The following is a 54,917-nucleotide window of genomic DNA, read 5'->3' on the forward strand; positions in this document are numbered from 1 at the left end:
GGTCGGATGATGATGTTGCCCACGCCCGCCTCTTCAAGGCGGCGGGCGATGTAGCGGCTGGGCGAGACGACGCGGTCGAACTGGCCGAACAGCCGGGCCCAGCGCTTTTCGACCGGCTTCTTGGCCCATTCGCCGAAATGCAGGGCGGCGAGGCCGGCCGGGTCGGAGTGACAGAAGCCGACGACGGGACAGCCGGCACGCTGGCCGGCCTCCAGGGCCCCCTGCCCCGGCGTATAGGGATCGCCGGCCTCGATGATCGACGGGTTCAGCGAGGCGACCCAGGCGCCCCAGCGGCGTACCGAGGTGGGCCAGCGGTAACCGTCGCCGAAGGGCAGCTTTGTCGCGTGGAGCTGGACGATGCCGTCCTCGCCGGCCTTGTGGTGGGCGCCGGGCACGACCAGCGAATGGGCCACGCCGGGGCGATTGGCCTCCAGCCAGGCCTTTTTGGACAGCAGGTAGCGCTTCACCCCGCCCGAGCGGGGCGCATAGAGCATGGTGGTGTCGACCAGGCGGGGGCGGCCATCTTCGCCGGCGGCCTTGGTCGCGGCGAGGGTCTCGGAGACCTCCTCGTCCCAGCCGGGAAACAGGCGCAATTCGCCTTCCTGCACCTCAAGCCCCGCCAGGGACATGAGCTCGCGCTCGGCGGCGCTGATACTGGAGGCCCCGCCGCGCCGGACCCGTCTCTGGATGCGACGGGCCTTGCGGACCTTTGACATATGCGACTTCACCATGGGCGGCCCGTAGCGCCGACGACGGCGAAGCTCAAGCGCTGTCCGTCGGCGGACCGTCTTCCGAAGGTGAAATCCCGCGCCGGGCCAGGGCTTCGCGCAGCAGGCATTCGACCTGGGCGTTGACCGAGCGCAGCTCGGCGGCGGCCAATCGCTCGACCGCCGCCATCACCCCGGATGAGGCGCGCATCAGAAAGGGTTTTCTGGGCCGGGCCATGTCAGCCGTAAAGGGTGCCCGTGTTGACGACCGGCTGGGCCTCGCGGTCGGCGCACAGCACCACCAGCAGGTTGGAGACCATGGCCGCCTTGCGATCCTCGTCGAGATCGACGACGCCGCGCTCATTGAGATCGGCCAGGGCGCTCTCGACCATGCCCACGGCGCCCTTGACGATCAGGCGGCGCGCCGAGAGCACGGCCTCGGCCTGCTGACGCTTCAGCATGGCGCCGGCGATCTCCGGGGCATAGGCGAGGTGGGCCAGGCGGGCTTCGTCAATGGCCACGCCCGCAACGCTGACCCGCCCCACCAGTTCCTCGCGCAGACGGCCGGCGACGTCCTCGGCGTCGGCGCGCAGGGTCAGTTCGGGCACATCGGTCTCGTCGCCGTGATCATAGGCGTAGTGGGAGGCGATATCGCGCAGCGCCGTGTCCACCTGGATGTTCACGAACGCCTGGTAGTCGTCGACGTCGAACAGGGCCTGGGCCGAATCCTGCACCCGCCAGACGACGTTTGCGGCGATCTCGATCGGACTGCCGCGCTTGTCGTTCACCTTCAGCTTGTCGCTGGTCAGGTTGCGGACCCGCAGGGAGATCTTCTTGCGGCTGTACCAGGGCAGGACCCAGCGCAGTCCGGTCTTGCGATCGGTGCCGCGGTAGTCGCCAAACAGCATGATGGCCATGCCCTCGTTCGTCTGGAGCGAATAGAGACCGCACACCAGCAGCAGACCGACAACGGCGGCGCCGATCCCCGCGACCACGCGCAGGACCGAATCGGGATCCTGGGCGACGCTTGCGGGCCCGGCGATGAGCAACAGAAGTCCGATCAGCAGCATCAGGATGCCGTTCGCGGTGCTGGCGGGGCGTTCTGTGGATCGTGAATGTTCGTGGGTCATCGTTCCCTCCCAAAGTCGATATGAAAATGATATCACTTTGATTGCGATATTGACAATAGCCGCGCTTGCCGAACGCGTCCCGCCTGCGCGTTCGGCCTTGCATTCGCCTCAAATTCGAGAAACTTGAGGCAGGCTGGCACGGTCCCTGTTAGAGGATCGCCGGCGTCTCTGGCGTGTGTCGTCCACAGGGGTTTCTACCGAATGCGTATTCTACTCGCGACCGCGGTTGCGATCGCTCCCCTGATGGCGGCTACCGGCGCCATGGCCGAGGTCGTGCTCACGACGGTCCGGACGACGCCGATCACGACGTCGAACGCGACTGGAACCGGCACGGCGGACCATATCCGGATCTCCAGCGGCGGCGGCATTTCCCTGGTCTCGGGCACGGCCGTCACGGTGGATTCCAACCACGACTTCTCCATGGACGGCACCGGCTCGATCACCATGTCGCCGGCCGCCGACGGGGCCACGGCGGTGCTGGTCAATGCGGGGGTCACCTCCGACGTCACCATCGGCGGCACCATCTCCATCGTCGACACCATCGAGACCTATACGGACGCTGACAATGACGGCGATATCGACGGTCCGTGGGCCACGGGTTCGGGCCGTTACGGCATCCGCTACGCCGCCGGCGCGCCGGTCACGGGGGACCTGCTGGTCAGCTCCCTCGGCTCCATCGGCGTGGACGGCAACAATTCCTACGCCATCTCGATCGAATCCGGACTGATCGGCAACCTCCAGTCCCAGGGCAACATCCGGGTGTTCGGCGACAACTCCGTCGCCATCCGGACCCAGGGCGCGGTGACCGGCAACGTCACCCTCCTGGGTACGGTGTCCGCGCGCGGCATGAACACCTCCGCCGTTTCGATCGGCGGCGACGTCGGGGGGCGGCTGACGCTTCAGGGCGAAATCAACGCCACCGGCTATCGCTACACCAGCCTGGGCAACGACGCCTTCGAGGCCAAGCTCGACGCCGAGGACAAGCTGCAGGGCGGCCCGGCCGTCATCATCGCGGGCAATGTCGCCGGCGGCGTTGTGGTGGATCGCGCCCCTGTGGACGCCAGCACGACCAATACGGATGAGGACGCCGACGGGATCGCCGACTCGACCGAGGGCACCGGTTCGATCAACAGCTTCGGGGCCGCGCCGGCGATCCTGGTCGGCTCGACCACGCAATCGGTCACCCTCGGCGTCGTCGGGACGGATGCGAACGCCTACGGCTTCATCAACCGGGGCACGATCACGGGTCGGGGCGTGTATGACGCCATCGCCGCCAACGCGGTCGTGTTCGGGGGCAATCCGGGCCAGTCGGTGACCATCAACGGCGGGGTCCGCAACGAAGGCACGGTCGCCGCCCTGGCGAGCCAGGCCAACGCCACGACCTTCCGCTTCGGAGTCGGCGCCGCCACGCCTCAGTTCTACAATGCCGGCGCCATCTCGGCGGGCGTCGCCAGCGAGATCGCCGCCAATGCGACAGCGATCCAGATCGACGCCGGCGCCTCGCTCACCAGCATCAACAACAACGGCTCCATTCTCGCCTCGGCGGGCGGCGGGGCGGCGACGGTCACCGCCATCAACGATCTCAGCGGCACGCTGACCTCGATCACCAACACCCGTTCGCTGCAGGCGACCCTCAGCGCGAACGAGGCGGGCGATCCCGTTACCGGAACCACGACCGCGATCAATGTCAGCGCGAACACCACGGGCGTCACGGTCCTGCAGACCGGCATCCTGACGGCGCCTACGACGCTGGATCCCGACACCGACGGCGACGGCGTGCCGGACAGCATCGAACCGATCCTGGTCGGCGACATCCTGCTGGGCTCCGGCGCGGACACGGTCGATATCCGCAACGGCGTTGTCTTTGGAGACATCGACTTCGGGGCCGGAGCGGACACGCTTTCGATCACGGGCGGCGGCATCGTGCGCAGCGCCCTGTCCGACGTCGGCGGCGACCTGACCATCAATGTGAGCAACGGCATCCTCGACGCCCGGCACACGGCCCCGCTCGATGTGACCACCCTCAACGTGGGCGCGGACGGCGATCTGATCATCACGATCGACCCGGCGAACAGCGCCTCGGGCGGCTTCAATGTCGCCGGGACCGCGACCCTCGCCAACGGCGCGGGCCTCGGCGTCCGCTTCACCTCGCTGCTGGCGGCCCCCGAACGCTTCACCCTGATCGACGCCGCGACATTGAATTTCGGGGTCCTCGACCTGGATTCGATCGAGGAAAACTCCCCCTATCTCTACATGGTCGCGGCCGGCGCCAATGTCCCGGCGGGCGAGGTCTTCGTCGATGTGCGCCGACGCACCGCTGCTGAGGCCGACATGATCGCCGTCGAGGCGGCGATGTTTGATTCCTTCTATTCGACCCTCGGCGGCGCCGGCGCGGAAGATATCCGCAACGTCTTCCTGGCCCAGACCGGGCGCGAGGATTTCATCAACCTGTATGAGCAGCTGCTGCCGGACCATGCCGGCGGCCCCCTGCTCTCGCTGTCCTCGGGCGTGGACGCGGTGACCCGCGCGCTGACGGGCCGCAACGCCTCGGCGGCCCCCGGCGAAACCAGCGCCTGGGTTCAGGAAATCAATTTCTACGCCGACAAGGACAAGACCGACACCTACGGCTTCCGTTCGGAAGGGTTCGGGGTCGCCGGCGGCATCGAGCGCGGCTCGGGCCTCGGCGCGGTGGGTCTGTCGCTGGCCTTCACCTCGTCCGACCTTGAGGATCCCGAGTCCGAGGCCGAGGAAGTGCTGTCGGCCAGCCTGCTGGAGCTGGGCCTCTACTGGCGCGCCCAGGGCCAGTACTGGACGACCTGGGCCCGGGCCGCGGCCGGCTATGCGACCTTTGAATCCGAGCGCCGCTTCGTCGGCGCCGGTCTGAACCTGTCCAATGAATCGGATTGGTCCGGCTTCTCCCTCGCGGCGGCCGGCGGCGTCTCCTACCAGCGCGATTTCGGGCGTTTCAGCATCCGGCCGGAAGCCTATGCCGAGTTCTTCTCGCTCAGCGAGGAAGGCCACGTCGAGACCGGCGGCGGCGACGGCTTCGACCTCGAGATCGATGACCGGGACGGTCATCTGTTCTCGGCGACCGCGGCCGTCAATCTCGGCATGTCGATGGGCGAGAACAGCTGGCTGCGTCCGGAAGTCCGCGTGGGTTGGCGCCAGAACATCTCGGTCGATCCGGGCGAGACCATCGCCCGCTTCCGCTCGGGCGGTCCCGACTTCACGCTCGATGGCGGCTCGATCGAAGGCGGCGGACCGATCCTCGGCTTCCGGCTGAACATCGGCAACGAACTGGGCATGCTGTCCATCAACGCCGACGCCGAGATGATTGAGGACTACATCCGCTACATGCTGTTCCTGCGAGCCAGCTTCCGGTTCTAGACTACGGGAAACCTGCGGGTTTCATGCGGACGGGCGGCTAGCTCAGCTGGTCAGAGCACCTCGTTTACACCGAGGGGGTCGGGGGTTCGAACCCCTCGCCGCCCACCAGCCTTCCGCAGCCCCGATCCCGCCTGGTCCGGCGGTCAGAGTGCGTTCACCATTGCCGGTTAACCCTGCCCCATCGGGAGAAGGCGTCATGAACAAGACCATCAAAGCCGGCGGGAGCCTCGTCGTCGTCCTCGGCGCGAGCCTGATGCTTCAGGGCTGTCTCGTGGGCGCCGTGGTGGGCACGGCGGGCGCGATCGTCGGGGGGGCGGCGCAGGCCACCGGAGCGGTGGTGGGCGCGGGCGTCGATGCGGTCACCACTTCCGACGAGGAGACCCGGGCCAGGCGCGAACGCGAACAGCGGGCTCACGAACGCGATCAGCGCCGCTGCGAACAGCGCCAGCGGCAGGGCCGCGACTGCTAGACCGAAATCGGCCTTGATGGACGCAATCCATCAGGGCTCAGATGTCGGTCCAGCGTTTCCTTGGAGCCGTCGCTCCATGGCGTAGTTGTGGATCGGAACGCCTCCGATATCGAAATCCCGCCGCCGCACGACCGAATAGCCGCGCTTGAGGAAGAAGCGCCGCGCGGGCTCGCTGGCCTCGACGTGGAGCCTCGAGAGGCCGTCGTCCCGCGCGGCCTGTTCGAGCACGTCCAGCAAGGCCGTCGCCACGCCACGACCCGCCGCGGCGGGATCAGCGAACAGGAAGTCGATGTGCCCGTTGGTCTCCAGATCGACGAAGGCGGTCACGCGGCCGGCCTCATCCACGGTGACCCAGCAGCGACGGCCGTCGGCCATCTTCTCGCGAAAGCGAGCTTCGCGCGGCTCCGCGCCGATCCAGGCCTCGATCTGGGCGGGACTGTAATCCCGCCCGGCGATGGCGCGCACCGCCCGCTCGAACACAGCCGCCAGCGCCCCGGCGTCGCCGTCCCTGTACGGGCGAACGGCAGTCACAGGGTCAGGACGCAGCGTTCGTGGATGGTCGGGCGGGACACGGTGATCCGGCTCAACCCCGGCCATTCCGGCTTCAGCCGGTCGGCGAACCACAGACAGAGGTGCTCCAGCGAAGGCAGTTCCAGTCCCGCGTGCTCATTGAGCATGCCGTGATCCAGCGCCTCGGCCGCGGCCTTGAGAGCACGGTCGAGCGCGCCGAGATCGGCGACCCAGCCGTGGGCCGCGTCCAGAACCTCGCTGCGCACCGTGGCCTCGACCTGGAACGAATGGCCGTGGATGCGGCGGTAGGGACTGCCCTCCGGCTCGCTGGGGAAATGATGGGCCGCATCGAAGGTGGCGGCCTTGGTGATCTCGAAAACACTCATCTTACGCCGATGTATTTGTGGGTCTGGACGCTGAGCCGCCATTTCGGGTGGGTCAGGCAATAGTCGAGGGCCGCCGCCGTATTGGCCGCCTGGTCGGGGCCGTCCATGGGCTGAAGCCAGAAGCGCTCGAACGGCAGGTGTTCGAACCGGTCCGGCATGGCCGAGGACTGGGGAAAGACCAGTTTGAGTTCCTGCCCGGAGGTCTGGAGCACCGGCGCATCGGCCTTGGGACTGATGCAGATCCAGTCGATCCCCTCGGGCGCCGCCAGCGTGCCGTTGGATTCGATGGCGATCTCGAAGCCGCGCGCGTGCAGGGCGTCGATCAGCGGCGCGTCCAGCTGCAGCAGCGGCTCGCCGCCGGTGCAGACCACCAGCTTCGGGTCCCCTGCCCGCCCCCGCCACATCGCCGCGACGTGATCCGCGAGGGCGTCGGCGGTCGTGAACTTGCCGCCGCCATCGCCGTCCACGCCGACGAAATCGGTGTCGCAGAAGCTGCAGACCGCGGTCGCGCGATCGCGCTCCAGCCCGTTCCACAGGTTGCAGCCGGCGAAACGCAGGAAGACCGCGGGCCGTCCGGCCTGCCCCCCTTCGCCCTGCACCGTCAGGAAGACCTCCTTGGCTGAATAGGTCATGCGGCGACCCATTCGGCATGGCCCGCGGCGCGCAGTTCGCAGGCCGGGCAGTTGTCACAGCCATAGCCCCAGGGGTGGCGATGCGTCCGGTCGCCGCGATAGCAGGTGTGCGACGCCTCGACGATCAGATCGACCAGGGCCGGGCCGCCGATGCGGTCGGCGAGCGCCCAGGTTTCGGCCTTGGTCAGGGCCATCAGCGGGGTGTCGATGACGACCGGCTTGTCCAGCCCGAGGCTGAGCGCCGTGGCCATGGCCTCGATCGTATCCCGGCGGCAGTCGGGGTAACCGGAATAGTCGGTCTCGCACATGCCCCCGACCAGCACATCCAGGCCCCGGCGGTCGGCCAGGGCGGCGGCGCAGGTCAGGAAGACCAGATTGCGCCCGGGCACGAAGGTGGTCGGCAGACCCCGGGCGTCCATTTCGATGGCCCGGTCTGCAGTCAGGGCGCTGTCCGCGATCCTCCCGTACCCGGTCAGATCGACGACGTAATCCGGCCCAAGGCGGCCGGCCCATTGCGGCAGCACCGCCGCCATGCCCTCGCGAACCGCCAGCCGGGCCTCCATCTCGACGGCATGGCGCTGACCATAGTCGAAACCGACCGTCTCAACGCGAGCGTACCGCTCCAGCGCCCAGGCCAGACAGGTCGCGCTGTCCTGTCCGCCCGAGAACAGGACGAGAGCCGATTTGGCGGGTGTGGGCAGGGAATCGCTCATGACAAACCTGCGGTCGGCCGGTCGGCCGCGCGCATGGACAAGGGGGATGGGCCGCTGGATGGCGGGGCGGCCTTCTACACCAGCCCCGCAGGCAGAGCAAAAGCGGCTCAAAAATGGCGATTCCCGCCCTTAACCCTTCGGCAAACGGTTTCGGTCCAATGTTCATCGGTCCGAGTGGAGTAACGGCCGACATGCCGACCATCGAAGTCCTGACCGAACGCGCCGAGGCGGTGTCGCCCCAGACGCAGGGGAGCGACGTCTTCTCGCGCTTCGAGCGCGAACCCGACACTTTGGTGATCCCGGTCGTCGAGAACGGACGGCCCGTGGGTCTGGTCGAACGCAATGCCTTCCTGCTGAAAATCGCCAGCGCCTTCGGCCACGCCCAGTACGCCAACCGTCCGATCCTGCATGTCATGGATCCGGAACCGGCGGTGGTCGAGGCCGGCGTCAACATCGACACCTTCTGCGACATCCTGCTGAAAGGCGGTCCGGCCGCCCTGATGCGGGGCTTCATCGTCACCCGCGAGGGGCTCTATCATGGCGTCGGCACGGCCGGCTCCCTGCTGCAGGCCGTCAACGAGCTCCAGCGTCAACAGAACCTCGAGCTGGCGGAACAGGCCCGCATCCTGACCGACACCCGGACCCAGGCCCTCGCCTCGGCCCGCTCGAAGAGCCAGTTCCTGACCATCATGAGTCATGAGCTGCGCACGCCGATGAACGGCGTGCTGGCGGTGGCTGAACTGCTTCGCCGCCAGCCTCTGAACGCCCAGTCCCACGCTCACATCAACACCATCGTGGAGTCGTCCGAGACCCTGCTGCGCATTCTCCAGGACGCCCTTGACCTGTCACGCGCCGAAGCCGGCGAACTGGAGCTCCATCCGACGGCCACGCCCCTGCGCGCCCTGATGGACGACGTCCAGGCGGCCTGGGCTCCCCGGGCCTCCCAGGACAATGTGACCCTGATGGTGAGCTATGAGGGCGACACCGAACTGGCCGCCGTAGTCGATGGCGCGCGGGTGACCCAGCTGTTCAACAACCTGATCGGCAACGCGCTCAACTTCGCTCGCAACGGCGTGGTCGAGGCCGGTCTGAAAGCCGTCGCCGACGGCGACCGCATCCGCCTGGAAGCCCGTGTCCGCGACGACGGCGCCGGTATCGACGCCGATCGCATCGACGCGATCTTCGAGCCCTTCGTGCACGGCTCGGGTCAGGACGGCGCGGGTCTCGGCCTGGCCATCTGCCGCCAGATCATCGACCGGATGGGCGGCCGCATCTGGGCCGAGAACAATCCGGGCCGCGGCGCGACCTTCGCCTTCGACCTGGACGTCGAACGGACCCAGGTCGAGGCCGCCGCGACCTCCAATGTCGAGAGCCTTGGCGGCGACGGCGATCTCGCGCGCAATCCCCATATTCTGATCGTCGACGACAACGCCACCAACCGCGTGGTGGCCCAGGCCCTGTGCGAGATGTTCGGCTGCACCTCCGAAACTGCGGAGGACGGCGTCGAAGCCCTTGAGGCCGTGCAGGAGCGCCGCTTCGACCTGATCCTGATGGACATCAAGATGCCGCGCATGGACGGCGTCCAGGCGACCCAGGCGATCCGCGCCCTGCCCGGCCCGGCGCGCGACATCCCCATCGTCGCCCTGACCGCCAACGCCGATCCCGATGATGCGAAGAAATATCTCACCATCGGCATGGCCGCCGTCGTCGAGAAGCCGATCAAGCCGGAACGGCTGCGCATGGCCATGAACCTCGCGCTGGAACAGGCCGCTGCGGCCGCCGACGTCGAGATCGCTCCGGAGCGCCAGCGCAAGGGTCGCTCGGCGGCCTGAAGCTCCCGTTGAGGACGGGGCGCCCTTGCGCTCCTGTCCCGACGGACCGAGAAGCGGACGATGCAGTCTCCGATCCTCGACCTTCTTCCCCAGCTGGCCGCCGGCGCGGCCCATACTCATGCGCTGGGCTTCGTCTATGACAGTGTCGACGGCGATCGGGTCCGAATCCGTGCGCCATGGCGCGAGGACCTTGTCGGCGATCCGGACACCGGCGTGCTGTCGGGCGGTCTGGTCACCACCCTGCTGGATCATGTCGGGGGGCTGGCGGTGTGGATCGCCCTCGGGCGTTTCGAATCGATCGCGACGCTGGATCTGCGCGTCGACTATATGCGGGCGGCCGAGGCGCGGCGCGATCTGGTCGCGGAGGCGCGCTGCTACCACCTGACCCGGTCGGTCGCCTTCGTTCGGGCCTGGGCCTTCGAGGACAGTCCCGACGACCCCGTCGCCGCGGCCCAGAGCGCCTATATGCTGTCCTCGAGCCGCAGCCGTGGGCTCGGCGCCAATCTCAGGATCGCCCCGGAGGCGGGTCGATGAGCGACCTGCTGGACCGCCTGCCCTACGCCCGGTTTCTGGGCCTGACGACCGCGAGCGAGGGGCAGATCCTGACCGTCACCATGCCGTTCGACCAGAAGCTGATCGGCAACCCGATCCTGCCGGCCCTGCACGGCGGATCGACCGCCGCCTTGCTCGAGCTGACGGCCGTCGCCCAGGTCGCCGCGCTGTATCCCCGGTTGCGGCTGCCGAGACCGATCAATGTCACCGTGGCCTATCTACGCTCGGGTCGCCCGGTCGACGTCCATGCCCGCGCGCGGATCAGCAAGGCCGGACGCACCGTGGCCCACGTTCTGGCCGAGGCCTGGCAGGACGACGAGGCGCAGCCCATCGCCGCCCTCACCGCGCATTTCCTGATGGCCGAAGACGACCTTTAGTTGTTTTTGAGCGCAGCCTATGCTGGTATTTCTCCGTGACGCGAGGTCACGGAGAGGATCAACATGACCAGACTATCCGTTGGTGAAGCTCTAGCCGCCCGCCTCTACGCCGCCGAAACCGCGATCGACCAGGCCCTGATCGAAACCGCGACCCTGGCGGCGGCCCTGCCCGCAGCGCGGGCCGACGCGTGGGTGTCCGCCGTGACGGGCCAGCGAGCATTTGCAGGAACGGCGGCCACCATTAGCGCCCTGGCGGACGCGCGGGCCCACATCGTCCAGACCCACAACACCCTGACAGCCCTCGCCCGCAAGCTGGGGCTGGAAGCCCTGGCCGTCGGGCCGATGGACAAGCCGGGCGACGGCCCGCCGATCGGCGGTGGAGGCGGCGACGGCGCCGGGATCGGGCCGGACATGGTGAACAAATCACTACCAGGCGAGGCGGCGATATGTTAACGGGTTGTTCACTAGTTTCAGTGGGAGCCATTCATGACCAGGACGGAAATCATCGCCAGCGTCGCTGACGATCTGTACGCGTCCGAGCAAGCGCTCGACGCCGCCATCGCTCGCGCCACCACCTTGGTGCAGTCGATGATCGCCTCGCGCGCCAGCCTGAACGTTTCGGCCGTCGCCGGCGCTGAAGCGCAGGCCAAGGCTCTCGAGGCCATCGCCAGCCTCGGCGTCGCCCGTCAGGCCATGGTCGCCTGCCACGAACAACTGGCGAAGGATCACCGCCGTCTGGGCTTCGGTGCCTTCGCCGGTCCGTTCGAGGACAAGCCCGAGAAGCCGCCGACCACGGGCGAGCGCCTCCTCCGCGCTGTATAATTCGAGGTAATGTCAGCGACCGGTCATTTCCCCGGCTGCTGGCTTCAGGCATTATCGCCTCCACGCTGATTGGCCGTGGGGGCGATTCTGTGCTTGAGACTATCTATTCACAGGTAGGCGCCGCGATTGCGATACTCGTTGTGATCTTCGCCTTCACGAAGGGCGACGAGCCCGAACGCCTCGCAAGCGCAGCTTTCGGACTGGTCATTCTGGTCGGAATGGTCGTCCCGATCAGCCGCCACACCGGTGGTACGCGATGGGGACTGATGAGCCTCGACGTCCTCTTGCTGGCCGTTCTCTGCGGTCTCGCCTGGCACAGCCGCCGGGGCTGGCTGGTCTGGGCCTCTGCCTTCCAGAGCCTGATCGTCACCGGCCACATCCTTGTGCTGGCTGAGCTGCGCCCGCCGGGCCACGCCCTCGCCACCGTCAACAACATGTCCAACTACGGCCTTCTTATCGCGCTCGCCGTCGGCACCTTCTGGGCATGGCAGGAACGCCGCGCGGCCGGACTCAAGTAGGCCGGTCTGCCTGATCGAAGCCGTCAGCGAGAGACGAAGCGATTGTTTGACACCCTGCAGACCCAGATCGGGGCCGCGATCACAGTCGTGGTCATCGCGTTCGCCTTTCTGAAGGGCGACGAACCAGAGCGGGTCGGCGGCGGCGCCTATGTGCTGGCCTGGTTCGCCAGCTTGCTGATGCAGGACGACGGCGGCGGAGGCGGCGTCTCCTGGGGGCTTACCGCCACGGATATCGTGCTGCTTTGCGTCTATGCGGCGCTGGCCTGGAAATCCAGGCGGGCCTGGCCGGTCTGGGCTTCAGGCCTGCAGTCCCTGATTGTCATGAGCCACCTTCTGACCTTCGTCGATATCCGCCCGCCTCTCATGGCCTTCTATGCGGTGATCAACGTGTCGAGCTACGGCATCCTTCTGGTCATCGCCATCGGCACGTTCCAGGCTTGGCGCGAACGACAGGCTGCTGGCCTGGAATGATCCAGGGGCGTTGAGCTCTCAGGCTTTTATTCCTAGACTGCCGCTGAATCGGCCCTCCGGCCGCGGCGAACCCCATGCCCCTGTCCCATGCCCAGCTCTGGAAGGCGATCGATGCACTCGCCCGGCAGGAGGGGCTCAGCGTCTCGGCCCTGGCCAAACGGGCCGGTCTGGACGCCACCAGTTTCAACCCGTCCAAACGGTTCGGGCCGGGCGAGCCGGCGCGGCCACGATGGCCCTCGACGGAAAGCCTGATCCGGATCCTGTCGGCGACGGGCCTGTCGCTCGGCGAGTTCGCGGCCCTGGCCCGGGATGCGGCGGAACGGCCCTCGACCGTGCCCATGCTGGGCATGGCCCAGGCGGGACAGAACGGCTTCTTCGACGATGCAGGCCTGCCGGTCGGCGACGGCTGGGAACAGACCGACCTGCCCCGCCCCAGGGACAGTTTGCTGAGCCTGCGCATCGTCGGCGACTCCATGGCCCCGCTGTATCGCGAGGGCGACCGGGTCATCGTCGACCGGGAGGCGACCGAGGTTCGCAAGGGCGACCGGGTGGTGGTGCGCACCACAGGCGGCGAGACCCTGGCGAAGGAGGTCGCGGCCCTGACGGCGGGGGTTGTCACCCTCGTCTCGGTCAATCCGGCCTATCCGCCGCGCACGGTGCACCGGGGCGACATCGTCTGGATAGGCCGAATCCTCTGGGTCAGCCAATAGGCCTCGGCCGCGGTCAGGCAGAGAGCGATGCGCCAAAGAAAAGACCGCCCCTTCCGGAGCGGCCTCTTCATTTCGCGGTGGTGCGACGCGCCTAGTTGGCGGCGACGTAGCGGGCGTTGACCCAGCCCCCGCCGGCGATCTGGACCCATTCGCCCTGCGAACCGATGGCGCTGAAGGGCTGGCCGGCGCGCAGTGTGCCGGACTGGCGATAGTTGGTGCCGGGACCCGAGCGGATGCGCAGGTTCGAGGTGGCGCGATAGGCGCCGCCCGAACTGGCGCTGGTGGCGCGGGCCCGTTGCTGGTTGCAGCCGATGTAGGAACCGGCGGCTGCGCCGGCGCCCGCGCCGACCACGGCGCCGAGGGTGCGTTCATTGTCCGACACCTGGCTGCCGGCCAGGGCGCCGAGCACGCCGCCGATCACGGCGCCGGCGCGTTGGCGTCCGCCGGGGGCATCGCAGTTGGTGACGCCGTTGGCCTGCTGGGCCATCGAGACGGTCGGGACCGCCGTAACCAGCGCGGCCAGGGCGGCGGCGGTGGCCAGGGTGGTGTTCATGATCTTCGACATGGCTCTCTCCATTTCATCGAGGTTGGTCGATGGCAGGGAGAATGCACGACCGCGGATGAAGGCTCCCGGAGCCGCGTCGTTATGTTCGGTTCATCTACGTTAGCGAGCCCAGCGCCGCCTTATTGTCACGCTTCGGCCAGTCGCCCGTTGGCGCCGGCCTCGATCAGCTCAATCGTCTCCGGGAGGCCGTAGATGGCGGCGAACGAGCCGAACCGCGGACCCTGGGATGCGCCCAGCAGCACCTCGTAGAGCGCTCCGAACCAGGAACGCAGCGGTTCGAAGGCGTGGTCCTTGCCGACGGCGTAGACCTCGGTCTGGATCAGCTCGCCGTCGGTCGTATCGGCCGGCAGGGCCTTCAGCCGCGCCGCGAGGTCGAGCAGGGCCGCCTTCTCCCTGTCGTCCGGCGCGCGATACGACTTCGTCGGCTTCACGAAGTCCTCGTAATAGTTCAGCGCATGGCCCATCAGCCGGTCGAGCAACGGCTCGCTGGCCGGGGTCGCGTCCGGCAGATATTTGGCGAAATAGGCCCACAGCTGGTCCTTGTTCGACGCATTGGCCACGGCGACGAGGTTCAGCAACAGGGCGAAGGACACCGGCGAGGTGTGCGTCGGCGGCGATCCGGCGTGGATCGACCAGACGGCGTTGTCGATCCGCTTGGCCGGCTCCTGCGTCTTGTACGCCTCGATGAAGGCCAGATAGTCGTCGATGGCCCGCGGGATGACGTTGAAATGCAGGCTCTTGGCCGATTTCGGCGACTGGAACATGTACCAGCTCAGCGACTCCGGCGTGCCGTAGCGCAGCCATTCGTCCATGGTCAGGCCATTGCCTTTGGACTTGGAGATCTTCTTCCCCTCGACGTCGAGGAAAAGCTCGTAGTTGAACCCCTCGGGCGGCGCGCCGCCCAGGGCGCGGCAGACCTTGGAGCTTTCGCGCACGCTCTCGATCAGGTCCTTGCCCGACATCTCATAGTCGACGTCCAGCGCCGTCCAGCGCATGGCCCAGTCGGGCTTCCACTGCAGCTTCACATGACCGCCCGTGACCGGAACCTCGGTGCGGCCGCCGGCGGGGTCGTCGAAGACGATGGTCCCCTTCTCCACGTCCCGCTCCAGCGTCGGCACCTGCAGCACATGGCCGGTGACGGGGCTGATGGGCAGGAAGGGCGAATAGGTTTCACGGCGCTCGGGGCCCAGCGTCGGCAGCATGATGGCCTGCACGGCGTCGAACCGCTCCAGCAGGGTCAGCAGGGTCGCGTCGAAGCGGCCGGATTTGTACTGTTCCGTCGACGACAGGAATTCGTACTCAAAGCCGAAGCCGTCGAGGAAGGCGCGCAGGCGGGCGTTGTTGTGGGCGCCGAAGCTGTCGTGCGTCCCGAACGGATCGCGCACCACGGTCAGCGGCTTGTGCAGATCCTCGGCCAGCATCTCCGGATTGGGAATGCCCTCCGGAACCTTGCGTAGCCCGTCCATGTCGTCCGAGAAGGCGATCAGCCGCGTCGGCCAGTGGTCGCCGGTCAGGGCGCGGAAGGCGTTGCGCACCATGGTCGTGCGCGCCACCTCGCCGAAGGTGCCCATATGCGGCAGGCCGGACGGACCGTAACCGGTCTCGAAGATGACAGGCTTCTGCAAGGCTTCGAAGGTCGCCAGCGCCTCATCCGCCTTGCCGGCGTCGATCAGCAGCTTCGCTGCATTCCGCTCGGCGTCGCTGAGCCGCTTCTTCAGCACATGGGCCAGAAGATTGCGGGCCTGTTCGAACGGCCAGGATTTGGCCTCGCGCGCGAGGGGTTCGAGGGAGTGCAGCATGGCAGGGGTTTGGCGCGTCGGATCGCGGGGGTCAATGCAGACGGCAGGCGCTGACTGCGACGAATTTTTTCGTTTCCGGCCGCCCTTCACCCCTTGCAGCCGCCGGAGTCGACTCCAGATTCCGCATCGCCGGGCCCGGAGTCCGGCCGTCCCGGCCGGGACGTCCTCATGATCAACCGTCAACCGGGCGGGGTGAACTGGGGAGCGGGTCGGTCCCGCCACGCTCATCCTGCCCACAGCAAAGGAGCTTGCGAGATGAACGTGCGCGATCTTGTCCCCTGGGGTCGGAATGATCGCGACCTCTCCCCGTCGGCCGGAAACGATCCGACCAACCCTGTCCTGACGCTTCATCGCGAGATGAACCGGATGTTCGATGATGTGTTTCGCGGCTTCGACACGCCCTTCGGCGCGATGTCGCGGGTCTACGGGCCCACGCTCGATATCGATGAGACCGATACCGAATACCGCATCACCGCGGAACTGGCCGGTCTGGGCAGGGACGATGTCGAGATCGTCTTCAACGACGGCGTCCTGAGCATCCGCGGCGAAAAACAGAGCGAGAAGCGCGAGGGCCGCGGCATCAGCGAGCGCTGGTTCGGACGCTTCGAACGGCGGGTGTCCCTGCCCGACGCCGACGAAAGCGGGGCCAGGGCCGACTTCCGTGACGGCCTGCTCACCGTCAGCCTGCCGAAGACCCAACGCGCCCGCGAGAAGGTGCACCGCATTCCGATCAACGACCCCTCGGCCACCACGCATTGAGCGGCCGCGGACCGACGGCGCGGGGCCCGGCTCCGCGCCGCCCTTCCCGGACAGACACCCATGGAACGCATCGTCGTCGAACCCCTGGCGGGCGGCTGGGCCGTGCGCGCCCCCGGGCTGGAGAATCTGATGGTCTTCCGCTCCGGCGGAGCCGCGGAGCGGGCGGGCCGGGAGCTGGCCCTCCGTCTGGCGTCAGCCGGCCAGGCCGCTGACCTTCATCTGCGTCTGAGGGACGGAACGACTGGGGCCCGGTTCGTCTGCCTGCCCCCGACCGAACAGGACCCTGATACGCTGTTGGTCGAGGTCCGGCCTCCGCCCCCGTGTCGCCGGTCTCCGAACGAGGTCGAACCGGCCCTCGCCTGATCCCGCTCGCGGACCACGATGAACGGCGGGCGAGCGAGGGCCACAAGGGATGCCACGATCAGCGAATCGGCCCTTGTTGCTCGCGGCCGACGCCTTTTGGGGATGGGGGGGTATCGATGCCGGTGACCATTGAGAGCGACAGCCGGAAGAAGCGCGTCCAGGTGACCGTGGACGTCGATGTGCGGGGTCCGGCGTTCGAACGGGCCATCGAGGCGGCGCTGGACCGCACGCCGGCCCTGAGCGAATGGGACTGGATCATCGACGATCACGCCGGCGTCGACGACATCGGGGTCGAGGGCACGGCCCGCATCGCCGGCTTCTACGCCCGTCACGCTCCCGAACCGACCCGCGACAGCTACACCGTCATCGTCACCAGCGACCGCCATTTCGCACCTTGGGGCCGGGTCATGGACCTGCATTTCCGCAGGCGAACCCACCTCGCCGCGCCGACGGTCGAGGCCGCGCACGCCCTGCTGGACCAGCGGGCGGACGGGGCCGGAGCGCCCTGAGGCCCGCGCGATTGCGCCTCCCTTGACCGCGCACCCGGGTCATGGCCTTTGCGCCGCCTGATGAAGACCGCCGATTTCGACTTCGAGCTGCCAGACGACCACATCGCGCTCCGCCCCGCTGAGCCGCGCGATTCCGCGCGCCTGCTGGTGGTGCGGGACGGCGGGCTGGAGGACCGGATCATCCGCGATCTGCCCGACTTCCTGCGCCCCGGCGACGCCCTGGTGTTCAACGACACGCGGGTGATCCCGGCGCGACTGTCCGGTGTCCGCGAGCGGGCCGGACCGGAGGGCGAGACCCTGACCGTCGCCGTCGAGGCCACCCTGCATCACCGCGACGCCCCCGACGTCTGGTCCGCCTTCATGAAGCCGGGCAAGCGGATCAAGCTTGGCGACCGCATCCGCTTCGGCGTGGAGGCCGACGGGGCCTGCCTGCTCGGTCGGCTCGACGCCACGGTGGTCGACAAGGGCGAGGATGGGCTCGTGACCCTGCGGTTCGACCTGGCCGGGCCCGCGCTCGACGAGGCCATCCGGGACGTGGGGGTGATGCCCCTGCCCCCCTATATCGCCGCCAAACGGGCCGAGGACGACCGCGACCGCTCGGACTACCAGACCCTGTTCGCCAAATGGGACGGCTCGGTCGCCGCGCCGACGGCGGGGCTGCATTTCACCCCGGGCCTGATGGCGGCGATCGAAGCGAAGGGCGTCTCGACCCATGCCGTCACCCTGCACGTCGGAGCAGGCACCTTCCTGCCGGTCAAGGCCGACGACACGGCCGACCACAGGATGCACAGCGAATGGGGCGAGGTATCGCCTGAAACCGCCGACGCCCTGAACGCCGTTCGCGCGTCCGGCGGCCGCATCGTCTGCGTCGGCACCACCTCCCTGCGCCTGCTGGAGAGCGCCACGACGCCGGAGGGCGAGGTCCGGCCCTTCCACGGCGACACGGCCATCTTCATCACCCCCGGCTACGCTTTCCGCGCCACTGATGTGCTGATGACCAATTTCCACCTCCCGAAATCGACTCTGTTCATGCTCGTCAGCGCCTTTGCCGGGCTGGAGACGATGAAGGCCGCCTACGCCCATGCGGTCAAGGACGGCTACCGCTTCTATTCCTACGGGGACGGGTCCCTGCTGTTCCGCTCCCCCGCAGTCCGGTAGGTTCGGGGCGATGACGCAGATTTTTCGGCTTCCCTCCGCCGCCCGCCGAGACCCGGACGTCGACGCCTGGTTCACGTCGGGGGACGAAATCCGGCGCCTGGCGGAGCCGTGGTTCGCACGGATGCGAGCGTGCGGACCGGACGTTCGGGAGGTCATGCACGACGGCTATCCCACAGCCTGTGTCGGCGACGCCGCGTTCGGATACGTCGGCGCCTTCAAGGCCCACGCGAATGTGGGCTTCTTTTACGGCGCGTCCCTGGACGATCCTGCGGGCCTGCTGGAGGGATCCGGAAAGCGGATGCGGCACGTGAAGTTGCGCCGGGGTCAACCCGTCGACGCCGTGGGGCTTGAGACCCTGATAACGGCGGCCTGGCGGGATATTCAGGGCCGCCTCGACTTCCCCGACTGAGCCTTGCCCGGTTCATAACCCCTGCGAGGCTCCCTTGCCCTTCCCGTTTGATATCCAGAATACCGAAGGCCGCGCCCGCACGGGCGTGCTGAGGACGCCGCGCGGCGACATCCGCACGCCGGCCTTCATGCCGGTCGGCACCGCCGCCACGGTCAAGGCCATGACGGTCGACCAGGTCGCCCAGACCGGCGCCGACATCATCCTCGGCAACACCTATCACCTGATGCTGCGGCCCGGTCCCGAGCGGATGGAGCGGCTGGGCGGGCTGCACAAATTCATGGGCTGGAACAAACCGATCCTGACCGACAGCGGCGGCTTCCAGGTCATGTCCCTGGCCGGCATATCGAAGGTGAAGGAGGAGGCCGTGACCTTCGCCAGCCATATCGACGGCTCGAAACACGTCCTGACGCCCGAACGCTCGATCGAGATCCAGGCCGACCGGATCGGGGCCGACATCTCCATGCAGCTGGACCAGTGCGTCTCATGGCCCGCCGAGGAGCCCGCCGCCCGCGCCGCCATGGAACTGTCAGCCCGCTGGGGCGCGCGCTCCAAGGCCGCCTTCGGGACCCGCGAGACCCAGGCCCTGTTCGGCATCCAGCAGGGCTCGACCTTCGAAAATCTGCGCCGCGAGTCGTCGGACCGGCTGCAGGAGATCGGTTTCGACGGCTACGCCATCGGCGGCCTCGCCGTCGGCGAGGGCCATCAGGCCATGTGCGAAGTGCTGGACTACGCCCCGGACATGCTGCCCGCCGACCGGCCGCGCTATCTGATGGGGGTCGGCAAGCCGGTCGATCTGGTCGAGGCGGTGTATCGCGGCGTCGACATGTTCGACTGCGTCCTGCCCACCCGGGCCGGCCGCCACGGCCAGGCCTGGACCTGGGCGGGGCCGATCAACCTCAAGAACGCCCGTTTCGCCGAGGATCAGGATCCGCTGGAGCCGGACGTCCCCTGCCCGGCCTCGCAGGCCTATTCGAAGGCCTATCTGCACCACCTCGTGCGAGCCGACGAAATCCTCGGCAAGGTGCTGCTGAGCTGGCACAACATCGCCTTCTTCCAGGCCCTGACGGCGGCCATGCGCGAGGCGATCGCCGCGGGCCGGTTCGAGGCCTTCCGCCGCGACTTCCACGCCCGGCACACATCCAACAACCAGGGCTAGCGTTGGCTGCGGCCCCGCGGCCTGAACCAGGCCGGCGCGGCGGGCGGGGCGCAGTTGCGCTGCATGCCCACGCCTTTCAGAAAGGCCCGGCGCATCCGGCCGGCCTGGATGGCGGACTGGACATGGCGGCTGTGCTGTTCGGCCCCCGACAGGCGACGGATCCAGCTTCGGCCCGGAATGAAGTCGGTCGCGGCGTCGCGGATGCCATCCAGCGCCGCCGCCGCCGCCGCATCCGCCGCCCGCTCGCTGAGGAAGGACCCGTCCGGAGGCGGCGGCTCGTCGGTGTCGGGCCCCAGGGCCTCGTCCAATCGGGCGATCTCCGCCCCGATGGTGGCGCACTGGTTCAGATTGCGCAGGTCATAGGGATTGGCCTCGGCCTGCAGCAGCACCGTCGGGATGTGCTGACGGCGCAGGTTGAGGTCGTCCAGAGGCGCGGTGGCCGCCGAGCCGAGGCCGGCTCCGAACTGGCGCGCCCCGTCCATCGCCGATCGCCCGGCGTTGCAGGCCGCCAGCGGCAGAACGAGAACGACGACAAGGGCTAAGGCGGGAACGCGCATAGCCCTTTGAACCACGCCCCGGCTCCCGCTGAAAGCGCCGCGTCGGCGTCGACGCCAAGCTTCACCATATTCCGGTTGGCGGTCGAGCAAATGCAGGTAGTATCCGCCCTCATGTTCCAGCTGTTCACTACCTGGATGACGCAGCTGCGCTGCCAGCACCGCTATCGCTACAGCCGTAGCAAGCCGGGGACTCTTGTGTGCAAGAACTGCCGCAAGCGGAAACCCAAGCCGAGGGCCTGAATTCGTCGCCTCCGGCTGTCCGACAGGAGTTGGTACGCCCTCTCGGGCTCGAACCGAGGACCCTCTGATTAAAAGTCAGATGCTCTAACCAACTGAGCTAAGGGCGCATACCACGCCGGTCGCGTTCGCGAGCCAGCGACGCGCCTTCTGTTGCAAACCGTCGCCGGGGTCAAGGGCTGGCTCGACGAGCGGCGAGCCGAAGGCTAGGCAAGACCCATGAAACCGCTGTCCGGCCTGCGCATCCTTGAGTTCGACGGTCTGGGTCCTGTCACCTTCGCAGCCATGGCGCTGGCCGACCTGGGAGCGGACGTCCTGCGCCTGAGCCGTAGCGCCGATGCGGGCGCTCCGGTGTTCAGCGAGGTCGGCGGGGCGGTGCTGCACCGTGGACGGGCCGCTGTCAGCGTCAATCTGAAGGAACCCGGCGACCTGGCGGGCGTGCTGGAGCTTATCGGGGCGGCGGACGCGCTGATCGAGGGGTTTCGGCCCGGCGTCATGGAGCGGCTGGGCCTCGGGCCGGATGTCTGCGCCGGGCGCAATGCGAGGCTGGTGTACGGCCGCATCACCGGCTGGGGTCAGACCGGGCCGATGGCGCGACAGGTGGGTCACGACATCAACTACATCGCGCTCAGCGGGGCGCTCCACGCCATGGGAGAGCCCGACCGGCCGCCGCGGCCGCCGCTGAATCTGGTCGGCGACTACGCCGGGGGCGCGATGATGCTGGTCACCGGCGTGCTGGCCGCCCTGCTGGAGGCCAAGACCACGGGCAAGGGCCGGGTGGTGGACGCCGCCATGACCGACGGGTCGGCGCTGCTGATGAGCCTGTTCCAGGCGTTGGGCGCTCGCGGTCTGTGGAGCGAGGCGCGCGGGGCCAATCTGCTCGACGGAGGCGCGCCCTTCTATCGCTGCTACGCCTGCAGGGACGGACGCTTCGTCGCCGTGGGCGCGCTGGAGCCGCAGTTCTATGCCGTCCTGATCGCCGGGCTCGGGCTCGCGCCGGAAGCGGCGCAGCAATTCGACCTCGCCGGCTGGCCCGCGCTGCACGCGCGGTTCGAGGCGATCTTCGCCACCCGCGACCGCGACGACTGGGCAGCGCATTTCGGGAACACGGACGCCTGCGTCACGCCGGTTCTGACCCTGGCCGAAGCGGCCCGGCATCCGCACAATGCGGCCCGCGGGACCTTCGTCCAACAAGGGGTGGTCCAGGCCGCGCCCGCGCCGCGATTCGACGGAACGCCCGCGGAGCCGGTGGCCGAGAGGCCGGCGATGTCGCTGGATGAAGCGCGAAGCCGCTGGCGCTGAAGCTCAGGCGACCGCTGCCTCCGCCTCCGGTCCCTTGACGGCGCACGCCTCGGCCAGGGTCGTGGCCAGGATGACCGGGTCGATCGGCTTGGTGAGGTAGGCGTGGACGCCGGCCGCATCCCAGGCGGCGCGATGCACATCGAGCGCATTGGCCGTCAGGGCGATCACCGGCGTCGCGCCGTTCACCTCGCCCGCCCGGATCCGGCGCGTGGCCTCCAGCCCGTCCATGACCGGCATCTGCATATCCATCAGTATGGCGTCGAATCGCTGGCCCGACGCCGCCTCCAGAGCCTCGGCGCCGTTTTCGACCAGGGTCAGGCGGCAGCCGTGCGGCTCCAGCAGCAACTGCAGGATGCGGCGGTTCACTTCGTGATCGTCGGCGGCGAGAACCGACCGGCCCGCGAGGGACCCGCTCGCTTCCATGGGTCGGACCGGCTGGGCCGCCGCGCCTTCGATCGCCGTCACCGGCAGGCTGAGGACAAAGGTCGAGCCTTCGCCGTCGATGCTCTCCACGGTCAGGGATCCGCCCATCAACTCCGCCAGCTTGCGGCTGATCGCCAGGCCCAGGCCCGTGCCGCCGTAGCGCCGGGTGGTGCCGACGTCGGCCTGTTCGAAACTGTTGAAGATCTGGCCCAGCCGGTCCGCGGGAATGCCGCAGCCGGTGTCGGCGACCGCCATGTTCAGCCGTCCGTCCGTCCAGCTGACTGAAATCCCTATCTCGCCGTCCCGGGTGAACTTGACGGCGTTGGACATCAGGTTGAACAAAATCTGCTGCACCCGCAGCGGATCGGTCCGCACGGCGCGGGGCACATCCGGCGCGATCCGCACCTTCAGCCGGACGCCGTTGGACAGGGCGCGCGGCTCCCACAGGCGAACGACCGTCGACAGGCGGTCGCGCACGATCATGTCGGCGCTTTCCAGCTCCATCTTGCCGGCCTCGATCTTGGAGAAGTCGAGCACGTCGTTGAGCAGGCCCATCAGCACGTCGCCGGCGTCGATCAGCATCGAGACATGCTCGCGCTGCTGGCTGTCGAGCCGGGTGCGGCGCAGGAGATTGGCGGCGGAGATCACCGCATTCATCGGCGTCCGAATCTCGTGGCTGACCACGGCGAGGAAATCCGACTTGGCCGCATTGGCCACCTCGGCCTTGCGGCGCGCGCTCTTCTCGGCGTCGCGAGCGGTCTGGAGCGCCCCGGTGGTCGAATTGCTCTGCCGCACGGCGACGACCAGGTGGCTCATGTACAGCAGACAGCCGATGGCGATCAGCAGTTCGTGCCAGTTCTGTGTCGCGACGGCGCTGAACACCGGCAGGCCGAAGAAATAGGTCGCATGGGGCGACACCGCCGAGATCAGGAGCGGCCGCGCGTGGTGCATATGCAGGCTGACGTGCAACAGGCCGCCGGCGCACTGGACCATGGCGAACAGCCGCCCGACTTCGCCGCCCTGGAACCACATGAAGGCGCTGATCGCCGCATAGACGGCGACGCTGAGCACGGTGGTGGCGCAGCACAGCACCAGATAGGCCCGGTCCGGCTCCCGATCCGGATCGCGTCGGAACCGGCTGAACACCGCCCAGTCCAGGGCCTGGGTGAGCAAGACCGCTGCGAACCAGATCAGAGGCCAGATCGAGGGCACGATGAACCAGGCCGTGCAGCCGATAAACGCCGCCAGCGCGATGCGGGTCTTGAGCTCGCGGCGTCGCACCTGCGACACCATCGCGTAGGCCGTGGCAGTCATTCGCCCCCTCCGGGCCCCGTATTACGCCAAATTCTGAAAGGATTGGTTGCCGGGCGTGGTGACCAGACGCGCGTTCGGGGCTATGGAACAGGCGAGCCGGCCACACGTTGGAAGGCAGTTCCGGGGGAGACGCCGCTGATGAAACGCCTGATCGCCATTCTGACCCTTTCGACCGCCTTCGGCCTCGCCGCCTGCGAGGATTCGAACGACTATGAGTCGGAGACCGCCGAGGCGCCGATGGAGGCGCCGGTCGCCCCCCCTGCGGAAGACGCCGGCGTTCCGGTTGCGGCCCCCAGCGCTGCCGATGCGCCGCCCGCTGATTCGACCACCATGCCCCCCGAAAAGCGGTCGTCCGAGGAATCGGTCCAGCCCGAAAGCGAAACCCTCTTCTATTGATCCCGGTCGCCGCCGCATCGGCGCCACAGCGGGATGCGACGGCGTCGATCTCCGCGCCCTGACGAAGGTCCCAGTTTGACGCCAAGGCCCGCCCTGTTTCTCATCAGCACGGCGGGCTCCCTGTTGCTGGCCTCCGCCGCAATCGCGGACCCGCGCGCCCAAATTCGCGGTGAGATGGACGCCGAACTGCGCGCGCAACTGATCCGCGCCGTCGGCGAGGTCGATGACGCGCCATCCAACCGGTTCGAGGCGCGGCGACGTGCGCGGGGCGCGATGGAGGCCGCTGAGGCGCTGTTGCGGTCCGAAGGCTATTATCAGCCCGTGCTTGAAGACATCGTCGAGGGCGAAGAGACGCCGGTCGCCATCGTCAACGTCACCCCGGGCCGCCGTTTTGAACTCGCCGAGGTCCAGGTGCTCTGGGCCGAACCGCCGCCGGACGAGGTGACCGGGACGGCTGTCCGCGGCGAGATCGGCCTGACCCCCGGCCAGCCCGGCCGCGCGGGCGACATCATTTCCGCCGAAGGCCGGATCGTCGCCGGCCTGACCCGCCGGGGATACGCCGACGCGGCAGCCCAGCCACGGCGGGTCGTGGTCGATCACGCCGCCTTCACGGTCCAGCCCAGTTTCCGCATCGCCTCGGGGCCGCTGGTGCGGCTGGACGGCGTCCGGCTGGAAACCCGCGGTCCGACCAATCCCGACTGGGTCGCCGCCCTGGCGCCCTGGTCGGAGGGCGAGGTCTATGACCCCGAGGACGTCGCCGAGCTGGAGCGTCGGCTGCTGGAGACCGGCGTCTATGACGGCGTCGGGGTGGCTCTCGCGCCGACCGACCAGACCAACGCCGAGGGCAACCGTCCGATCATCGTCACCCTGACCGACCGCCCGCGCCGCATCCTTGAGGCCGGGGCGACCTTCTCGACCGCCGAGGGATCGGGCGTGGACCTGATCTGGACCTGGCACAACCAGTTCGGCCGCGCCGACACCCTCGTCTGGCAGGCCCGCGCGGCCGATGTCGACAGCCGGTTGGGCGTAGCGCTGAGTCTGCCGCACTGGCGTCATCCCGGCGAGACCCTGAGGCTGTCCGGCGCGCTGCTGAACGAGGACACCGACGCCTATCGCCGGACCGCCGTAGCCCTGGCCGCCGACCTGCAGCAGCGGCTCGGCAAGACGTCGTGGGTGAGCTACGGAGTCGGTCTGGACGCCGGCCAGTATGACGAAAACCGCTTTGACCCGGTCACCCAGGCGCCGGTCAATTTCAACCGCGATCTGGTGATCCTCACCGGGCGCGCCAGCGCCTATCTGGACCGTTCAAATGATCCGCTGGACCCGACCACGGGCTGGCGGCTGTCCGCGTCGGCCCAGCCCACGGCGGTGGCCGGGGAGGATACGGTGCTGTTCCTTCGCACCGAGGCCCAGGCCACCGCCTATCTGCCGCTTCAGGACGGAGCGAAAACGGTGCTGGCGGGGCGGGTGCGGATCGGCTCGATCTTCGGCGGCGAGGAACTGACCGTGCCGTCCGACCGCCTGTTCTATTCAGGCGGCGGCGGTTCGGTGCGCGGATTCGAGTATCAGGGCGTCGGGCCGCGCCTGCCCGACAACACCCCGCGGGGCGGGCTGAGCCTGTTTGAGACCTCGGTCGAAATCCGGCGCGATGTCTGGCGCAACTTCCAGGCCGTGGCGTTCGTCGACGCGGGCGCGATCGGCTTCCAGGAGACGCCCAACTTCAACAACCTGCGCTACGGAGCCGGGTTGGGGGTGCGCTACAAGCTGCCGTTCGGTCCGATCCGCGCCGACATCGCCTTCCCGCTGGACCGCCGTGACGGCGACGCCGATTTCCAGATCTATGTCAGCATCGGCCAGGCGTTTTGACCGACGCCGCCCCTCCCCCCGACGACGCGCCCGACACGCCCGCTGAAACGGCGAAGAAGAAGCGCACGCGGCTGCAGGCCCTGGCCTTCTTCGGCGGCATGGCGGCGGCTGTTGTGGCGGCGCTGCTGATCGTCGTCGCGGTCGGCGGTCGGATGTATCTGCTGTCGGACTCGGGGCGCGGACTGGTGACCAGTTTCGTCGCCGGCAAGAAGCTCGGCCGGTACGGCCGGATCAATGTCGAGGGGGTGCGCGGCGATCTGTTCGACGACTTCACCATCGACCGAGTCACCGTCACCGACGCCCGGGGCGTTTGGCTGGAGGCGCGCAAGGTCCGCGTCGACTGGGACTGGTGGCCGCTGATCACCCGCCGGTTCCACGCCACCGACGTCGAGGCCGAAGTCATCCGCCTGATCCGCCGCCCGGATGTCGAACCCTCGACCGAGCCGCCGGGTCCGCAGCCGCTCTCCGTCGATATCGACCGCTTCAGCGCCGACGTCGAACTGCTGGAAGGCTTCAGTCGGGAATACGGTCGCTGGAAACTGTCCGGCGAGGCGAACGTGCCGCGCAAGGGCTCGAAGTCGGCCCTTGTCAACGCCGTCAGCAACAGCCGGCCGGGCGACTATCTGCGCCTCAATGCGACGATCGGGGACCGCCTTGAGGATCTGCGGCTGAACCTACGAGCCAATGAGGCCCGTGGCGGGCCGCTGGCGGGCGCCCTCGGCTATTCCCCGGACCAGCCCTTCTTCGCCACGGCCGTGGTCAATGGCGAGGTCATCGACGCCGTGGTGCGCACCGGCGACTTTGTGCCGCTGGTGATCAAGGGCCGCTACGGCGAGACCCGGACCCGGATCTCCGGCTTTGCCGACTTCTCCGGCTCGGACTTGCTGGCGCCCTTCGCCGAGCGGATCGGCCGCACCGCCCGGTTCGGCTTCGCGACCTCGAGCGACAGCAATGACGACGGCCGGATCGGCGTGGGCTGGCGGCTGATCGCCGAAAATCTCCAGTCCCGGGCCAGCGGCGAGATCAGGCTCAAAGACCAGGGCAGTCCGGACGGGATCACCCTCGACATCTCGACCCGGTCGCTGACCCGGCTGGTCGGTCAGGACGCGGGAGGCCCGGCGGCCTATCGGGGCGTGTTCCGGGGCGGCGCCGCCCGGTGGCGGCTGGACGGTTCCGTGGACGTGATCGGCGCCGAGGCCGCAAGCTATCGGGTGCAACGCATCCGGGGGCCGTTGAACGTTCGGGTCCGGCAGGGACGGATGGATCTTGACGGCGACCTCCGCGCCGCGGGCGGCTCGAGCGCGGGCATTGTCGGCGGCCTGTTGGGCGCAACCCCCCGCCTGTCGTTTGAAGTGCTGCGCCAGGCGGACGGCGCCATCCTGCTCGAGCGGGTCAACCTGACCGGGGCGGCCCTGACCGTCGCGGGTTCGGGCGGACGCACCCTGGTCGGCGCGCTTGGATTCCGCGGACAGGCCGAGATCACGGACGCCTCGCGACTGCGCAAGGGCGCGCGGGGGCGGTTCGGCGGACCGATCTCGGCCTCGGCGACGCGCACGGGCGCGCCGTGGCGGCTGACCTTCGACGGACGCGGGCGCGGCCTGGCCGTCGGCATGGATGAACTGGACCGCTTGCTGGGCGCGACGCCCCGACTGCAACTGACCGGGGCGCTAGACAAGGGCCGTATAGCGGTCGAGCAGGCGCAACTGACCGGCGCCCAGGGCTCGGCCGCCGCCCGGGGACTCATCGAGAGCGACGGCCGGCTGCGCCTGGCGCTGAACTGGAACGCCCGGGGACCGTTCGGCGTCGGACCCGTGGCCATCGACGGCGCCATGACCGGCCAGGGGGCGCTGACCGGCACCCTGGCCGAACCGCGCGCCGATCTGACCGCCGCCTTCGGCAAGGTCAACGCCGGCGCGCTGGCCCTGACCGATGTGGAGATGATCCTGAGCTTCCGGCGCGGGGCCGACGCCTCGGACGGGCGGGTCGCCCTGACCGGCGGTTCGAACTATGGACCGGCGCGGGCCAGCGGGAATTTCTTCCTCGGCGGCGATCGGCTGCGGCTGACCGACGTTGACCTGAACGCCGGCGGTGTCGCGGCCCAGGGCGCGATCGCCCTGTCGAACAACGTCCCCTCCAGCGCCGATCTGACCTTCACCGCCCGCCCCGGCGCCTTTCTGGCCTCCGGCACGGCCGACGGCCGCATCCGCCTGACAGAAGGCGCGGGCGCCGAGACGGCGATCCTCGATGTCACGGGACGCAATGTGCGGTTCGCCGGATCGACCTGGGTCATCCGCACCCTCGACCTGAACGGCCGCGGCACGCTCGAGCGTCTGCCCTTCACCCTGAAGGCCGATGTGGGCGGAGCGACGCCCGTGTCGTTCGACGGGACCGGCGTCTATTCGCGCAGCGGCCCATCCCAGACCGTCGTGCTTGAGGGCGGCGGCCGGGTGCGGGAGATCGCCTTCACCACCCGCAATCCCGCCGTCATCGCCCTGTCCGGCGACGGCCGCGTCGCGCGGGTCGATCTCGGCATCGGCGGCGGCGTGCTGCTGGGCGAACTGCGCCAGGATTCCCGCGCCGCCATCATCGAGGCCAATCTGACCAGCGTCGATCTCGGTTCGCTGATCCAGGACATGCGCGGACGGGTGACCGGCCGGCTGTCGCTGCGCGGGGCCGGCGACGACCTCTCTGGGTCCGCCAACATCACCCTCGACGACATACGCAGCATCGATGCGCCGCGCGGGATCGCCGTCGACGGCACTGTGAACGCCCTGCTGCTCAACAACACCCTGCGCATCCAGGCCAACGCCGCCGACGGCGACGCGGTCCGGGCCGTGGCCGACATCACCCTGCCGGTCGAAGCCTCCGCCGCGCCGCTGCGGCTGGCCATCGCGCGGACCCGGGACATGTCGGGCGAGATTTCGATCCAGGGTCAGATCCAGCCGATCTGGGACCTGCTGGCCGGCGGCGAGCGCTCGCTGTCCGGCCAGGTCAACGCCCGCGCCACGCTGGCGGGGTCCCTGGCCGAGCCGCGCCTGAACGGACGGCTGGACCTGCAACAGGGCAGCTTCCGCGACAGCGCCACGGGCGTGCGCCTCGACAACATCACCCTCGCCAGCCGGTTCGACGACACCACGGGTCTGGTCGAGAGCTTCAGCGCCGTCGACGGCACGGGCGGATCGGTCAGCGGCAACGGGCGGATCGGCCTGAAACAGGGCTCCGGCTCCAGCTTCCAGCTGCTGCTCAACCGCTTCCGCATCATCGACAACGACATCGCCGAAGCCAAGGCGTCGGGCCTGCTCACCGTGACCCGCGGCGTGGAAGGCAACATCACCCTGAGCGGCGAGATGGATATCGACGAGGCGCGTATCGAGGCCAATCCGCCCGGATCGACCGGGATCGTCCGGATGGACGTCATCGAGATCAACCGGCCCGGCGGCGATGTCCCCGAGGAGGATCAGAACCGGCAGCGCGGCCTGCAGTTCGGCCTCGATATCGCCCTGCGCTCGCCCGGCGGCGATGTCCGGGTGATCGGGCGCGGGTTGAACGTCGAGATGAACGTCGACGCCCGGGTGACGGGCACGATCGCCCGGCCGATCCTGAGCGGCACGGCGCGGGTGGTGCGCGGCGACTATGATTTCGCCGGCAAGCGGTTCGTCTTCGACGAGCGCGGCACGGTGACCCTGTCGACCAATCCCGAACAGATCCGGCTGAACCTGACCGCGACGCGCGACGATCCGGCCCTGACCGCCACCATCCGCGTCACCGGCACGGCGGCGCGACCTGTGATCGTTCTCACCTCGACCCCGGCCCTGCCCCAGGACGAGATCCTGTCCCAGGTGCTGTTCGGGCGCTCGGCGTCGCAGCTGTCAGGTTTCGAGGCCGCCCAGCTGGCCGCGGGCGTGGCGGCGCTGGCCGGGGGCGGCGGCTTCGATGTGATCGGGAATCTGAGAGAGCTGGCCGGACTGGACCGGCTGTCGTTCGGCGGCGAGGCCTCGGGCCTGACGGTCGCGGGCGGCCGCTACATCACCGACGACGTCTATCTCGAGATCATCGGCGGCGGCGAGAACGGCGCGGCGGTCAATGTCGAATGGCAGGTGCGCCGGAACCTGACCATCAGTTCGAAATTCGGGGGACAGGGCGAAGCCAGCCTGTCGATCCGCTGGCGCCGGCAATCCCGCGAGACGGGCGCCGGTCGCGAGGACCGACGCCCGAACCGGTGATCCGCCCTACTGGGCGGCCGCCATACGGATTCTGTCGAGCGCGCGCGCGCCGCGGATGCCGGCGACATGCAGGACCAGCTGGATGACCAGAATCACGAAGCCGACATAGACCTGCCAGGTCGGCGCAGCCGCCGTCTCAGGCATGCCTTCCTGACCGGCCATCATCATCCCGAACACGCCGGACACCAGGCCGAAGGCGACGAGGATGGCGAAGATGATCGGGATCACGACATTGGGCTTGGTCCACTGGACGAGGCCGAGCACCAGCTGGATGACGCAGATGCCGATCGCGCTCCACATGGCGATCTGCATGGCCATCGCGCCCATCCCCGCCATTTCCGGCGCATCCGCGGCCGCCTCGGCCATCGCCGCCTCGATTTCGGCGGAACCGCCGGACATCAACAGGAACACGCCGACAGCGCCCCATATCACGCCCAGGAAGATCGCCAGGGCGCTGGCCCGGGCGGCGCCGATCGCTTCGGCCTCGGTCGTTATCGGCGCGGTCGGATTCGACGCCTTGATCCAGTCAGTCATTGAGTAGTCCCTCCCGTGAAGATGACCGGAGCCTAGCCCGCTCGCGCCCGAGGCGAAACCCATCCGTCACCTTCACCTTTCCGGCCCGTACCGCTAGGGTTCGCCCGCATGCGGATTCTGCCCCCCGACCAGATCGTGCTCGACCATGTCGCGGCGCGCGAAACCGCCATCGTCGGCCGCGCGGTCGACTGGGCGAACGTCAGTTCGGGCAGCCGGAACGCGAGCGGGCTGGCGCATGTTCTGGCGCTGCTTGAAGCGGAAGCCCGGCGCCTGCCGGCGGAGGTCGTGCGCATCCCGACCCAGGCCTCCACCAGCGTCGGCGACGACGGCGCGGTGCGGACCGAGGCCCATGCCGACGCCCTGAAGATCACCGCCCGGCCGGACGCGCCGATCCAGGTCGTGCTCACCGGCCACTATGACACCGTCTTCCCGGCGGAGAGCCCGTTCCAGAGCGTCTCCACCCGCCCGGACGGCGCCCTGAACGGCCCGGGGATCGCCGACATGAAGGGCGGGATTTCGGTGCTGCTGGCGGCGCTGGAAGCGTTTGAGACCCATCCCGATCGCGAGCGCGTCGGCTGGACCGTCCTGCTGTCGCCCGACGAGGAGATCGGCTCGCCCGCCTCCGCCCCGCTGCTGGCCGAGCTCGGCGCGCGCGGCCATGTCGGCATGACCTATGAGCCGGCGCTCGCGGACGGAACCCTGGCTGGAGCGCGCAAGGGCAGCGGCAACTATCATCTGATCGTCACCGGCAAGGCGGCCCACGCCGGCCGCGCCTTCCATGAGGGCGCCAACGCCGTCGCCGGCGCGGCCATCATCGCCGCCCGCCTGCACGCCCTGAACGGTCAGCGCGAGGGCGTGACCGTCAATGTGGCCAGGATCAGCGGCGGCGGGGCGCTGAACGTCGTGGCCGACAACGCCGTGGTGCGGTTCAACGTCCGCGTGCCCGACGCCCAGTCATCGGCCTGGATCGCCGAGACGGTGCGCGGCATCGCTGCCGAGCCCCCCTTCCCCGGCCTGACCCTGGACCTGCACGGCGACATGACCCGCGCGCCCAAGCCGATGGACGCCAGCCAGACCGCCCTGTTCGAGGCCGTGCGCGAGACCGGCGCCCTGCTGGGCCAGCCGATCGCCTGGAAGCCGTCGGGCGGAGTTTGCGAGGGCAACAATCTGCACGCCGCCGGCCTCCCCAATATCGACACCCTCGGCGTGCTGGGCGGCGACATCCATTCGGACCAGGAGTTCGCCTGGCCCGCCAGCTTCGTCGCACGGGCGCAGCTCAGCGCCCTGATCCTGTGCAAGATCGCCTCGGGCGAGATCGATGCGCTGAAACTCAAGTCCCTGCGTCTGGAGACGATGTAACCCCATGCTCGTCGTCCGACCCGCCGGCCCCGCCGATCTCGACTTCCTGCTGGAGCTGGCCATCCTGTCCGGGCCGGGCTTCACCAGCCTGCCCGAGGACCCGGACCAGCTGGCCGAGCGGCTGGACCTCAGCCGCGACAGCTTCGGCGGCGCGCTGGAGCCGCAGCAGCGCTGGTACACCCTGATGCTGGAGGAGACCGAGACCGGCGACGTCGACGGCATCGGCTCGGTCAAGGCGGCGGTCGGGCTGAACCGGCCCTTCTTCTCGTTCCGCGTGGTGACCAACACCCAGTCGTCGCCCTCGCTGGGCATCAAGCTGGAACAGAAGACCCTGGTGCTGGTCAATGAGTGCACCGGCTGGACCGAGGTCGGTTCTTTGTTCCTCAAGGCCGACCGGCGCAAGGGCGGCGCGGGGCGGCTGCTGAGCCAGTCGCGCTATATGCTGATCGGCGCCGAGCCGGACCTGTTCGCCGACACCGTCCTGGCCGAGCTGCGGGGCGTCTTCACGCCCGACGGCGCCTGTCCGTTCTGGGATCATGTGGCGCACAAATTCTTCCCCATGGACTTCGATGAGGCCGACCGGATGACCGGCTCGACCGACAAACAATTCATCCTCGACCTCGCGCCGCGCCACCCGATCTACATCGACCTGCTGCCCGAGCCGGCGCGGGCGGTGATCGGCAAGGTCCATCCCCAGGGCGTCCCGGCCATGGCCCTGCTGGAGAGCGAGGGCTTCCGCCCCAACGGCCTGATCGACATTTTCGACGCCGGTCCGACGGTGACCTGCGACCGCGACAACATCCGCACCGTGCGCGACGCCCGCCGCCTGACCGTCGCCGTGGCGCCGGAGGTCGAGGCCGACCTGCCGGCCCTGATCTCGACCGACAGCGTCAGCGGCTTCCGGTCGGTGCGTCAGCGGGCGGCCATCGAAGGTGACACGGTGACCCTGAACGCCGAGACCGCCGACGTGCTGCGCGTGCGGGCGGGCGATACGGTGCGGGTGAAGACGTGAGCGACAGCATGACCCATTTCAAATCCATCGACCCCGCCACCGGCGAAACCGTCTGGGAGGGCGCAGCCGCCTCGGCCGCCGAGGTGCAGGCCGCCGCCGACCGCGCCCGCGCGGCCTTTCCCGACTGGGCCGACCGGTCGCGTCAGGACCGGATCGATGCGGTCAAACGCTATCAGGCGGTGCTGAAGACCCGCGCGGCGCAGATGGCCGAGGCGATCAGCCGGGAGACCGGCAAGGCCCTGTGGGAGACCACGGCCGAACTCGGGGCCATGGCCGGCAAGGTCGACATCTCGATCCGCGCCTATGACGAGCGCACCGGCGAGCGCTCGACCGAGACCGGCTTCGGCCACGCGACCCTGCGCCACCGCCCGCACGGCGTGGCGGCGGTGCTGGGCCCGTTCAACTTCCCCGGACACCTGCCCAACGGCCATATCGTCCCCGCCCTGCTCGCCGGCGACACGGTCGTGTTCAAGCCGTCCGAAGAGACGCCCCTCATCGGCCAGCTGATGGCCGAGGCCTTCGCCGAGGCCGACCTGCCCGACGGCGTGGTCAATGTCGTCCAGGGCGGGCGCGACACCGGCGCGGCCCTGCTGGACAGCGGCATCGACGCCCTGATGTTCACCGGCTCGGGCGCGGCGGGGGCGCATTTCCGGCGCAAATTCGCGGATGATCCGCACGTCATCCTCGCCCTCGAGCTGGGCGGCAACAATCCGCTGGTGGTGTGGGACGCGGCCGACGCGGAAGCCGTGGCCGGGATCGTGGTCCAGTCGGCCTTTGTGACGACGGGTCAACGCTGCTCGTGCGCCCGGCGGCTGATCGTGCCGGAAGGGTCGCAGGGCGATGCGATCGTCGAGGCGGTCAACGCCATGGTCGAGCGGCTGATCCTCGCCCCGTGGAACTCGACGCCCGAGCCCTATGCCGGGCCGCTGATCTCGGTGAAGGCGGCCGAGGCGGCGCTGAAGGCGCTGCAGGACCGGATCGACATGGGAGCCCGGGTGATCCGCGCCTCCGGTCCCGTCGGCAACCTGCCGGGCGCCTTCGTCAGCCCCGCCATCATCGACGTCACCGGCGTGGATGTGCCCGACGAGGAGATGTTCGCGCCCTTCCTGTCGGTGACCCGCGTCGCCAGCTTCGGCGCCGCCATCGCCGCCGCCAACGCCACCCGCTACGGCCTGTCCGCCGGCCTCGTCAGCGACGACCCGGCGAACTGGGAGCATTTCATCCGCCGCATCCGCGCCGGAGTCGTGAACTTCAACCGCCCGACCACGGGCGCCGCGGGCGACATGCCCTTCGGCGGCCTGGGCGCCAGCGGCAACCACCGGCCGAGCGCCTGGTACGCCGCCGACTACTGCGCCTATCCGGTGGCCAGTTTCGAGGCGGGCTCGGTGAAAAATATCGAGAGCGAGATCAAGGGTTTGAGGGCGTGACCTCGGCCGTCGAAGCCAACGCCGACGGCCTGATCGGCCCGACCCACTCCTATGCGGGCCTGTCGCCGGGCAATCTCGCCTCCAGCCTGAACAAGGGCGAGGCGTCGAACCCGCGGGCGGCGGTGCTGCAGGGTCTCGACAAGATGAAGCGGCTGGCCGACCTCGGCCTGCCGCAATACGTCCTGCCGCCGCACGAGCGGCCGAACATCCCCTTCCTGCGCAGCCTCGGCTTCGCGGGCTCCGACGCCCGCGTGCTCGAACAGGCCTGGAAGGACGCGCCGTCCTTCGCCGCCGCCGCCTGTTCGGCCTCGCCGATGTGGGCCGCCAACGCCGCGACGGTGACGCCCTCGGCCGACAGCGCCGACGGCCGGGTGCATTTCACCCCCGCCAATCTGGTCACCAACCTGCACCGGTCGCTGGAGCATGAACAGACGAAGCGGTCGCTGGACGCCCTCTTCCCCGATCCCGCCCTCTTCGCGGTCCATGACGCCCTGCCCTCCGTCGCCCACCTCGCCGACGAGGGCGCGGCCAACCATGTCCGCCTGTGCGCCGACCACGGCGAGCCCGGCGTGAACCTGCTGGTCTGGGGCCGCGAGGCTTTCGAGCCCTGGGCCGACGCCTTCCCCGCCCGCCAGACGCGCGAGGCCTCGCAGGCCGTCGCGAGCCGTCACGGCGCGTCCGGCGTGGTGCTCGCCCGCCAGTCCCGGGCCGCCATCGCCGGCGGCACCTTCCACAATGACGTGGTCTGCGTCGGGGCGCTTGAGACCCTGTTCTTCCACGAACTCGCCTTCGAGGACACGGCCGGGACCAAGGCCGCCATCCGCGCCGCCGCCGGGGACCGGTTCGAGCCGATCTTCGTCGAGGTGTCCTCCGCCGACCTGCCGCTGGCCGACGCCATCTCCAGCTATCTGTTCAACTCCATGCTGGTGCGGATCCCGGGCGAGGACCGCCTGACCCTGATCTGTCCGACCGAGACGCGCGACAACCCACGCAGCCATGCGGTCGCCGAGCGGCTGGCGGCCTCCAACGGGCCCATCGGCAAAATCGAATACGTCGATGTGCGCCAGTCGATGCGCAACGGCGGGGGCCCCGCCTGCCTGCGTCTGCGCGTGGTCCTGAACGAGGCCGAACAGGCCGCCACAAACCCGGCCATGCGGCTGACCGACGAACTGCACGCGCGGCTCTCGGCCTGGGGCGCCGCTCACTATCGCGACCGGCTGACCCCGGCCGACCTCGCCGACCCGGCCCTGCTAGACGAGAGCCGCGTGGCGCTGGACGAACTGACCGGCCTGCTGGGTCTCGGCGGCGGCTTCTACCCGTTCCAGCGGGGCTGAAGGGCATGCCCGTAATCCTGCGCAGGGCCGTCGAGGCGGACGCCGGGGAGCTCCTGACGCTGCAGCGAGCCGCCTATGTGACGACAGCCCAGCTGTATCGCGATCCCTTCCTGCCGCCCCTTCTGGAAACCCTGGAGCAAGTCGCCGAAGCCATCCGGTCGGAGATCGTTCTGGCGGCGGTCGACGGACATCGCATCGTCGGTTCCGCCCGAATCCGCATCGAAGGCTCCGTGGGCCATATGGGGCGGCTGGTGGTCGCGCCGGACCGGGAGGGTACGGGGTTCGGCGTCCGGTTGGTCAAGGCGGTCCAGGACCATGCGCCGCCGTCGGTGCGGCGTTTCGAGCTCTTCACCGGCGCGCTGAGCGTGCGCCACATCGCCCTGTATTGGCTTCTCGGATTCGAGGAGTTTGATCGGCGAGTCTCGGACGAGGGTATCGAACTCGTCTATATGGCCCGCGAGCGGGACGCGTGACGAACTTCACCCACCGCATCGCCACCGAGGCCGACATTCCCGCGCTGGTCGCGCTGATGGACCGGTCGATCACCGGCCCGCTCGCCGCCTTCCTGACGCCGGACCAGATCGCCGCCAGCCGCAAGCTGATGGGGATCGACAGCCAGATCATCGCCGACCGGACCTATGTCATCGTCGAGGCCGACGGCGTGACCGCCGGCTGCGGCGGCTGGAGCGGGCGGATCACCGAATACGGCGGCGACCACACTCCGGGACGGATGCCCGCGCCCCTGACGCCCGGCGTCGACGCCGCCCGCATCCGCGCCATGTACACCGCGCCCGAGTTCGTCCGCCGGGGCGTCGGCCGTCTGATCCTCGGCCTCTGCGAGGCCGCGGCCCGCGCCGCCGGCTATGACCGCGCCGAACTGGTCGCCACCCTGGGCGGCGAGCCCCTGTATCGGGCCGCCGGCTATCACGAGATCGAACGGTTCGAGGACGACCGCGGCGGCGCGCCCGTGCCGCTGGTCCGGATGGGCAAGCGGCTGGACGGGTTTGGTCCCTCGGGCGATCCCGGCTAGCTTCGGTTATGGTCGACGGGGGACGCAATTGATCAGACACATCGCCTTCGGATGCGCGGTCCTCAGCCTGCTGGCGCTCGCGGCCGCCACGATCGCGGGCGGCATGGCCTACCCCGGCTATGACCACCTGACCCAGTACATCAGCGAGCTCGGCGCCACCGGGGCACCGACCAGCCGAGGGGTCAGCCTCGCCTTCGTCGTCTCCGGCGCCCTTCTCACGGCCTTCTGGCTGCTGTGCGCCGGCCTGTTTCCCCGCAGCCTCCTGTCGATCCTCGGCTTCGGTCTCAGCGCCCTGAACGGCGCCGGCCTGATGCTCGGCGGCGTGTTCCGGTGCGACTTCGAGTGCTCGACCGCGGACCTCAGCCCGGCGGCGGTGCTGCACGATGTGTTCGGCGGCGTCGGCTATCTGTGCGGCATCGTCGGCGTCTTCCTTGTCGGCCTCGCCGCGCGCGGCTGGCCGCAGGGCCGGGGCCTGTTCGGGCTCAGCCTGATCTGCGGAATCCCGGCGGCGCTGGCCATCTGGCTGATTCACCCGGCCTTCGAGTGGTATGGCGCGGCCCAGCGGGTGGTCGAGATCGCCCTCGCAGCCTGGACTGTGGCCGTGGCGCTGCGAATTCGAACCTCAACCAAGGGAACAGCGTGAGACCGCCCCAAAACCCCGCCCTGGTCATCGGCGGCCTGCTAAGCATCGCGGCGTCGCTGCTGCACATCGGCTGCATCATCGGCGGGCCGGAATGGTACCGCTTTTTCGGCGCCGGCGATGCCATGGCGACGATGGCGGAGCAGGGTTCGATCACACCGACCCTGCTGACCCTCGGCATCGCCGCCATCCTCGCCATCTGGGCCGCCTACGCCTTTTCCGGAGCCGGTCTTCTGCCTCGCCTGCCGCTGCTGCGCACCGGGCTGGTGGTGATCAGCGCCATCTACCTGTTGCGCGGCCTGGCCTTGATCCCGGCCTTGATCATCAACGGGGGCGAGGTCATGCCCTTCGTCCTGTGGAGTTCGCTGATCGTGCTCGTCTATGGCGTCGCCCATGCGGTCGGAACCTGGACCGCCTGGCCCCACCTGGGACCCCGCCGATGAGCGCTGCCCCCACGACTTCCCCCATGACCCCTGCCCGCCGCCTGCGCAACATCATCGGCGGATCGGCCGGCAATCTGGTCGAATGGTTCGACTGGTTCGCCTATGCCGCCTTCACCGTCTATTTCGCCCCGATCTTCTTCCCTGAGGGCGACAGCACCGCCCAGCTGCTGAGCGCGGCGGCGGTGTTCGCGGTCGGCTTCCTGATGCGGCCGGTCGGGGCCTGGGTCATGGGAGTCTATTCGGACCGCAAGGGCCGCAAGGCCGGCCTGACCCTCTCGGTCACCCTGATGTGCACCGGCAGCCTCATCATCGCCTGTACGCCTGGTCATGCGAGCATCGGCCTGGCCGCCCCGGCCCTGCTGCTGTTCGCCCGCATGCTGCAGGGGCTCAGCGTCGGCGGCGAGTACGGATCGTCCGCCACCTATCTGTCGGAAATGGCCACGGCCAGACACCGCGGCTTCTGGTCCAGCTTCCAGTACGTCACCCTGATTTCCGGCCAGCTGCTGGCCCTGCTGCTGCTGATCGTGTTGCAGAAGACCATGGCCGAGCCCGATCTGGCGGCCTGGGGCTGGCGGATTCCCTTCTTCGTCGGAGCGGCGCTTGCGGTAGTGGTGTTCTGGCTGCGGCGCCGGCTGGACGAGACCTCGGCCTTCATCGCCTCGGACGCGAACGAGGCGCCGAAATCCAGCGCCCTGCTGCTCATCCTCAAACATCCGAAGGAGGCGCTGATGGTCCTCGGCCTGACCGCCGGCGGGACCGTCGCCTTCTATACCTACACCACCTATCTGCAGAAATTCCTCGTCAACACGAGCGGCTTCTCCAAGACGACGGCGACCGAGATCAGCGCCGCGGCCCTGTTCGTCTTCATGCTGCTGCAGCCCGCGGTGGGCGCGCTGTCGGACCGGATCGGGCGACGGCCGGTGATGATCGCCTTCGGCGTGGCGGGCGTGCTGTTCACCGTGCCCATCATGACGGCCCTGTCTGGCGTCGACAGCCCCTTCATCGCCTTCCTACTGGCCATGACGGCCCTGGTCATCGTCAGCGGCTACACCTCGATCAACGCCGTGGTGAAGGCGGAGCTCTTCCCGGCCCACATCCGCGCGTTGGGCGTCGCCCTGCCCTACGCCATCGCCAACGCCCTGTTCGGCGGCACGGCGGAATACGCCGCCCTGTGGTTCAAGGGCGAAGGCATGGAGAGCGCCTATTTCTGGTACGTCACGGGCCTGATCGGCCTATCGTTGCTGACCTACATCCGGATGAGAGATACCGGGCGCAACAGTCTGATCACGCACGACTAGCCTTTGAGGCGGGCCAGGGCCTCCGGGAACCGGCGCGACAGTGGCGCGCGAACCTCGCCCAATTCGATGGTCCAGTCGCCGGAACCCTCGGGCGCCAGGCCGGTGACTCGCGCGCCATTGACCAGCCACGATCTGTGGGCCCGGACGAAGCCGTAGGTCTCCAGCTCCACCTCGATGGCCGCCAGGGTGGCGCGCATCAGCGGCCGGCGACCGTCGGCGAGCCAGAACTCGACGTAGTTTCCGGCCGAGGACACCGCCAGGATCTCGCCCACCGGCGCACGGATGATCCGGGCGCCGTCGCGGATATCGAAACTGACCGGTCGCAGGTGCGTCGGCTCCGTCCGGCGCAGGCGTCGCAGGATCCAGAACAGGCAGACGAAGGCGGCGTAGCTCAGCAGGTCCTTGCGGAACTCATAGAGGTAGACCTCCGCGGCCGGTCCCGGCTCATAAGGTCCGGCGTCGGCCAGTCCGTAGACCGTCAGGCGAAGGCTCATCATCCCGACGACGTGAAGGGCGCTCCAGATCGCGACGGCGGCCAGGTGGACGCCGGCGAAGGCGGCCCGCGCCCGCCAGCCCTCCCGCACCATGTCGGGCGGGGCGGCGGCCGTGCTGAGCCACGGCAGCCAGGCCAGAAGCACCACGACGAGGGCGCTGGTTCCCTCCCAGACCCAGGGCTCCCAGGCGTCGACGTGGGGATGGTCGACCTGGACCGTCAGGGCGTTGACCACGGTGACCGCCGCGGCGCCCCCCGCGATGATCAGGGCGCCGATCACCAGGTCGCGCGTCCCGACCCCGCGCAGGCGCTCCAGGCCGCCTTCCAGCAGGCCGCCGGTCCCGCGGGGCGCGCCGCCCGTCCCTGACGGCGCACGTCCATCCCTCGCCGACGGCCGCCCGCCCCGTCGTTCTTGCACCGTCCGGCCCGGCGCCGACGATCCCGAAGCCTCGCCATCGCTCATGGAGTCCCCACCCGTGTCATCTCCGACCTTCGCCCCCTCGCCGGACCGCCGCCACGACCTCGACTGGATCCGCGTCGGGGCCTTTCTGCTGCTGATTCTGTACCACGTCGGCATGTTCTACGTGCCGTGGGACTGGCACGTGAAGTCCGGCCATGAGGTCGAGGCGCTCGAGCCCATCATGCAACTAACCAATCCGTGGCGGCTGACCCTGCTGTTCCTGGTCTCGGGCGCCGCCACCCGCTTCCTCGCCGACAGCCTGGCCCGGGATGGCCGCGTCGGCGCCGGCCGGCTGGCCGGATCGCGGACCCTCAGACTGCTGCCGCCGCTGCTGTTCGCCATGTTCGTGATCGTGCCGCCGCAGAGCTATTACGAGATCGTCGAGGCCCTCGGCCGTCTGGCGCCGCAGGCCGACGCCTATCACAACGCCTTCACCGCCGACTTCTGGGTCCGCTACGCCACCGCCTCGGGGAATTGGTGCGACGCCGACGGCTGCCTGATCACCCCGACCTGGAACCACATGTGGTTCGTGGCCTATCTGCTGGGTCTACAGCCTCGTCCTCGCCGCTCTGCTGGCGCTGTCCTCAGGTCGGTTGCGCGCCCTGGGCGGCCTGCTTGAGCGTGGCCTGAAAGGCTGGGGATTGCTGCTCTGGCCGATCGTCTTTCTCGCGGTGATCCGTTGGGGCCTGGCCTACCGGTTCGAGATCACCCACGACCTGGTCAACGACTGGTACAATCACGCCCTGTCGTTCAGCGCCTTTCTGTTCGGCTTCCTGACCGCCCGGTCCGAGGTCCTTCGCCAGGGCTTCATCCGGCTGCGCTGGCCGGCGCTGATCCTCGGCCTCGTCGCCTGGGCGGCGTGGGCCGGCTACGCCTGGGAATACCGCGCCGAGGACGCCATGCCCGCCGAGGCCCTGCGGCGCGCCATGCGGATCGTCTATGCGGCGGACCAGTGGGCCTTCATCGCCGCCGTGCTCGGTTTCGGGGCGAAACACCTGAACCGCGGCGGACCCGTGCTGCGCTATCTGACCGTCGGGGTCTTCCCCTTCTACATCGTCCACCAGACCGTCATCGTCGTCGTCGGCCATCACCTGTCGCAGATGGGCCTGCCGCTAGCCGCCGAGGCCGCGATCCTGATCGCCACGACCTTCGCCGCCTGTTTCCTGACCTATGAGGTCGCGCGCCGGCTGGGTTGGGCGGGACTGCTGCTGGGGGTCCGCCCTCAGGCCGCGAACCGCCCGCCCCGGGCCGCATAGGCTTGGGTGCCGCGGGTGAAGACGGCGTCGGTCGGCAGTATGGCGTCGATGGCGATGTCCGGGGCGCCCTTCAGCCGACCGTAGATCGGGCCGAAATCCTGCAAGGTGTCGCGTTTCAGCTGCTCGATGGAATCGATGACGAAATAGACCTGCTGGAAGTCGTCGATCCGGTAGAGGGTCCGCATCACCCGTTCGAGGTCGAAGCCGAGACGGTTGGGTGACGGATCCTCCAGCGAGAAGACGCTCTCGGTCGCCGAGGACACGATCCCCGCGCCATAGATGCGAAGGCCATCCGCGTCCTGCATCAGGCCGAATTCGACGGTGTACCAGTACAGCCGGGCCAGATTCTGCAGCACGCCCAGCGAGGCCGCGCGCTGCCCGCCCTTGCCATAGGCCTCCATATAGTCGGCGAAGTCGGGGTCCGAGAGCATCGGCACATGGCCGAAGACGTCGTGGAAGATGTCCGGCTCCTGCAGATAGTCCAGCTGGTCCGGCTTGCGGATGAACTGGCCCGAGGGGAAGCGACGGTTGGCCAGATGGTCGAAGAAGACGTCGTCCGGAACCAGACCGGGCACGCAGACCACGGTCCAGCCGGTCAGGGCCTGAAGCTTGGGGTTCATCACCGCGAAATCGGGGATGCCGCCGGTGTTGAGGTCGAGCGCCGTCAGCCCCTTGAGGAAGACATCGGCGGCGCGGCCGGGCAGGATCTTCATCTGCCGGGCATAGAGGGTGTCCCAGGTCCGGTGTTCGACCTCGCTGTACGAAGCCCAGTCCTGGGGGATGGTCCAGTCCGCGGCGGCGCCTTCCGGCGGCGCATCGAACACGTGCTCAAAGTCGGACATGGACGCGCTCCTGAAACCCGCGGGCTCTCAAAGACCCTTGCCGGCAATCTAGGCTGCTCGCGCGTCCCGCGCCAGCGCCGGTCTAGTGGATGGCATGGGCCCGGGGCGCATGACGTCCATGGGAGTCGACCGTGAACCAGCGCGTCTCCGCCTCCTCGGTCAGGGCCGAAAGCTCGGGATCGTGCTCCAGAGCCGTCTCGGCCGCATAGGCGATGAAGCCGCCTTCCGGGCCGATGGCGAGCACCTGATAGAAGGGCTGGTCCGGAGCGACCTCGCCCGTCTCGCCGGGCAAGCCGGCATAGGAGGCGTCGATGTCGATCACCACGCCGCGGAAGGCGGCGTCACGGTGACGGACGATCTGGCCGAGGCCGAATTTCGCGACAGTTTGCTGGGTCATGACGGGAGAATGCCGGACCCAACCTGAGCCTTGTCCGCGTCACGCCGTTCATTTTCGCGACAGACACGCTTGGCGCGGACGATCACACAGTCCTAGAGTGTCCGGGACGGGCGCCGCTCCGGACCGCCCACCTTGAAAGTTCGGCCCATGCCGGAGACCGACGGCGCGCCGCCACGGCGTGACGACCGGTCCCAGCCTCGACGGTCTGACGGGCAGCGCGCCGCGAACGGCGCCGCCGGCGATCCAGGGGCATCAGGTCGCGATGCGCCGCTGTATGGCGCGCTCGATCTGGGGACCAATAATTGCCGGTTGCTGATCGCAAAGCCGGCGCGCGACGGCTTTCGGGTCGTCGATTCCTTCAGCCGCATCGTCCGTCTCGGCGAGGGACTGTCACGTACGGGCCGTCTCGATGACGCCGCGATGGAGCGGGCCTATGAGGCCCTGCTGCTGTGCGGCGAACGCGTGGCGAAGAAAGGGGTCGATTCCTCCCGGCTGATGGCGGTGGCGACCCAGGCCTGCCGTCAGGCCGAGAACGGCCCCGCCTTCATCGAACGGGTGCGCGTCGGCACGGGTCTGAAGCTGAGGATCATCGACCCCATCGAAGAGGCCCGACTGGCCGTTCGGGGCTGTCTGAACCTGTTCGACCCGTCGGTGGAGGCCGTGCTGGTCGTCGACGTCGGCGGCGGCTCGACGGAACTGAACTGGCTTTCGAAGCGGGGCGATTCTTTCGTGCTGGAGGGCTGGATGTCGGCGCCGGTCGGGGTCGTCACCCTGGCGGAGCGGCATCCCGAGCCGGCCGGCGCTCTGGACGACTGGTATGAGGCCATGGTGAACGACATGGGCGCCGCGATCGCGGAGGCGCCGGTCAACCCGGCCCTGCGCGAGCTCTTTGTCAGCGGCCGCGCCCATATGGTCGGCACGTCCGGCGCGATCACCAGCCTTGCCGGCATTCACCTGGGCCTGCGCCGCTACCAGCGCAATCTGGTCGATGGTCTGTGGATGACGCGGGGCGATTGCGAGGCCGCCGCGGACACGCTGAAACGGCTGGGCGCGGCCGGACGGGCCGCCGAGCCGTGCATCGGTCCCGATCGAGCCGATCTGGTCCTCGCCGGCGCGGCCATCATGGAGGCGGTGCAGCGGGCATGGCCCTCCGAACGGGTCCGGGTCGCCGACCGCGGCCTGCGCGAGGGCCTGCTGCTGCAGCAGATGCGCGAGGACAGGAAGCCGAACCGGCGCCGCCGTCGCGGCCGCTCCTAGTTGGTCACCTGAACCGGCAGGGCGATGTCGCAGACCGAGAAGTCCGCGCCGCGCGAGGCCCGCGTTTCGTCGACCATCGCCCGGAATCTCGGCGAATCGGTCTCCAGCACCTGCACCGCCGGCCGCTCGCCTTCGGCGATGTCGGCCGCGATGCGCACCCGCGTCATCCGGTCCGGCTCGGCCGTGACCATGCCGTTGTCGCCGTCGCCGACGCGCAACGACCGCACGACGTCCAGGCCCGCCACCGTCATGCCCCAGATGGTGTAGCGCTTGTCCAGAGCCGGATAGGCCTGGCGCATCAGGAAGAACTGGCTGTTGGCGGTGTCGTTGCCCTCGTCCCGGGCCATGCCCGCCACGCCGGGGCAGTACAGGCCCCAGCCGTGCACCTTGCCGTCGCCGGTCAGGGCGAAGGCCGCGTCGGGCTGGGTCTGGATCGGCAGGGAGTGGAAGAAGCCCACACGGGCGCCGGCGGGCTCGGCCACCGCCGCGAAGGGCATGGTCGTATCGCGGCGGAAGGTGAACTCGCCCTTCAGGTCCGGATAGGGGCTCTGGCCCTCGCCATTGCCCAGCGGGTCACCGGTCTGGGCCATGAACCAGTCGATGACCCGATGCCAGGGCACATTGTCATAGAAGCCCCGGCGAGCCAGAAGCTTGATCCGCTCGACGTGCAGCGGGGCGACCTCGGGCATGAGCTCCACCAGAATGCGGCCGCGCGTCGTGTCGATGACAAGTAGGTTCTCGGCCGGAACCGCACGCCATTCGGGCACGACGACCATCGTCGCCGGCGTGGGCGGCGGCGGCGGTCCGCCGACGTCCTGGGCCAGCGCCGGCGCGGCGATCAGGGCGAACAGGGCCGCAAGGCCGGCTATGGCTTTCATCGCATCATCCCCCAGTAACCTCGGCGATCGGCTGGATATCGCAAACGGTGAAACGCGCGCCCCGCTCGGTCCGCACCTGTTCAACCATGGCGGCGAAGGCGGGGCTTGCGGGGGGCCTGACCCGCACGACCGGGCGCTCCCGTTCCGGCAGGGCGGCCGCGGTGCGCGCGCGGGTCATGAGGTCAGGATCCACGACCTGTCCATTGGCCGCCTCGGATCCCGGCTTCAGCGCCCGGACCACATCGAGGCCGGCCACGACCCGGCCGAACGGCGCGTACAGGCCGTTCAGGCTTTCGTTCACGCCGGTCATGATGAAGAACTGGCTGTTGGCGCTGTGGGGGTCCTGGTTACGCGCCATGCCGAGGATGCCGGGGCAGAACAGGGCCTGGGCCGCGGTCTTGAAGTCGGCTGTGACCATCATCTGCGCGTCCGGCTGGGTGAAGACCGGCATGGAGCCCGCAAAGCCAAGGAGACCCGCCTGGGCCGTGACGAGACTGACGAACCCGAGGTCGCGACCGCGTCGGAACTGGAACTCGCCGTCAATGTCCGGCAGTTCGCTGCCGCCTGCTCCGGTGCCCAGCGGATCGCCCGTCTGGGCCATGAAGTCCGCCAGCACCCGGTGGAATTTCAGCCCGTCGTAGAAACCCTGGTCGGCCAGGGTGCGGACGCGCTCCACGGACAGGGGCGCCATCCGCGGCTCCAGTTCAATCAGGATGCGGCCTTTGGCCGTGTCGATGATGAGCAGGTTCTCGGGCGCAATGGTGCGCCATTCGGGCGTCGCAGTCTGGGCGGCGACAGGGCCGGACGCAGCGAGAAACACCGTCGAAAGCGCGGCGGCGATGGCGATCTTAAAGCTCATTCTAACCCTTGACCTTGGCCCGCACCATTTCGGCGACGGCGGGACTGACGAAACTGTCGATCGCGCCGTCCAGCCGGGCGATCTCCTTGACGAGGCGCGAGGCGATGGCCTGGTGCCGCGGATCGGCCATCAGGAAGACCGTCTCGATGTCGGCATTGAGGCGCTGGTTCATCGCCGTCATCTGGAACTCGTATTCGAAGTCCGCGACCGCGCGGAGGCCGCGTACGATGATGCCGGCGTCCAGTTCCTCGGCGAAATGCATCAGCAGGCTGGAGAATGGCCGCACCTCGACCTTCGAGCCCAGATGGGCGACCTCGGCGCGGACCATCTCGACCCGCTGGTCGGTCGTGAACATCGGACCCTTTTCGTCGTTGCGGGCGACGCCGATGACCAGCCGGTCGACCAGCTTCACCGCGCGCCCGATGATGTCCATATGCCCGTTGGTCACGGGATCGAACGTGCCCGGATACAGGCCGATGCGCATGCAGTCCTCCCCGCTTTCCAGCGGTTTAGCAGGTGCGGATGAGACGGCCTAGATCGGTTGAACGGGGTTCGAGGCCCATGCCGCCTGAAGACGATCGATCAGCGACGGCGGGATGGTCAGGGCGAGGTCGCCGATGGCTGTCACGGCGCAGGCAGGTGTGGCGCTGTTGCAGATGAAGGCTCCATCGAACCGGTCCAGGTCAGCGACCCGGACCGTCTCCGTGACGCTGGCCAGACCGACATGGGCCAGGCCGCGATCCACCAGCGACTGCGCGACGCCGGCCAGCATCGGGGCTTGCGGCCAGACGACCCGATCGCCCCGGAGGAAGCCGATGTTCCAGACGCTGCCTTCGGACACCCGGCCGTCGGCATCGGCGAACAGGGCGTCGTCGAAGCCGGCGTCGCGGGCGGCGCGACGGGCTCGCATCAGGCCGAAGGTGGCGACGTGCTTCAGATGCGGCGCCTCGCGCGCATAGGTCTGGACCTGCACGCGCAACGCCGCGGCCAGCGGGGGTGGTGGATCGAAGACCCCGATCATCACCTTGGGCCGGCCTCGCCAGCTCGCCTCGCGCATCCATATCTCGGGCGAAAACAGGCTGATGCGCAGCCAGGCGTCGGTCCGGTCCGCCAGGGCGCCGCGCATCAAACCGCGCAACCGGTCATCGCCGACCGCTTCGCCGAACAGCTCGACCGCCGAGGCCTCAAGCCGCGCCAGATGCTGGTCCAGCCCGCGCACGCCCCCGTCCTCCACCCGGAAGGAGGTATAGGCCCCGTAGTTGAACAAGGCGTGGTAGCCGAGGTCCGCCTGCGAGGCGGGTTCGCCGTCCACCCAGAGTTCGTGGACGGCGGCCAAGCGTCAGTCCCCGCCGTCCTCGTTTCCGCTCTCGACGGCCGCCTCGTCCTCGTCGCCGCCCCCGGAATCCGGCAGCCGCTCGACCGAGACGACCCGCTCGCCCTCGGCTGTGCGGAAGATGGTCACGCCCTGGCTCGAGCGGCCGACAATGCGGACCTGACCGACCGGGGTGCGGATCATCTGTCCGCCCGAGGTGACCAGCAGCAATTCGTCGCCGTCCTCGACCGGGAAGGAGGCCGCCAGACGCGCGCCCGCGCGGCCGCCCAGGCCGTGAGCCGTCAGCCCCTGCCCGCCCCGGCCGGTGCGCCGGTATTCATAGGCCGACGAGCGCTTGCCGAAGCCGGTCTCCGTCACGGTCAGGATGAACTGTTCCGCGGCGCCCAGTTCGGCGATCCGCTCGACGCTCAGCGCGGCGTCAGCGGAACCTTCGCCGCCCTCGTCGTCAGCCTCGACCGTCGGAGTTTCGTCCTCGCCGTCCGTCGCCCGGCGCATGGCCGAGGCGTGTTTGACATAGGCGGCGCGTTCGTCCGGCGTGGCGTCGACCCGGCCCAGCACGGCCATGGAGATGACCTCGTCGTCCTTCTGCAGGCGGACGCCGCGCACGCCGGTCGAATCCCGGCCCTTGAAGACGCGCACGTCGTCGGCCTTGAAGCGGATGGCGCGGCCGAGCGCCGTCGTCAGCATGACGTCGTCCTCGGCGGTGCACAGCGCCACGCCGACCATATGGTCGCCGTCCTCGAGCTTCATGGCGATCTTGCCGGCCCGGTTGACGGTGGCGAAGTCGCTCAGCTTGTTGCGGCGCACGTCGCCCGACTTGGTGGCGAACATGATGTCGTAATTGCCCCACTCCGCCTCGTCCTCGGGCAGGGGCAGGACATTCATGATGCTGTCGCCCGGCTCGATCGGCAGCAGGTTGACGAAGGCCTTGCCGCGCGACTGCGGATTGCCCAGCGGCAGACGCCAGGTCTTGAGCTTGTAGGCCTTGCCGTTGGTGGCGAAGAACAGCACCGGCGTATGGGTCGAGGCCGAGAAGACGCCGACGACGGCGTCGTCCTCCTTCATCGCCACGCCCGAGCGGCCCTTGCCGCCGCGATGCTGGGTCCGATAGGCGTTCAGGGCCACGCGCTTGACGTAGCCGCCGTGGGTGACGGTGACGACCATGTCCTCGCGCGGGATCAGGTCCTCGTCTTCCAGCTCATAGTCGCCCTCGCCGATCAGCGTCCGGCGCGGCACCGCGAACTCCTCGCGCACGACCAGCAGGTCCTCGCGGATCACGGCCAGGATGTTGGCGCGGTCGCTGAGCAGGGTCAGATGGCCCTGGATGGTGTCGGCCAGGCCGCGCGCCTCGCCGAAGATGTCGTCGCGGCCGAGGCCGGTCAGGCGGCTCAGGGTCAGGCCCAGGATGGCCCGCGCCTGTTCATCGGTCAGGTTCAGCTTGTCGCCCTCGACCAGCATCGAGCGCGGGTCGGCGATCAGCTGGATCAGGGCGATCATGTCGCCCACCGGCCAGCTCTTGGCCTGCAGCCGCTCGCGCGCCTCGGCCGGATCGGCCGAGCTGCGGATGATGTGGATGACCTCGTCGATATTGGCCACGGCCACGGCCAGACCGACCAGGACGTGGCCGCGGTCGCGGGCCTTGGCCAGTTCGAACTTGATGCGGCGGACGACCACTTCCTCGCGGAACTCGAGGAAGGCCTCCAGCAACTGGCGCAGGCCCATCTGAATGGGCCGGCCGTGGTTCAGGGCCAGCATGTTGACGCCGAACGAGCTCTGCATGGCGGTGAAGCGCCACAGCTGGTTCAGCACCACATCGGCCGAGGCGTCGCGCTTCAGCTCGATGACCATCCGCATGCCGTCGCGGTCGGATTCGTCGCGGACGTCGGAAATGCCCTCGATCCGCTTCTCGCGGACCATTTCGACGATGCGCTCGATCAGGGTCTGTTTGTTGACCTGATAGGGCAGCTGGGTGACGACGATGGCCTCGCGGTCCTTGCGGATCGTCTCGATCGTGGCGACGCCGCGCACGATGACCGAGCCCCGCCCGTCGCGCAGGGCGTTGCGCGGCGCGGTGCGGCCCAGAATCTCGCCGCCGGTCGGGAAGTCCGGGCCGGGCACGATGTCCAGCAGGGCGTCGTCGGTGATGTTGGGATCGTCCAGCAGGGCGACGCAGGCATCGACGATCTCGCCGAGATTATGCGGCGGGATGTTGGTGGCCATGCCGACGGCGATGCCGCCCGCGCCATTGACCAGCAGGTTCGGGATCCGCGCCGGCAGGACGACGGGCTCCAGCTCCTTTTCGTCGTAGTTCGGCTGGAAATCGACCGTGTCCTTGTCGATGTCGGTCAGCAGGGCCGAGGCCGCCGGGGCCATCCGGGCCTCGGTGTATCGCATCGAGGCCGGCATATCGCCGTCGACCGAGCCGAAATTGCCCTGGCCGTCGACCAGCATCAGCCCCATCGAGAACGGCTGGGCCATGCGCACCAGCGCCATATAGACCGAGGCGTCGCCGTGCGGGTGGAAGCGGCCCAGCACGTCGCCGACGACGCGCGCGCATTTCGAATAGGCGCGATCCGGCGTCATCTTCAGGTCGTGCATCGAGTACAGGATGCGGCGGTGCACGGGCTTCAGCCCGTCGCGCGCGTCCGGCAGGGCGCGGGACACGATCACGCTCATGGCGTAGTCGAGATACGAGCGCCTCAGCTCGTCCTCGATGGTGATGGTGGAAATGTCGCCGCCGCCGGCCCCCGACGAAGGAGGAAGGGCGTTTTCGTAGCTGTCGTCAGTCAAGGAAATCAGGCTTTAAATGGCCGGAATCGGAACGTGATCCGCGAACCGGTTTTCTAGCATCCAGGGGCTGCCGTGGCAAAGCGGCGCCAAGCCCCGCAGCCCCGCCCGGACAAGGACCCCGACCATGCGCGCCGCCCGCCTCGCCGCCCTCGCCCTCCTGCCGATCGCCGCCGCCCTCGCCGGCTGCGTCAGCGTCACGGCCCACGATCATTCGGCGGCGCCCCGGCGCGCCGCCACGGGGGATTTCGGCGAGGCGACGCTCGTCAACGCCTCCGGCGCCCGGGCCGGCCGCGCAGTCCTGACCCAGGGGGCGACCGGCCTGCTGATCCGCATCGAGGCCGAAGGCCTGACGCCCGGCTGGCATGGCGTCCACATCCACGCCACGGGCCAGTGCGCCGCGCCCTTCACCTCGGCGGGCGGCCACATCAATCACGGCGACCCCAAGGCGCCGCATGGCCTGCTGAACGCCGGCGGACCCGACGACGGCGACCTGCCGAACGTCTTCGCGGACGCGGGCGGCCGGGTAAACGCCGAGGTCTTCACCACCCGCGCCCGCATCGCTTCAGAGGGCCCGGGCCAGTGGCTGTGGGACGCCGACGGCTCGGCCCTGGTCATCCACGCCAACGCCGACGACCACGTCTCCCAGCCCATCGGCGGGGCCGGCGACCGGCTGGCCTGCGGCGTGATGGCGGCGGGGTAGGCTATTCGGCGACCGGCCGGGTCAGGTCGAACTCCACGCGCAGGTGGCGGTTCGCCCGACGCAGCTCATAGGCGTAGATCCGCCCCGGATGCACCTCGACCGCCCAGACGTTGGTGGTCGAGACCGCGGCGTTGCCGGCGTTGAACAGTTCGATCGAGAACGCATCGACCGGGAATTCCTGCCGGTTCGCCGTGCCCGCCGAAGTCGTGTCCCCTCCGTACCAGTGCAGGCCGTCGGGATTGCCCTCGGGATCGCGGTGATCGTGTTTCAGGGTCAGGCCGCCGTTTTCGTTGCGACTGATGACCCAGGTGCGGGATTTATCCTCGCCGACGTGGAAGGGGATGCGGACCTCGTCGGCCGAGCAGTCGCGAACATGCATCAGCAGTCGCGAACGGGCGAAATCAGCGTCGGCGGCGTCGGTGGTCACGACCCGCCCCTCGAATCGCTGCCCACAGAGGGCGTTCAGATTGGCCATGAAGGCGTCCTGTTGCGGCGCGGGCGCGGGGACCGTAGCGCAGGCGGACAGGGCGAGAGCGGCGGCGAGGGCGAATATCTGTTTCATCCAGCCAGCCTATCCCCAAGACCGGGCCTCGCCTAATCTGACGCCATGGCCGGGACCGTGACGCTTCGCCTCATCATCGACGACCCTGTGCCGGGCGTGCGGTACAGCCTGCAGAAGGACGACCTGCCGTTCGAGCCCCGCACCGCCGGGGACGGCCCGATCGCCTTCGAGCTCCCGATCACCCTGCAGCCCGACGGCCGGATGACCGGGCCGTTCGTCCGCCGCGAGGGGCCGCAGCGCCGCTTCGTCTACATCCGCATCGGCACATCGGCGGGCGACCACTCCAGTCCCTGGAGCCGGCGCGCCAAGATCGACATCCACGACATTCCCAAGGCCCTGCTGGTCCCGGACGCCTTGCTGGAGGTGCATTTGCCCGGGCGCGGCAAGGACGATTCTCCGGCCTGCGCCACGGTTCGTCCGGTCACGATATGGCAGGCTGTCGAGCGCCGTTGACTTCCGGGCGCGCCTGAGTATGTTCCGCGCCTCTCATTTTAGCGGCTTTCGCCGTCGCAAAGGTTATTCCGATGGCCAAACCGGCTTCCATCAAGATCCGCCTGAACTCCTCGGCCGACACCGGCTTCTTCTATGTCACCAAGAAGAACGCCCGGACCATGACCGAGAAAATGGTCGTCAAGAAGTACGATCCCGTCGTGCGCAAGCACGTCGAGTTCAAGGAAGGCAAGATCAAGTAAGGGCCACGCCCTGCTGGATTTGAAGACGCCCGGTGGAAACGCCGGGCGTTTTTCTTTGTCGTGGTAGACTGATGTGATGACTGATCCGAACGACGATCCGCAGCTTCCCGAAGCTTCTACCGAGAGCCCCGTTCAGCGGGCGCTTCGCCTGAAGAAGGCGGCGATTGATGCGCGGGAGAAGCCGCCCCGCGGCGGCCGCTTCCAGCGCGAGCAGGCCGCCCGAATCGCGACGGGCAAGTCGAAGCCGTGGATGAGCCGGTAGCGACCCCTCAGGCCGCTCGCGCGATCACCTGATTCCGCCCGCGCGCCTTGGCTTCATAGACGCCTTCGTCGGCCCGTTTGAGGAGGGCGTCCGGGGTGTCGTCGAGACCCGTGCTGGCGGCGACCCCGACCGAGACGGTGATGGTCAGCCCCTCGGCGCCGCCCATGATCGGAAACGGCTGGGCCGCCACGTCACGCCGGATGCGGTCGGCGACATGGGTCGCGTCCTCAAGGCTGGCCCCCGGCATCACCACCACGAACTCCTCGCCGCCCAGACGGCACGGGAGGTCGATGGCGCGGACATTGGTGGCCAGACGCACCGCGAACTCACGCAGCACCTCGTCGCCGGCGTCGTGGCCGAAGCTGTCGTTGACCAGCTTGAAATGGTCCAGATCCATCATCAGCAGGGCCACCGGCTCTCCGCCCTGCCCGGCCCGGTTCATCAACCCCTGCAACTGGCCGGCCATGTAGCGGCGGTTGTGCAGGCCGGTCAGGGCGTCGGTGACGGCCATCTCGAGGCTGTAGTCGAGCTTTTCCTTGAGGAAGTCGGCATAGCGTTTGCGCTTGATCTGGGTCCGCGTGCGCGCCTCCAGCTCTTCCGGATCAACCGGGCGCGGCAGGATGTCGTTGACCCCCAACTCCAGCGCCTTCAGCAGGCGCGGCCGGTCGGCCGGATCGACCACGGCCAGGATGGGGGTGCGCCGCGAGGCCTCGGTGGAACGAGTCTGGGCGACGAAGCGCAGTCCGTCGAACTCGGCGCTCGAAACATTGACGATCATCAGATCGACGGGGCCCCGGGCCGCGATCAGGGCCGCGGCGGGGTCGCTTTCAACCGTCGGGCGATGCTCGCCGGCCAGATGCTCGATCATCTTCCTGGCCTGACGCTCATTGTCGTCGACGATCAGGATGCGGCCGCCCGAGCCGCGCAACCGCCCCGCGCCGTCCGTATCCACACCCAGCCGACGACCGCTCTCCTCGCGTTCGCGCAATTCGTCCATCACCGATTTCAGCCGCAGCAGGGAGCGCACGCGGGCGAACAGGATGACGTCGTCGATCGGCTTGGTGACGAAGTCGTCGGCCCCGGCCTCCAGGCCCTTGATCTTGTCCTCGCGCCCGTCCAGCGCGGTCACCAGAACGACCGGGATGTGCCGCGTGACCGGATCGGCCTTCAGCCGCCGGCAGGTCTCGAAACCGTCCATGCCGGGCATCATCACGTCCAGCAGGATGATATCGGGGCGCTCGTCCGAGGCGATCCGCAGCGCCGTCGCGCCGTCGCCGGCGGTCAGCACCTCATAGTATTCAAGCGTCAGCTTGGCCTCGAGCAGGCGGACGTTCGGTTCGACGTCGTCAACGACAAGAATACGCGCCGTCATCGCTCGCTACCCCAGATGTTTCCGAACCACGTCGAGGAAATGCATCACCGAAATGGGCTTGGAGATGTAGGCCTCGCAACCGCCCTGACGGATACGCTCCTCATCACCCTTCATGGCGAAGGCGGTGACGGCGACGACGGGGATATGGCTCAGTTCCTCGTCGTCCTTCAGCCATTTGGTGACTTCCAGGCCGCTGATCTCGGGCAGCTGGATGTCCATCAGGATCAGATCGGGCTTGTGCAGGCGGGCCAGGGCCAGCGCCTGCAGGCCCTCGCGGGTCTGCAGCGTCTCGTAGCCCTGCGAGTCGAGCAGATCATGAAAGAGCTTCATGTTCAGCTCGTTATCCTCGACGATGAGGACTTTCTTGGACATCATCACCTTGGCCTGTCGCCTCATGGAGTGCGGCTGCACGGAGGCTTTTCGCCTTCTTCGTGCACTGTGACCCGCCGGGTCTTAAGTTGGGGTGAAGCCAGACCACAGGACGCCGCCGTGCCGATCCGCGCCATCTGCCGCGACTGCCTTCACGCCGGCGACCACCGGGTCGAACGGTGCCCGGCGTGCGATTCCCGCCGCATGGTCCAGCACGACGAACTGGACCGGCTGAGCATCGCCCATCTGGACTGCGACGCCTTCTACGCCTCGGTGGAGAAGCGCGACCGGCCCGAACTGCGCGACCGGCCGGTCATCGTCGGCGGCGGCAAGCGCGGCGTGGTCTCGACCTGCTGCTACATCGCCCGCCAGTACGGCGTTCATTCGGCCATGCCGATGTTCAAGGCGCTGAAGGCCTGTCCCGAGGCCGTCGTGATCAAGCCGGATTTCCACAAATACATCGCCGCCAGCGAGGCCATTTTCGGCGCGGTCGGCCAACTGACGCCGCTGGTCCAGACCCTGTCGCTGGACGAGGCCTGGATCGACCTGGTCGGAACCGAGCGATTGAACGGCGGCCCCCCGGCCTTCCAGCTGATCCGCCTGCAACAGCAGATCGAGGCCGAGACCGGCCTGACCGTCTCCATCGGCCTCGCGCCCAACCGCTTCCTCGCCAAGGTGGCGTCGGAACTGGACAAGCCGCGCGGCTTCTCGGTGCTGGGATCGGAGGCGCAGGCCGTGCTCGCGCCCCGGCCCGTCGGCATCCTGCCCGGCGTCGGCCCGGTGTTTCGCAGGACGCTGCAGAGCGACGGCTACGCCACCGTCGGCGACCTGGCCGCCGCCGACGTGCGCGAACTGGTCAAACGTTATGGTGAAACGGGCCTGCGCCTGCACGACCTGGCCCACGGCCGTGACGCCCGCGCGGTCGATCCGGGGCGCGAACGCAAGGGGATGAGCGCGGAAACCACCTTCAATGAAGACCTGACCTCCGCCGAGGACCTCGAGGCCGAGCTGTGGCCGCTGTGCGAGAAGCTGGCCTCCAAGGCGCGGCGGGACGGCGTGGCCAGCC

The 54,917-nt window shown here is 68.8% G+C and carries 60 protein-coding genes and 2 tRNA genes (2 of these 62 only partly in view); 38 read left to right on the plus strand and 24 right to left on the minus strand.

Annotated elements, in window-relative coordinates:
- From QQJ79_RS00345 to QQJ79_RS00355, 3 genes are all read right to left on the minus strand, one after another.
- Positions 1-629, minus strand: the 5' portion of a protein-coding gene (locus QQJ79_RS00345) for a glycosyltransferase (protein ID WP_284220069.1). The gene continues 619 nt to the left of window position 1, outside the view; the window shows 629 of its 1,248 coding nt (coding positions 1-629); the start codon lies at positions 627-629; the stop codon falls past the left edge of the window.
- 133 nt (positions 630-762) lie between these two features.
- The gene (locus tag QQJ79_RS00350; RefSeq protein ID WP_284219913.1) at positions 763-918 is read right to left on the minus strand and encodes a type II toxin-antitoxin system antitoxin; all 156 of its coding nucleotides are present in this window, start codon (positions 916-918) and stop codon (positions 763-765) included.
- 28 nt (positions 919-946) lie between these two features.
- Positions 947-1,837, minus strand: coding sequence for an SPFH domain-containing protein (locus tag QQJ79_RS00355; RefSeq protein ID WP_284219915.1), 891 nt, complete (start codon positions 1,835-1,837; stop codon positions 947-949).
- Positions 1,838-2,038: 201 nt separating this feature from the next.
- Here QQJ79_RS00355 and QQJ79_RS00360 point away from each other — a divergent pair, with 201 nt between their 5' ends.
- The 3 genes from QQJ79_RS00360 to QQJ79_RS00370 all read left to right on the plus strand — a co-directional run bounded on the left by QQJ79_RS00360 (position 2,039) and on the right by QQJ79_RS00370 (position 5,693).
- Positions 2,039-5,224, plus strand: coding sequence for an autotransporter outer membrane beta-barrel domain-containing protein (locus tag QQJ79_RS00360; RefSeq protein WP_284219917.1), 3,186 nt, complete (start codon positions 2,039-2,041; stop codon positions 5,222-5,224).
- Positions 5,225-5,255: 31 nt separating this feature from the next.
- Positions 5,256-5,332 (plus strand) — tRNA-Val (locus tag QQJ79_RS00365).
- An 88-nt stretch (positions 5,333-5,420) separates the two neighbouring features.
- Complete coding sequence (locus QQJ79_RS00370; protein ID WP_284219918.1) at positions 5,421-5,693, plus strand: hypothetical protein; 273 nt, start codon at positions 5,421-5,423, stop codon at positions 5,691-5,693.
- Positions 5,694-5,723: 30 nt separating this feature from the next.
- Here the strand turns inward: QQJ79_RS00370 and QQJ79_RS00375 are convergent, their stop codons facing one another.
- The 4 genes from QQJ79_RS00375 to queC are packed head-to-tail and all read right to left on the minus strand — an operon-like array spanning position 5,724 to position 7,934.
- The gene (locus QQJ79_RS00375) at positions 5,724-6,224 is read right to left on the minus strand and encodes a GNAT family N-acetyltransferase (RefSeq protein WP_284219920.1); all 501 of its coding nucleotides are present in this window, start codon (positions 6,222-6,224) and stop codon (positions 5,724-5,726) included.
- Positions 6,221-6,589 (minus strand): 6-pyruvoyl trahydropterin synthase family protein, encoded by a 369-nt coding sequence (locus tag QQJ79_RS00380; RefSeq protein ID WP_284219921.1) that lies wholly within the window; start codon positions 6,587-6,589, stop codon positions 6,221-6,223. The genes QQJ79_RS00375 and QQJ79_RS00380 overlap by 4 nt, the downstream gene beginning before the upstream one ends.
- Positions 6,586-7,221: a 7-carboxy-7-deazaguanine synthase gene (gene queE, locus QQJ79_RS00385; protein WP_284219923.1), complete on the minus strand. Its 636-nt coding sequence runs from the start codon at positions 7,219-7,221 to the stop codon at positions 6,586-6,588. Before queE ends, QQJ79_RS00380 begins: the two co-directional genes overlap by 4 nt.
- Complete coding sequence (gene queC / locus QQJ79_RS00390) at positions 7,218-7,934, minus strand: 7-cyano-7-deazaguanine synthase QueC (RefSeq protein WP_284219924.1); 717 nt, start codon at positions 7,932-7,934, stop codon at positions 7,218-7,220. The genes queE and queC overlap by 4 nt, the downstream gene beginning before the upstream one ends.
- A gap of 191 nt (positions 7,935-8,125) precedes the next feature.
- On the opposite strand from queC, the gene QQJ79_RS00395 reads away from it, so the two are divergent.
- The 8 genes from QQJ79_RS00395 (at position 8,126) to QQJ79_RS00430 (ending at position 13,216) form a co-directional block, all read left to right on the plus strand.
- Positions 8,126-9,766: a response regulator gene (locus QQJ79_RS00395; RefSeq protein WP_284219925.1), complete on the plus strand. Its 1,641-nt coding sequence runs from the start codon at positions 8,126-8,128 to the stop codon at positions 9,764-9,766.
- Positions 9,767-9,826: 60 nt separating this feature from the next.
- Positions 9,827-10,300, plus strand: a complete 474-nt coding sequence (locus QQJ79_RS00400; RefSeq protein ID WP_284219927.1) for a PaaI family thioesterase — start codon at positions 9,827-9,829, stop codon at positions 10,298-10,300.
- Entirely contained in the window at positions 10,297-10,695 is a 399-nt protein-coding gene (locus tag QQJ79_RS00405; protein WP_284219929.1) for a PaaI family thioesterase, read from the plus strand. Before QQJ79_RS00400 ends, QQJ79_RS00405 begins: the two co-directional genes overlap by 4 nt.
- A 63-nt stretch (positions 10,696-10,758) precedes the next feature.
- On the plus strand, positions 10,759-11,148 hold the full coding sequence (locus tag QQJ79_RS00410; RefSeq protein ID WP_284219930.1) for a hypothetical protein: 390 nt from the start codon (positions 10,759-10,761) through the stop codon (positions 11,146-11,148).
- A gap of 33 nt (positions 11,149-11,181) precedes the next feature.
- Entirely contained in the window at positions 11,182-11,517 is a 336-nt protein-coding gene (locus tag QQJ79_RS00415) for a hypothetical protein (protein WP_284219931.1), read from the plus strand.
- A 140-nt stretch (positions 11,518-11,657) separates the two neighbouring features.
- The gene (locus QQJ79_RS00420; protein WP_284219933.1) at positions 11,658-12,035 is read left to right on the plus strand and encodes a hypothetical protein; all 378 of its coding nucleotides are present in this window, start codon (positions 11,658-11,660) and stop codon (positions 12,033-12,035) included.
- 42 nt (positions 12,036-12,077) lie between these two features.
- Positions 12,078-12,506 (plus strand): hypothetical protein, encoded by a 429-nt coding sequence (locus QQJ79_RS00425; RefSeq protein ID WP_284219934.1) that lies wholly within the window; start codon positions 12,078-12,080, stop codon positions 12,504-12,506.
- A 74-nt stretch (positions 12,507-12,580) separates the two neighbouring features.
- Entirely contained in the window at positions 12,581-13,216 is a 636-nt protein-coding gene (locus tag QQJ79_RS00430) for a S24 family peptidase (protein WP_284219935.1), read from the plus strand.
- Between the two features lie 91 nt (positions 13,217-13,307).
- Here QQJ79_RS00430 and QQJ79_RS00435 read toward each other — a convergent pair whose 3' ends face one another.
- Both QQJ79_RS00435 and QQJ79_RS00440 read right to left on the minus strand, forming a co-directional pair.
- Positions 13,308-13,781, minus strand: coding sequence for an SH3 domain-containing protein (locus tag QQJ79_RS00435; RefSeq protein WP_284219936.1), 474 nt, complete (start codon positions 13,779-13,781; stop codon positions 13,308-13,310).
- Positions 13,782-13,906: 125 nt separating this feature from the next.
- Positions 13,907-15,580: a lysine--tRNA ligase gene (locus tag QQJ79_RS00440; protein WP_284219937.1), complete on the minus strand. Its 1,674-nt coding sequence runs from the start codon at positions 15,578-15,580 to the stop codon at positions 13,907-13,909.
- Between the two features lie 261 nt (positions 15,581-15,841).
- Here QQJ79_RS00440 and QQJ79_RS00445 point away from each other — a divergent pair, with 261 nt between their 5' ends.
- The 6 genes from QQJ79_RS00445 to tgt all read left to right on the plus strand — a co-directional run bounded on the left by QQJ79_RS00445 (position 15,842) and on the right by tgt (position 19,934).
- Complete coding sequence (locus QQJ79_RS00445) at positions 15,842-16,339, plus strand: Hsp20/alpha crystallin family protein (RefSeq protein WP_284219938.1); 498 nt, start codon at positions 15,842-15,844, stop codon at positions 16,337-16,339.
- A 60-nt stretch (positions 16,340-16,399) separates the two neighbouring features.
- The gene (locus QQJ79_RS00450) at positions 16,400-16,702 is read left to right on the plus strand and encodes a hypothetical protein (protein ID WP_284219940.1); all 303 of its coding nucleotides are present in this window, start codon (positions 16,400-16,402) and stop codon (positions 16,700-16,702) included.
- A 116-nt stretch (positions 16,703-16,818) separates the two neighbouring features.
- Complete coding sequence (locus QQJ79_RS00455) at positions 16,819-17,211, plus strand: hypothetical protein (protein WP_284219942.1); 393 nt, start codon at positions 16,819-16,821, stop codon at positions 17,209-17,211.
- A 60-nt stretch (positions 17,212-17,271) separates the two neighbouring features.
- On the plus strand, positions 17,272-18,369 hold the full coding sequence (gene queA, locus QQJ79_RS00460; protein ID WP_284219943.1) for a tRNA preQ1(34) S-adenosylmethionine ribosyltransferase-isomerase QueA: 1,098 nt from the start codon (positions 17,272-17,274) through the stop codon (positions 18,367-18,369).
- Between the two features lie 121 nt (positions 18,370-18,490).
- A complete protein-coding gene (locus QQJ79_RS00465) occupies positions 18,491-18,778 on the plus strand; it encodes a DUF1801 domain-containing protein (RefSeq protein WP_284219945.1) in 288 nt (95 codons plus the stop codon).
- 34 nt (positions 18,779-18,812) lie between these two features.
- Positions 18,813-19,934: a tRNA guanosine(34) transglycosylase Tgt gene (gene tgt, locus QQJ79_RS00470; RefSeq protein WP_284219947.1), complete on the plus strand. Its 1,122-nt coding sequence runs from the start codon at positions 18,813-18,815 to the stop codon at positions 19,932-19,934.
- Here tgt and QQJ79_RS00475 read toward each other — a convergent pair.
- Both QQJ79_RS00475 and QQJ79_RS00480 read right to left on the minus strand, forming a co-directional pair.
- Positions 19,931-20,491: a hypothetical protein gene (locus QQJ79_RS00475; RefSeq protein WP_284219949.1), complete on the minus strand. Its 561-nt coding sequence runs from the start codon at positions 20,489-20,491 to the stop codon at positions 19,931-19,933. The genes tgt and QQJ79_RS00475 overlap by 4 nt on opposite strands.
- Positions 20,492-20,761: 270 nt before the next feature.
- Positions 20,762-20,838: transfer RNA gene (locus tag QQJ79_RS00480), tRNA-Lys, on the minus strand.
- A 109-nt stretch (positions 20,839-20,947) separates the two neighbouring features.
- Here QQJ79_RS00480 and QQJ79_RS00485 point away from each other — a divergent pair.
- Entirely contained in the window at positions 20,948-22,030 is a 1,083-nt protein-coding gene (locus tag QQJ79_RS00485; RefSeq protein WP_284219953.1) for a CaiB/BaiF CoA transferase family protein, read from the plus strand.
- Positions 22,031-22,033: 3 nt separating this feature from the next.
- Here the strand turns inward: QQJ79_RS00485 and QQJ79_RS00490 are convergent, their stop codons facing one another.
- The gene (locus QQJ79_RS00490; protein ID WP_284219954.1) at positions 22,034-23,767 is read right to left on the minus strand and encodes an ATP-binding protein; all 1,734 of its coding nucleotides are present in this window, start codon (positions 23,765-23,767) and stop codon (positions 22,034-22,036) included.
- Positions 23,768-23,905: 138 nt separating this feature from the next.
- Here QQJ79_RS00490 and QQJ79_RS00495 point away from each other — a divergent pair, with 138 nt between their 5' ends.
- From QQJ79_RS00495 to QQJ79_RS00505, 3 genes are all read left to right on the plus strand, one after another.
- Complete coding sequence (locus tag QQJ79_RS00495; protein ID WP_284219956.1) at positions 23,906-24,163, plus strand: hypothetical protein; 258 nt, start codon at positions 23,906-23,908, stop codon at positions 24,161-24,163.
- Between the two features lie 75 nt (positions 24,164-24,238).
- A complete protein-coding gene (locus tag QQJ79_RS00500) occupies positions 24,239-26,029 on the plus strand; it encodes an autotransporter assembly complex protein TamA (protein ID WP_284219957.1) in 1,791 nt (596 codons plus the stop codon).
- Complete coding sequence (locus QQJ79_RS00505; RefSeq protein ID WP_284219959.1) at positions 26,026-30,252, plus strand: translocation/assembly module TamB domain-containing protein; 4,227 nt, start codon at positions 26,026-26,028, stop codon at positions 30,250-30,252. The genes QQJ79_RS00500 and QQJ79_RS00505 overlap by 4 nt, the downstream gene beginning before the upstream one ends.
- A gap of 6 nt (positions 30,253-30,258) precedes the next feature.
- Here QQJ79_RS00505 and QQJ79_RS00510 read toward each other — a convergent pair whose 3' ends face one another.
- Positions 30,259-30,786, minus strand: coding sequence for a hypothetical protein (locus tag QQJ79_RS00510; RefSeq protein ID WP_284219965.1), 528 nt, complete (start codon positions 30,784-30,786; stop codon positions 30,259-30,261).
- Positions 30,787-30,894: 108 nt separating this feature from the next.
- Here QQJ79_RS00510 and QQJ79_RS00515 point away from each other — a divergent pair, with 108 nt between their 5' ends.
- The 9 genes from QQJ79_RS00515 to QQJ79_RS00555 are packed head-to-tail and all read left to right on the plus strand — an operon-like array spanning position 30,895 to position 39,329.
- On the plus strand, positions 30,895-32,145 hold the full coding sequence (locus QQJ79_RS00515) for a hydrolase (RefSeq protein ID WP_284219968.1): 1,251 nt from the start codon (positions 30,895-30,897) through the stop codon (positions 32,143-32,145).
- A 4-nt stretch (positions 32,146-32,149) separates the two neighbouring features.
- Positions 32,150-33,157 carry an arginine N-succinyltransferase gene (locus QQJ79_RS00520; RefSeq protein WP_284219969.1) on the plus strand — a complete coding sequence of 336 codons (1,008 nt, stop codon included), beginning with the start codon at positions 32,150-32,152 and terminating at the stop codon, positions 33,155-33,157.
- An 8-nt stretch (positions 33,158-33,165) separates the two neighbouring features.
- Positions 33,166-34,584, plus strand: coding sequence for a succinylglutamate-semialdehyde dehydrogenase (astD, locus tag QQJ79_RS00525; RefSeq protein ID WP_284219971.1), 1,419 nt, complete (start codon positions 33,166-33,168; stop codon positions 34,582-34,584).
- Positions 34,581-35,918, plus strand: coding sequence for an N-succinylarginine dihydrolase (astB, locus tag QQJ79_RS00530; protein WP_284219974.1), 1,338 nt, complete (start codon positions 34,581-34,583; stop codon positions 35,916-35,918). Before astD ends, astB begins: the two co-directional genes overlap by 4 nt.
- Before the next feature lie 5 nt (positions 35,919-35,923).
- Positions 35,924-36,391: a GNAT family N-acetyltransferase gene (locus QQJ79_RS00535; RefSeq protein WP_284219976.1), complete on the plus strand. Its 468-nt coding sequence runs from the start codon at positions 35,924-35,926 to the stop codon at positions 36,389-36,391.
- On the plus strand, positions 36,388-36,948 hold the full coding sequence (locus QQJ79_RS00540; RefSeq protein WP_348521764.1) for a GNAT family N-acetyltransferase: 561 nt from the start codon (positions 36,388-36,390) through the stop codon (positions 36,946-36,948). The genes QQJ79_RS00535 and QQJ79_RS00540 overlap by 4 nt, the downstream gene beginning before the upstream one ends.
- Positions 36,949-36,976: 28 nt before the next feature.
- Complete coding sequence (locus QQJ79_RS00545) at positions 36,977-37,591, plus strand: DUF998 domain-containing protein (protein ID WP_284219977.1); 615 nt, start codon at positions 36,977-36,979, stop codon at positions 37,589-37,591.
- Positions 37,588-38,031, plus strand: coding sequence for a hypothetical protein (locus QQJ79_RS00550; protein WP_284219978.1), 444 nt, complete (start codon positions 37,588-37,590; stop codon positions 38,029-38,031). Before QQJ79_RS00545 ends, QQJ79_RS00550 begins: the two co-directional genes overlap by 4 nt.
- A 23-nt stretch (positions 38,032-38,054) precedes the next feature.
- The gene (locus QQJ79_RS00555; RefSeq protein WP_284219979.1) at positions 38,055-39,329 is read left to right on the plus strand and encodes an MFS transporter; all 1,275 of its coding nucleotides are present in this window, start codon (positions 38,055-38,057) and stop codon (positions 39,327-39,329) included.
- Here the strand turns inward: QQJ79_RS00555 and QQJ79_RS00560 are convergent.
- A complete protein-coding gene (locus tag QQJ79_RS00560) occupies positions 39,326-40,285 on the minus strand; it encodes a LytTR family DNA-binding domain-containing protein (protein WP_284219981.1) in 960 nt (319 codons plus the stop codon). The two genes, QQJ79_RS00555 and QQJ79_RS00560, sit on opposite strands and share 4 nt — an antisense overlap.
- Before the next feature lie 13 nt (positions 40,286-40,298).
- Between QQJ79_RS00560 and QQJ79_RS16000 the strand changes: the two genes are divergently transcribed.
- Together QQJ79_RS16000 and QQJ79_RS16005 are read left to right on the plus strand one after the other, a co-directional pair.
- A complete protein-coding gene (locus QQJ79_RS16000) occupies positions 40,299-40,901 on the plus strand; it encodes an acyltransferase family protein (protein ID WP_348521765.1) in 603 nt (200 codons plus the stop codon).
- On the plus strand, positions 40,876-41,538 hold the full coding sequence (locus tag QQJ79_RS16005; RefSeq protein ID WP_348521766.1) for an acyltransferase family protein: 663 nt from the start codon (positions 40,876-40,878) through the stop codon (positions 41,536-41,538). Before QQJ79_RS16000 ends, QQJ79_RS16005 begins: the two co-directional genes overlap by 26 nt.
- Here QQJ79_RS16005 and phhA read toward each other — a convergent pair.
- Complete coding sequence (gene phhA / locus QQJ79_RS00570; protein ID WP_284219983.1) at positions 41,505-42,380, minus strand: phenylalanine 4-monooxygenase; 876 nt, start codon at positions 42,378-42,380, stop codon at positions 41,505-41,507. The two genes, QQJ79_RS16005 and phhA, sit on opposite strands and share 34 nt — an antisense overlap.
- An 82-nt stretch (positions 42,381-42,462) precedes the next feature.
- Positions 42,463-42,777, minus strand: a complete 315-nt coding sequence (gene hspQ / locus QQJ79_RS00575; RefSeq protein WP_284219985.1) for a heat shock protein HspQ — start codon at positions 42,775-42,777, stop codon at positions 42,463-42,465.
- Positions 42,778-42,924: 147 nt separating this feature from the next.
- On the opposite strand from hspQ, the gene QQJ79_RS00580 reads away from it, so the two are divergent.
- Positions 42,925-44,034, plus strand: coding sequence for a Ppx/GppA phosphatase family protein (locus QQJ79_RS00580; protein WP_284219987.1), 1,110 nt, complete (start codon positions 42,925-42,927; stop codon positions 44,032-44,034).
- On the opposite strand, the gene QQJ79_RS00585 is transcribed toward QQJ79_RS00580, so the two are convergent.
- From QQJ79_RS00585 to gyrA, 5 genes are read right to left on the minus strand one after another with little or no spacing between them, the layout of a single operon-like run.
- Positions 44,031-44,912, minus strand: a complete 882-nt coding sequence (locus tag QQJ79_RS00585) for a peptidylprolyl isomerase (RefSeq protein ID WP_284219988.1) — start codon at positions 44,910-44,912, stop codon at positions 44,031-44,033. The genes QQJ79_RS00580 and QQJ79_RS00585 overlap by 4 nt on opposite strands.
- A gap of 4 nt (positions 44,913-44,916) precedes the next feature.
- Positions 44,917-45,771: a peptidylprolyl isomerase gene (locus tag QQJ79_RS00590; protein WP_284219990.1), complete on the minus strand. Its 855-nt coding sequence runs from the start codon at positions 45,769-45,771 to the stop codon at positions 44,917-44,919.
- A gap of 1 nt (position 45,772) precedes the next feature.
- The gene (coaD, locus tag QQJ79_RS00595; RefSeq protein WP_284219994.1) at positions 45,773-46,255 is read right to left on the minus strand and encodes a pantetheine-phosphate adenylyltransferase; all 483 of its coding nucleotides are present in this window, start codon (positions 46,253-46,255) and stop codon (positions 45,773-45,775) included.
- A 48-nt stretch (positions 46,256-46,303) separates the two neighbouring features.
- On the minus strand, positions 46,304-47,107 hold the full coding sequence (locus QQJ79_RS00600) for an aminotransferase class IV (protein WP_284219998.1): 804 nt from the start codon (positions 47,105-47,107) through the stop codon (positions 46,304-46,306).
- 3 nt (positions 47,108-47,110) lie between these two features.
- Positions 47,111-49,894: a DNA gyrase subunit A gene (gyrA, locus tag QQJ79_RS00605; protein WP_284220000.1), complete on the minus strand. Its 2,784-nt coding sequence runs from the start codon at positions 49,892-49,894 to the stop codon at positions 47,111-47,113.
- 124 nt (positions 49,895-50,018) lie between these two features.
- On the opposite strand from gyrA, the gene QQJ79_RS00610 reads away from it, so the two are divergent.
- Positions 50,019-50,594, plus strand: coding sequence for a superoxide dismutase family protein (locus QQJ79_RS00610; RefSeq protein ID WP_284220001.1), 576 nt, complete (start codon positions 50,019-50,021; stop codon positions 50,592-50,594).
- Between the two features lies 1 nt (position 50,595).
- On the opposite strand, the gene QQJ79_RS00615 is transcribed toward QQJ79_RS00610, so the two are convergent.
- The gene (locus tag QQJ79_RS00615) at positions 50,596-51,156 is read right to left on the minus strand and encodes a hypothetical protein (RefSeq protein ID WP_284220002.1); all 561 of its coding nucleotides are present in this window, start codon (positions 51,154-51,156) and stop codon (positions 50,596-50,598) included.
- A gap of 57 nt (positions 51,157-51,213) precedes the next feature.
- On the opposite strand from QQJ79_RS00615, the gene QQJ79_RS00620 reads away from it, so the two are divergent.
- From QQJ79_RS00620 to QQJ79_RS00630, 3 genes are all read left to right on the plus strand, one after another.
- Complete coding sequence (locus QQJ79_RS00620; protein ID WP_284220003.1) at positions 51,214-51,609, plus strand: DUF5990 family protein; 396 nt, start codon at positions 51,214-51,216, stop codon at positions 51,607-51,609.
- A gap of 71 nt (positions 51,610-51,680) precedes the next feature.
- A complete protein-coding gene (rpmG, locus tag QQJ79_RS00625) occupies positions 51,681-51,848 on the plus strand; it encodes a 50S ribosomal protein L33 (RefSeq protein ID WP_055830646.1) in 168 nt (55 codons plus the stop codon).
- 76 nt (positions 51,849-51,924) lie between these two features.
- On the plus strand, positions 51,925-52,110 hold the full coding sequence (locus QQJ79_RS00630) for a hypothetical protein (protein ID WP_284220012.1): 186 nt from the start codon (positions 51,925-51,927) through the stop codon (positions 52,108-52,110).
- Between the two features lie 7 nt (positions 52,111-52,117).
- Here QQJ79_RS00630 and QQJ79_RS00635 read toward each other — a convergent pair whose 3' ends face one another.
- Both QQJ79_RS00635 and QQJ79_RS00640 read right to left on the minus strand, forming a co-directional pair.
- Positions 52,118-53,482 (minus strand): PleD family two-component system response regulator, encoded by a 1,365-nt coding sequence (locus QQJ79_RS00635; protein ID WP_284220014.1) that lies wholly within the window; start codon positions 53,480-53,482, stop codon positions 52,118-52,120.
- Positions 53,483-53,488: 6 nt separating this feature from the next.
- Positions 53,489-53,854, minus strand: a complete 366-nt coding sequence (locus QQJ79_RS00640) for a response regulator (RefSeq protein ID WP_055830736.1) — start codon at positions 53,852-53,854, stop codon at positions 53,489-53,491.
- Positions 53,855-53,971: 117 nt separating this feature from the next.
- Here QQJ79_RS00640 and QQJ79_RS00645 point away from each other — a divergent pair, with 117 nt between their 5' ends.
- Positions 53,972-54,917, plus strand: the 5' portion of a protein-coding gene (locus tag QQJ79_RS00645) for a DNA polymerase IV (RefSeq protein ID WP_284220016.1). 305 nt of this gene lie beyond the right edge of the window; only the first 946 of its 1,251 coding nucleotides appear in the window; its start codon is at positions 53,972-53,974; its stop codon lies beyond the right edge, outside the window.

It is taken from the genome of Brevundimonas denitrificans (genome assembly GCF_030160755.1).
Lineage (GTDB): Bacteria > Pseudomonadota > Alphaproteobacteria > Caulobacterales > Caulobacteraceae > Brevundimonas > Brevundimonas denitrificans.

Coding starts and splice junctions, on each gene's coding strand:
- QQJ79_RS00350 (WP_284219913.1), bottom strand. CDS start 918: ATGCGCGCCTCATCCGGGGTGATGGCGGCGGTCGAGCGATTGGCCGCC.
- QQJ79_RS00355 (WP_284219915.1), bottom strand. CDS start 1,837: ATGACCCACGAACATTCACGATCCACAGAACGCCCCGCCAGCACCGCG.
- QQJ79_RS00360 (WP_284219917.1), top strand. CDS start 2,039: ATGCGTATTCTACTCGCGACCGCGGTTGCGATCGCTCCCCTGATGGCG.
- QQJ79_RS00370 (WP_284219918.1), top strand. CDS start 5,421: ATGAACAAGACCATCAAAGCCGGCGGGAGCCTCGTCGTCGTCCTCGGC.
- QQJ79_RS00380 (WP_284219921.1), bottom strand. CDS start 6,589: ATGAGTGTTTTCGAGATCACCAAGGCCGCCACCTTCGATGCGGCCCAT.
- queE (WP_284219923.1), bottom strand. CDS start 7,221: ATGACCTATTCAGCCAAGGAGGTCTTCCTGACGGTGCAGGGCGAAGGG.
- queC (WP_284219924.1), bottom strand. CDS start 7,934: ATGAGCGATTCCCTGCCCACACCCGCCAAATCGGCTCTCGTCCTGTTC.
- QQJ79_RS00395 (WP_284219925.1), top strand. CDS start 8,126: ATGCCGACCATCGAAGTCCTGACCGAACGCGCCGAGGCGGTGTCGCCC.
- QQJ79_RS00400 (WP_284219927.1), top strand. CDS start 9,827: ATGCAGTCTCCGATCCTCGACCTTCTTCCCCAGCTGGCCGCCGGCGCG.
- QQJ79_RS00405 (WP_284219929.1), top strand. CDS start 10,297: ATGAGCGACCTGCTGGACCGCCTGCCCTACGCCCGGTTTCTGGGCCTG.
- QQJ79_RS00410 (WP_284219930.1), top strand. CDS start 10,759: ATGACCAGACTATCCGTTGGTGAAGCTCTAGCCGCCCGCCTCTACGCC.
- QQJ79_RS00415 (WP_284219931.1), top strand. CDS start 11,182: ATGACCAGGACGGAAATCATCGCCAGCGTCGCTGACGATCTGTACGCG.
- QQJ79_RS00430 (WP_284219935.1), top strand. CDS start 12,581: ATGCCCCTGTCCCATGCCCAGCTCTGGAAGGCGATCGATGCACTCGCC.
- QQJ79_RS00435 (WP_284219936.1), bottom strand. CDS start 13,781: ATGTCGAAGATCATGAACACCACCCTGGCCACCGCCGCCGCCCTGGCC.
- QQJ79_RS00440 (WP_284219937.1), bottom strand. CDS start 15,580: ATGCTGCACTCCCTCGAACCCCTCGCGCGCGAGGCCAAATCCTGGCCG.
- QQJ79_RS00450 (WP_284219940.1), top strand. CDS start 16,400: ATGGAACGCATCGTCGTCGAACCCCTGGCGGGCGGCTGGGCCGTGCGC.
- QQJ79_RS00455 (WP_284219942.1), top strand. CDS start 16,819: ATGCCGGTGACCATTGAGAGCGACAGCCGGAAGAAGCGCGTCCAGGTG.
- queA (WP_284219943.1), top strand. CDS start 17,272: ATGAAGACCGCCGATTTCGACTTCGAGCTGCCAGACGACCACATCGCG.
- QQJ79_RS00465 (WP_284219945.1), top strand. CDS start 18,491: ATGCGAGCGTGCGGACCGGACGTTCGGGAGGTCATGCACGACGGCTAT.
- QQJ79_RS00475 (WP_284219949.1), bottom strand. CDS start 20,491: ATGCGCGTTCCCGCCTTAGCCCTTGTCGTCGTTCTCGTTCTGCCGCTG.
- QQJ79_RS00485 (WP_284219953.1), top strand. CDS start 20,948: ATGAAACCGCTGTCCGGCCTGCGCATCCTTGAGTTCGACGGTCTGGGT.
- QQJ79_RS00490 (WP_284219954.1), bottom strand. CDS start 23,767: ATGACTGCCACGGCCTACGCGATGGTGTCGCAGGTGCGACGCCGCGAG.
- QQJ79_RS00495 (WP_284219956.1), top strand. CDS start 23,906: ATGAAACGCCTGATCGCCATTCTGACCCTTTCGACCGCCTTCGGCCTC.
- QQJ79_RS00510 (WP_284219965.1), bottom strand. CDS start 30,786: ATGACTGACTGGATCAAGGCGTCGAATCCGACCGCGCCGATAACGACC.
- QQJ79_RS00515 (WP_284219968.1), top strand. CDS start 30,895: ATGCGGATTCTGCCCCCCGACCAGATCGTGCTCGACCATGTCGCGGCG.
- QQJ79_RS00520 (WP_284219969.1), top strand. CDS start 32,150: ATGCTCGTCGTCCGACCCGCCGGCCCCGCCGATCTCGACTTCCTGCTG.
- astD (WP_284219971.1), top strand. CDS start 33,166: ATGACCCATTTCAAATCCATCGACCCCGCCACCGGCGAAACCGTCTGG.
- QQJ79_RS00535 (WP_284219976.1), top strand. CDS start 35,924: ATGCCCGTAATCCTGCGCAGGGCCGTCGAGGCGGACGCCGGGGAGCTC.
- QQJ79_RS00555 (WP_284219979.1), top strand. CDS start 38,055: ATGACCCCTGCCCGCCGCCTGCGCAACATCATCGGCGGATCGGCCGGC.
- QQJ79_RS00560 (WP_284219981.1), bottom strand. CDS start 40,285: ATGAGCGATGGCGAGGCTTCGGGATCGTCGGCGCCGGGCCGGACGGTG.
- phhA (WP_284219983.1), bottom strand. CDS start 42,380: ATGTCCGACTTTGAGCACGTGTTCGATGCGCCGCCGGAAGGCGCCGCC.
- hspQ (WP_284219985.1), bottom strand. CDS start 42,777: ATGACCCAGCAAACTGTCGCGAAATTCGGCCTCGGCCAGATCGTCCGT.
- QQJ79_RS00580 (WP_284219987.1), top strand. CDS start 42,925: ATGCCGGAGACCGACGGCGCGCCGCCACGGCGTGACGACCGGTCCCAG.
- QQJ79_RS00585 (WP_284219988.1), bottom strand. CDS start 44,912: ATGAAAGCCATAGCCGGCCTTGCGGCCCTGTTCGCCCTGATCGCCGCG.
- QQJ79_RS00590 (WP_284219990.1), bottom strand. CDS start 45,771: ATGAGCTTTAAGATCGCCATCGCCGCCGCGCTTTCGACGGTGTTTCTC.
- coaD (WP_284219994.1), bottom strand. CDS start 46,255: ATGCGCATCGGCCTGTATCCGGGCACGTTCGATCCCGTGACCAACGGG.
- QQJ79_RS00610 (WP_284220001.1), top strand. CDS start 50,019: ATGCGCGCCGCCCGCCTCGCCGCCCTCGCCCTCCTGCCGATCGCCGCC.
- QQJ79_RS00615 (WP_284220002.1), bottom strand. CDS start 51,156: ATGAAACAGATATTCGCCCTCGCCGCCGCTCTCGCCCTGTCCGCCTGC.
- rpmG (WP_055830646.1), top strand. CDS start 51,681: ATGGCCAAACCGGCTTCCATCAAGATCCGCCTGAACTCCTCGGCCGAC.
- QQJ79_RS00630 (WP_284220012.1), top strand. CDS start 51,925: ATGACTGATCCGAACGACGATCCGCAGCTTCCCGAAGCTTCTACCGAG.
- QQJ79_RS00635 (WP_284220014.1), bottom strand. CDS start 53,482: ATGACGGCGCGTATTCTTGTCGTTGACGACGTCGAACCGAACGTCCGC.
- QQJ79_RS00640 (WP_055830736.1), bottom strand. CDS start 53,854: ATGTCCAAGAAAGTCCTCATCGTCGAGGATAACGAGCTGAACATGAAG.